We start from the raw sequence: 57,671 nt of genomic DNA, 5'->3' as shown, positions 1-57,671 counted from the left end.
TGGGGCGGTCGAGCATCCACGGACGGACTTGCTGCGCGTCGATGAGTGAATGCCATGGTAAGCCTATATGAGTGGATACCAGCCAACACTAATTTCCCAATAACTGAATTTACCTACATGTCTTGAAGTGAGTTGCGTTTAGTATGATATTTCATGATTCAGTTGCAGCGTCACTAAAGTAAAAAACAATGCAAATCAGCACAATAACTTTTCCACACAATAAAAAGCCCTGCTTATACAGTGATGTATAGCAGGGCTTTTTGATTGCAAGTTTGTATTCGTTGAGTGAAAGTACAAGCTTTACTCAGGGTTTATGACCTAGTTCGAATAGGTCATAAATCCTTTTATCTCATCCACCTATTTCTCTCACTCATCTCTTTACACTCATCTCTTTCAATAAAATCGGCATCATGGGGATGCTAGTAGCCGATGGCTTCGCTACCCGAGTGGCGTGGATCAGAAGCGCCAAAAATTCCTTGTTCGGTCACCATGATTGATTGTGTACTGCCCATAGCGGACTGAACTTTTACCTTGTGCCCTTTGGCTTCGAGCAGGGAAATGGTATCGCGATTAAAGTTGGACTCGACTCGCAATTCATCGGGTTGCCATTGATGGTGAACCCGCGCCGCATTACTGGCTTCCGCGATGTTTAATCCATGATCAATAACATTCATGATGATCTGCAGTGTGGTGGTGATAATGCGCGAACCACCTGGACTGCCAGTGACGAGGAAGGGTTTGCCATCCTTCATCACTATTGTTGGGCTCATTGAACTGAGTGGGCGCTTATTGCCCTCGACCGCATTGGCATCACCGCCCACTAAACCGTAGCCGTTTGGCACGCCGGGTTTAGCAGAGAAATCATCCATCTCGTTATTGAGCAAAATGCCAGTTCCCTTGGCCACTAAACCTGAACCGTAGCTGAAGTTTAAGGTGTAAGTGTTTGAAACCGCATTGCCCCATTTATCGACTACCGAGAAGTGAGTGGTTTGATCGCTCTCATAGGGGGCGAGTTTGCCGGGCTTGATTTCAGCGCTCGGTGTTGCCTTATTCATTGCAATTTGGCTGGCGATTTTTTGGGCGTAGTCCTTACTGGTTAATGCTCTGACGGGCACCTTATAAAAGTCGGGATCGCCTAAGTATTCGCTGCGATCGCTATAGGCGTACTTCATGGTTTCTGCCATCAGATGAATCGTTTGCGCCGTATTGTGGCCGAGTTTGTCTATCGGGAATTGCTGCAATACGTTGAGCATTTCGATGATGTGCACGCCGCCCGATGATGGCGGTGGCATAGACACAACCTCATAGCCACGGTATTCGCCGCGCACGGGTTCACGTTCCACAACTTTATAATTTTTAAGGTCGTCTAAGGTCATAATGCCGCCAGCGTCTTTCACCGCATTGATGAGCTTAGTGGCGGTTTCACCTTCGTAGAATCCTTTGGTGCCTTTTTCAGCGATCAGACTTAACGAATGGGCAAGCTCAGGTTGTTTAAGAATATCATCCACTTGATAGTCACTGCCGTCAGCTTTGTAGAAGATAGCGGCCGTGGTTGGCCATTGGGCCATGCGGCGTTTGAGGCCTGCAAGGGATTGGGCAAGATCTGGGGTGATGTTAATGCCTTCCTGCGCCATTTTAATCGCGGGTGCCGTAACTTGGGCGAGAGTCATAGTGCCATATTTTTCAAGGGCTAAGCTCATGCCCATCACAGTACCTGGCACACCCACGGCAAGACCGTGTTCGCGGCTCAGTTTTTCAACTGCGTCGCCATTTTCGTCGAGGAAAATGTTTTTCTTGGCTTTAGAAGGCGCCATTTCACGGTAATCGATAGCGATGGTTTTGTTTTCTTTGGCAATATGCACCAGCATAAAACCGCCGCCACCGATATTGCCAGCACGGGGTAAGGTGACTGCCAAACTGAAGGCGACAGCCACGGCGGCGTCAACCGCATTACCGCCTTGCTTTAGGATCTCAACGCCGGTGCGACTGGCGAGAGTTTCTTGGCTTGCGACCATGCCATGCTTAGCCCACACAGGTTGTGCGGTGGCCATCTGGCTGAAAATTGGCGATTCATCGGCAAGCAGACTGGGAGATGATAGTAAGGGAAGCGCCATCGCAATGGCGAGAATAAGAGGTCTAAAAGGTCTTGTTGGACGCATACTCAATCCTGAATTTATTTTAATTATGGCTATGCAATGTGCCGAGAATTAGGCTTAATTGCAACCTCGTATACTTGTTCACACCAGTAAAGGACGATAATTTACCCAATGAGACAGCTTATCTTGGCTTTTGCGAGCTCAATGTCGGATATTTCGGCCAGTGCGTGGAATGCCGCCATGGGTGAGGCGAATCCCTTTTGCCGCCATGAGTTTCTGTTGGCACTCGAGCAAAGCCGCTCCGCTTGCACTGCAACCGGTTGGACGCCTCGACATTTATGCGTGTTCGATGCGGGTGACACATTAAATGATGTCGCCAGCAAGGATAAAAGCTTGTCGCCTTTGGCTGAAGGAGGGTTTATCAGTGTGCAAACGGCTAAGCACTTCAATCAGTTCCCACTAATTGCCGTCATGCCCTTGTACCAAAAATCCCATTCCTACGGTGAGTATGTGTTCGATTGGGCGTGGGCCGAAGCCTATGAGCGGCATGGGCTCGATTACTATCCCAAATGGGTGAATGCGATCCCTTTTACCCCAGTGCAAGGTCAGCGGATGGGCATTCATCCCGCATTGGAGCACGCCGAGCAACTGCGCGTGGCGGCATTACTGTTGCTGACATTGAATCGCCGACTAATATCAACGCAGGATAATCTCGTACTTAAGGAAGCTATTCTTAATCAGCCAGGGCAGGGCGACAGCCCGATTTCTTCATGGCATAGCCTGTTTGTTACCCCAAGCCAAACACCGTTATTTGAAGGCTCGCCCAATTCGCTGTTAAAACGCTTAGGCACTCAGTTCCATTGGCATAATCGCGGTTATCGGGATTTTAAGGATTTTCTGGCGGGCTTTAGTTCCCGTAAGCGTAAAAATATCTTGAAGGAGCGGGCGCAGTTACAGCCTTTTAATCTTAAGTTTCAGTTTGTCGAAGGGGAGCAGATCACCGCTTCGCAATGGCAGACTTTTATCCAGTGTTATCAATTAACTTACCTTAAGCGTTCCGGTCATCGCGGCTATTTAACGCCAACCTTTTTTCAGCAGTTGGGGGCGCAACTCGCTGCGCAAGTCCTACTCTTGGTGGTCGAAGATGCAAAGGGCGAGATGGTCGCTGGTGCCTTGTATTTAAAAGGTGAGAATACCCGAGGGCAGAAATGCTTATATGGTCGTTATTGGGGGACGACGGTTGAGCTTGACGGTTTACATTTTGAGGCCTGTTATTATCAAGGTATTCAATATTGTATTGAACATGAGTTTCAAGTGTTTGATGCGGGCGCGCAGGGGGAACATAAGGTGCTGCGTGGCTTTGAACCCGTAGCAATGTATTCCTACCATAACATCGCCCATTTGGGATTTAAGGCGGCGATTGCCGACTTTGTTGAGCAAGAAACACTGCAAATGCAGCAATATATGGCACAGATGCAGGATGTGTTGCCCTACAAAAAAGAGCCTTCATAAAGACCGAGTTAACGGGACTTTATTGGGCTCATTTTAGGTAGAACGGGTTACATTTAAGCGGTTAGTTCAAATCGTTAGCTCATGGCTAACCAAACTCCTACGCCTATCATTAGGCTGCCCGCAATGCGGTTTAACCAGCGAATATTATCACCACGGCTCAAGAAGATGCGCAGGCTTTTGCCACCACTGGCGTAGGCGAGCATAGAGGTAAATTCGGTCACCATGATAATGCTCAGTAAGGCGAGGAGCTGCGGCGCGACGTCGCGCTCGGCATTGATAAAAGGGGGCAATAGCGACACCATAAATGCCCAACCTTTAGGATTGGCAATGGCGGTAATAAAGCCTTGAGAGATCAAGGTGAAATTGCTGGCTCTGGGGTTAGTGTCATCATCACTTAATATGGCCATCTTGCCGCGCGCGCGCCACATCTGTACGCCGATAAAGCCTAAATAAATTCCGCCAACCCATTTGAAGATTTGAAAGATTTCGGGATAGTTGAGCATGATACTGGCAACGCCCATCACGGCGGCCGTGGCCACTAACGCCACCCCAACCAGTTCACCCAACATCATCCACAGGGTGCGGCGCACACCTATACTCATACCCAGTGTCATGGCGAGTGTCATGCACATGCCCGGCGTGATAGAAACAAAGAAAAAAGTCGGGATAAACACAGCGAGTAAGGCAAGATCAGGCATGGTTTGGTCATTCTTGGGTGAAGATGAGAAGGTCGATAGTGTAATGAAAACGGAGGATTTAGCCAATCTGCTTATTTTGAACTTGCTCTCTTTAAATGTAATCGGTTGTGTTGGCTGGCGATATTTCACGCAAAAAGCATATTGTAGTTATTATTAACAATATGCTCACTAACCCCATTGTGATTAATTCTGCAGTTGTTCGGTTAACAGCGATTAACTTCATAGTTAACAAGATAAGACATTGACTGTAGGTTCTACATCAGTATCGATCAAGTAGACACTATCGGCGCCCACCATATAATAACTGTATAGGTCTTGGTAAATATGTTCGCCTAATTCACCATAATAAGGACGGCGTGCATTTTTTACCGACTTCCATATTGGCCAAGGTAAAGAAAAATAATCTACATTGGATTGATTCGTGATATTTAAATCTGAATCAATAGGGAATGGCGTATTGCTTTTATTATCATGTTGAATATCACTTATGTTATCTAAGAAGGTTTGATAACTTGACTCATCAATTACTTGTATTCCTGATATCGTTGGGAAATACAATTCCATTGTGAATGCATCGTTATCAAGTTCCTGCCACAGTATGGTTAAAGATAAATGGTCTAATCTGCAACTCAGGTTCGGGTGTGGCTTTAGGTTTCTGTTCACGGGAAACCAAGGTTGATAAGCCGCTTTAATCATAGCGAATCCTCGTTATATTATTGTGTTAAGAACATATCTTAGTCGTTTGGTTGTTACTTTTTTGCATTATTTTTGCTGAAAGTACCATAACCTAAAAATAACTGAGAAGCATGTTGAGATTATCCAATATTTTTTGAAACTCATATCAACCAAATGCGCCTTATCAATCATAATTTGATTGATATGCTAACCCACATTCTCAAATCAATAGTTAATGACTGTTTTAGGACAGTTCAAAATGGGTTCAGCACATTATGAAATCGCCTTATTTCTCCTCTTTTAAAAAGACTCTCTTGGTGACTGTCGCTTTGGCCGCCAGTATTAATTACGTTATGGCTGAAGACAGTGCCTCTGCGTTTAGTCTCGAAAGTAATTTAGCTGATAATTCAAGGTTCCCTCCTGAGTATTATTGGAATCAATTTGGTTGTTCGGGCGAAAATATTGCGCCGCGTTTAACTTGGCAAAATGTACCTGCCGGTACCAAGAGCTTTGCTGTCACTTTATATGACAAAGATGCGCCTACTGGCAGTGGTTTTTGGCACCGTGTTGTGTATGACATTCCGGCACAGGTGTCGACTCTCGCAGGTGGTGTGAATGGCGGAGCGCTACCCAGTGGTGCCATTGAAGCTAATACCGATTTAGGTAAACCTGGATTCTTTGGACCTTGTCCACCACAGGGACGTGAACACAGTTATGTATGGACAGTGCATGCTTTGGATGTGGCGCAGTTGCCGATAGACAAGGGATCAACACCCGCTTTGGTGGGATTCTATCTTTGGCAGCATAGATTAGGCGAAGCAAGTTTAACGCTTTTAGCTGGCCCACGTTAGGAGGAATGAAGATGACCATATTATCTACGCGCATTACATACCCAATGTTATCAAAGGCTTTTACTCTACTGGCAAGCAGTTTGTTGTGTTCTCACTCATGGGCGACACAGACTGAGCCGCTGGCAAAAATGGAAGTCTTTGCCGAACTTGATGGGGCTGTGGGCGGTATTACTTTCACATCAGATGAACGATTGATTTTCAGTTATCACCCTTTCTATCAACCTAACATTAAGGTGGCAGAGCTTTTAGCGGATGGTAGTACTAAGCCATTTCCTAATTCGGATTGGCAGCAATGCCATGATCCGCAGGGCAAAGCGAAAGAACCTGACACTTGCCTTAATTGGGTGTTGGGGCTGCGAACCGACGATCAAGACAGAGTTTGGCTATTAGACTCTGGCCAGCAGGCGCCACGTATTGAGCCTAAATTAGTGGCGTGGGATACCAAGAAAAACCAATTAGATCGCATTATTCATTTGCCCGCGCCAGTCTCTCTTCCTGAGTCACAACATAATGACTTTGTTATCTCATCTCGACATCAAGCGATTGTGATTGCCGATGAGGGGATTGGCACGGGTCCCATTGGTGAAAAGGCTGCGTTGGTGGTTGTGGACTTAAATACAGGGAAAAGTCGGCGCCTATTACAGGGTGATAACAGTGTGATGCCAGACTTACAGCGGCCACTGATTATCGATAAAGACTCAAAAGATAGAAAGCAGATTGAAGTCTATGTGGGTGCCGATGGCATTGCTTTAGATAAAACCCAAACATGGCTCTACTTTGCCCCGATGAATAAAGACAAAGTTTACCGTGTGCGGATGACAGATCTCATCAATCCTTCGTTAACGCCTGCGGCACTCTCTGCCAAAGTGGAGGCTTATGCCGATAAGCCCGACAACGGTGGCTTAAGTATTGATGAAGCGAATAATTTGTATCTAACGGAAGTGGGAGAGCGGGCCATTGGCGTGATTCCTGCTGATTCTCGCCAGTATCGCACTTATGTCCATGATGAACGTATGGTTTGGCCCGACGGTGTGAGTTATGGCAAGCAAGGTTATTTGTACTCTGGGGCTGCGCAATTACCGTTATCGGCACCATTAAATAATGGCAAAGCTGAAAACAGTCCACCTTATTATATTTTCCGTTTTAAGCCGTTGGCTGCGGGCGTTCGTGGTAATTAATCTCATCAATTAATTTTATAACCTTACGCCAAGTGCTTATCTGAACTGAATTTATTCACACGATTTTTGCGGATTAAAACGGTTTGGATTCGCACTTGGTTATACCGAGTCAGTACTGCCAGAGGATGACAATATGAACATAAACGGATTGGATCACTTTACCATCAGAACGCCCAAACTGGTTGAAACGCTGTTGTTTTATCAAGTCATCCTTGGATTGAAATTAGGTTGGCGGCCACAGTTTGGTTTTCCTGGACATTGGCTCTATGCCTCAAATAAGCCCATTTTGCATTTGGTGGAAGCGGGCGATCAGGCGCTAGATGCCTACTTAGGGGAAAGCAGAAATATTTATGGCTCTGGACGTGTTGACCATTTGTCGTTTCGTGGTACGGATTTACACCAGATGCAGCAGCATTTATGCCAGCAGAGGATGATTTTTCAGGAACGAATTGTGCCTGAGATTGGTGAACATCAGTTGTTTCTTGAAGATCCGAATGGCATCAAAGTAGAGATGATATTCCCCTATGCAAAGGATAACGCCATCGTTGGAATTGTGATGGATAGGCTCACTATTTTAGACACCAAGGAGCCTGAACATGGCGGAGATTAATGTCTTCAGAAGGCAATTATTGCAAACGCTGGGATTGGGCAGTTTGGCATCATTGGCATTATTTCCTCGAGGTGCGATAGGTATGAATTCATTGAATAAGAGTACAAATATGGAGAGCTCACAGGGTAAGCCGATGATTCGCATGGGAGTGACGGACTTAAGTTTTCATCGCGTCACCGCCGCTGTGGTGGCCCATGTGATAGGGATTATGGGCAAAGAGGTGCAACGAAGTTATGCATTGCACGAGGCTAATTTTGAGCAGCTAGGTGAAGGCAAAGTGGATATGCTGTGTTCTGCATGGCTGCCCCATAGCCATGGGATCTATCGACAAGGTGTCGAAGAGCGAGTTGCTACGCGGCAACTCGGGCTACATTATGAGCCCTATGCGCTCTGGGGCGTACCCGATTATGTGCCTGTTGAGCAAGTGTCGAGCATTGAGGATTTACTCAAACCTGACGTGCAGCAACGTATGCGGCCCATCATTCAAGGGATTGGTGAGGGGGCGGGGATCACGCGATTTTCTAAAAATATCATGACGCAATATGGATTAACGGCGGCAGGTTATCAATTTAGAACAGGCACTCAGGCCGACTGTGTCGCCGCTTTTGAGTCTGCAGTAGCGGTAAACGATTGGGTGATCGTTCCTTTGTGGCATCCACAATTTTTACACCATCAATACGGTATTCGCGATCTTCAGGACCCCAAAGGTTTACTCGGGGGAAAAGATAAAGCGGTATTGCTCGCCCGTGAACGCGAGTTAGCGGTTAATTTCTCGCCCGCACAAATTCAGGTACTTGATAACATAGTATTATCGAATCAAATGGTTGCAGAACTCGATTATGCGGTTAATCGACAAGGAATGACGGAAGATGAGGCCGCTGCGAACTGGCTGACAGTCAATCCTCAGCATTTGACGACCTGGTTAGCCCCGCTGCTTAATCCTGCGAATGTCTCATCTCAGGGGGTGACATTATGATGATCACACCTGAATCGCGGCTAGTGGCGGCTGGGTTTGAACTACCTGAGGTTGCTGCGGCTCTTGGGAATTACGAACCCTATTTAATTGTCGGCAGTCAGTTAATGACCTCGGGTCAGTTTCCCTATTTAGAGGGCGAGCTTCAGTATCAAGGACAATTGGGCGCAGATCATACTGTGAGCGAAGGCTACGCTGCCTGTCGTCTTGCGACCCTAAATGCCATTGCCCAATTGAAACAGGCTTGCGGTGAGCTTTCGCGGATAAAACAAATTTACCGCTTGGAAGGGGTGCTAAATGTGCATCAATCTTGCTTTGAACATCCTAAAGCACTCGATGGGGCTTCGGATTTATTGCTTGAAATCTTCGGTGAAGCAGGGCGTCACAGCCGGATGATTTGGACAAATCCGGTCATGCCGCTTAACAGTTTGTGTCTAGTGTATTTATTTGCAGAACTCTATTGTGATGACGAACAAAGGTAATGACCTTTGTCTCGATTGAGATTGAATGCTTGAATGTGACTCACATTGGCTGTTAGCTAAATGTTCTGTCAGCAAGATGGGTAGTTCATTCAATAGCATATAAGGCAGTTCTTGAACTTTCATCAATCGATTGTTAGGGTTAGGCCATCATGGACTGAATGTTGACAATACGATGACTGAGAAACAAAAAATGTTGGCGGGCCAGCCCTATAAGGCTTGGGATGATGAGTTATTGGCTGAGCGGATGCGGGCGAAATCCATTTGTCATCAGTTTAATCTAGCCGAACCGACTTTGCTTGATGCCCGAATGGAGCATCTTCGTGGCCTGCTTGATATTCAACACTGCGCCCATATTGAGCCTAATTTCTTTTGCGATTACGGCTATAACATCCATATTGGCAAACAATTTTACGCCAATCATAATCTAACCATATTAGATGTTTGCTCAGTCTCGATTGGCGATAATGTGATGTTTGGTCCCCATGTGATGATTTCTACCGCAACGCATCCTATTAATCCCATTGCGCGGCAAACGACGGAATACGGAGCGCCAATTCAAATCGGCAATAATGTCTGGCTAGGTGGAAACGTCTCTGTACTGCCCGGTGTGACCATTGGCGATAATTGTGTCATTGGTGCTGGTAGTGTAGTGAATAAGAGCATTCCGGCGAACTGCGTGGCGGCGGGGAACCCTTGTAAGGTTATCAAACCTATCGATGTGGACTAGCGCAGGAAAGTTAAAGCCGAGTGATTGGTGTCAAAGCTGATGGTGATTTAGATGACGATGTAGATATTCGTAGAAAGAAAAACGGTACGCAGTGCGTACCGTTTTTTATTAGCAGGATGAATACTTACAGTACGCCGCGGCGCATTTGGTCCCGTTCAATTGATTCAAACAGGGCCGTAAAGTTGCCTTCACCAAAACCTAAGTTATTCTTACGTTGGATGATTTCGATGAAAATCGGTCCAAACAGGTTTTTAGTAAATATTTGCAATAAATAGCCTGTATCATCACCATCCACCAAAATTTGGTGATGTTTGATGCGCTCACGATTCTCAGTCACTTGAGGCAACTTGTCGAAAATGGTGTCGTAGTATTCAGGGATGATGTCTAGGCATTGGATTGAGCTGCCTTCCATCGCATCCAGAGATTTAACGATATCGCGGCTTCTAAAGGCTAAATGTTGCACACCTGGGCCATTGTATTCCTTCAGATATTCATCAATTTGGTTTTTATCGCTGCCTTTACCTTCGTTGATCGGGATACAGAAGCTACCATCGGGTGAGCGCAGGGCGTAGGACACTAGCGCGGTTTGTACGCCGCTGATGTCAAAGTAGCGCACTTCAGTAAAACCAAAAATGTTTTTATAGAAGTTAGCCCAATGTTCCATTGTGCCTTTGTAGACGTTGTTGGTTAAGTGATCGACCTCGATAAAGCCTTTCTCTTGGGTGATGACTTGCTCGTCTAAATCTTCAAAATCAGCGGCATAGATATTGTTATCTGCGCCAAAGGTGTCGATGAAATAAATTAAGCTGTCGCCAATGCCGTAAATCGCAGGATAAGGCAGATCTTTGTTGGCATCATCGGCGGGTTTTGCACCACGTTCAACGGCAACGCGATAGGCAAAGCCGGCATCTTCTACACGCCAGCCCATAGAACAAATGGCTGGGCCGTGGGATTTAGCAAACTTAGCTGAGAAACCTTCGCGCCCAGTGTTGAGCAGAAAATTAATGTCATTCTGTTTGTAGTACAGGATGTCTTTGTTCTTGGCTTTTTTCAGCAGAGAAAAACCAAAGTCGATAAAGACTTTGTGCATAAAATCAGTATCAGGGCTGGCGAATTCAGTGAATTCGATACCTAATAAGCCCAGTGGATTTAGTTCGCTTGCCATGTTGTTTTCCTCGTTATTTTAGTGCAACACGCCGTCACTCTAATGACCCCCGCATGGGAGTGCTGGTGGCTTGGGGCTAGTCTTCTAGCCAAGAGCGGTTGTAGTCTTTGCTCATGCAATTTTGTACATGTTCGGTTAATTTCAGTGGGGCGAACGTGTCCACCATCACTGCATATTCATAGGTTTCTTTTTTGCCAATTGAGGCTTCAGTGCGGCCCGGTTGTGGTCCGTGGGCTACACCTTTTTGATGTAAGGTCATGTAACCCGCTTCAATGCCCGTGCGGCTCATAAAGTCGCCATCGACGTAATACAAGACTTCGTCACTATCTATGTTGTTGTGGTAATAAGGCGCCGGAATCGATTTAGGGTGGAAATCGTAGGGGCGCGGTACGAAGTTACAAATCACAAAGTTATGGGCGGTAAAGACTAAGTGATCAGAAGGGGGGAGATGGATTTTGCCTACCTTTGGCGCGTATTCGGTAATGTTGAATGCCCAAGGGTAAACGCAGCCATCCCAACCCACTAAATCAAAGGGATGCCATTCAAGTGTGGTGAGTTGGTACTTATCGCCAAACTTACACACTAAGGGGAAGGCGCCGCGCTCAACCACAGCATCTTGCAATGTAGGTACGCGCAAATCGCGCTCGCAGTAAGGTGCTGATTCTAATAGTTGACCATACTCATTACGGAAATGCTTAGGCACTTCCACCATAGAGAATGACTCGATGACGAAAAGTCGCACATTACTGTAATCGTTGAATTTTAGTTGATAAGTAGTACCGCGTGGGATCACGAGATAGTCCCACTTTTGTACCTTAATCGTGCCGTACTCGCTGTAGAGTGTGCCTTCGCCTTCGTGGACAAAAACCACTTCATCGGCATAGGCGTTACGGTAAAACTCGTCGGTATCGACGGTGACTTTGGCGGTATACAGTGCTAAGTCATTGTTATAAAAAATCTTGTTACGGGCGCTGAAAAAATTACCTTCACGGTCGGCGTCGCGGGAATCGAGTTTATAGTTTTGGACCAGCGAATCTTCCCAATTGGCACCATGGCCTAGGCTGTAGGGCGCCACTTCTAATGCTTTGGTTGGCATGTTGTGGTGATATTTATTGGAATAAATATTGGAAAAACCATGGGTTGAGAACAACTCTTCACGGTAAAGCTCGCCGTTTTCCTTTTCAAATGCGATATGGCGCTTATGGGGAATCTGGCCTTGTTTCACATAAAATGGCATGGAGGATCCTTGGTTTTTACAGCGGCGTGAGATTAGCTCTACTTCGCTTGTCGTTATGGTTATGTGATCTTGTTATCAATTTAGTTGCTTGAATGAACAAAAAAAAGAATAATAAATCCGTTATCTCAATCTAAAAATTAGATGGTATTCTAATCTTTACGAATCGTAGTGTTTCCGTGACATGTTCATTAGAGCTAAGGAGTGACCATGCGCATCGATATTGATGCTTTTAATGTGCTGCAAGTGCTGGTGGAAGAGGGCAGTTTTGCCAAGGCGGCGGAGCGATTACACAAAGCGCAATCGGCGGTGAGTTATCAAGTTAAAAAGTTAGAAGAGCACCTAGGCGTGCCGCTTTTTAGCCGTGAGCAATATCGTGCTGAGCTGACGCAAGAGGGCCGAGTGATTTTGGCCGAGGGACAAAGATTACTGCAACACCTTGCAAACATTGAACATCTTGCCAGTCGTTTCAGTGAAGGCTGGGAGCCAAAGCTAGAACTAGTGATAGACGGTGCCTTACCGATGGAGCCTATCATGACGGCCTTAAAGCGTATGGCTGAACATCAAATCCCCACTAAAATTCAGCTGAATATGGAGTTTTTAGGCGGTGTACAACACAGATTCGAGCGTGATAATGCTGACTTGATGTTAGTGAAAGATTATCGCACTGGCCCCTATTACCATCCGCAGCCGTTGCCTGCAATTACTAGCGTACTGGTGGCCAGTGCTTCGCATCCTTTGTCTTTTATTCGCGAAATTAGTTTGTCTGAGCTGCAGCAACATGTGGAATTAACTATCGAAGACTCTTCACCCAATAAAAGTTACCGCGATGAAATGCAATTTGGCGGCGATAAAGTGTTTTATCTTTCTGGCTTTATCATGAAAAAGAACGCTTTGTTAAAAGGCTTAGGTTTTGGCTGGTTGCCGGACTTTTTAGTGCAAGAAGAGTTGGCTAAGGGCGAATTAGTTGAAATCGACTTCGTCGGTGGCAGTCGTTTTACGTTTATTCCACAGCTCGTCTCGACCTTAGAGCGTCCGTTAGGCCGTGCAGGACAACTTTTTACCGAGTTGATATTAGAGGAGTTTGCTAAGGCTGAGCAGTTTAATGGTGTGGGTTTGGGTTGATAAGTCTTCGCTTGTCATCTTTTGATACAAGTTACCGCATAAAATAATCGCATTTTGACATTTTATGTCATAGATTAATGCCTAGGTCAGATGAAGGTTTAGATTGAGAGTTAAAATAAGGCCTAAATTCAGACTGAGCTTAGATCTAGATTAGGGTCGAGATGAAGAGTGAAATTGAGCCGCGATAGGTAAAGAGTCGTCCATCGGGGTCAATCTAAAGGATAGTAACAAGGAACTGACAGTTAAGGGGAACAGTATGTCTAGACGTTGTCATGAAGTGGATTATGAAATTATCGGCCACAGTATGCAGTTGGTTGAAGTGGAACTCGATCCTAACGAAACCGTGGTCGCTGAAGCGGGCGCGATGAATTACCTAGAGCAAGATATTAGCTTTGAGGCCAAAATGGGCGATGGCTCTGAGCCTGAGTCAGGCTTTTTTGGCAAGTTGGTGGGCGCGGGTAAACGGGCATTGACGGGTGAGAGCATTTTTATGACTCACTTTACCAACCAAGGCAATCAAAAACGTAAAGTCGCCTTTGCCGCCCCTTATCCTGGCACTATCCTAGCGATCGACTTGGCCGAACATGGTGGTGAGCTTATCTGCCAGAAAGACAGTTTTTTGGCTGCGGCTTTAGGTACACGCGTGACGATGAAATTTAATCGCCGCTTAGGTACGGGATTTTTTGGTGGCGAAGGATTTATTCTGCAAAGCCTACAGGGCGATGGTATGGCGTTTATCCATGCGGGCGGCACCTTAGTGAAAAAAGAACTAAAAGGTGAAACCTTAAGAGTTGACACCGGTTGTCTTGTTGCATTTACCTCAGGGATTGATTACGACATAGAGCGTGCAGGCTCATTAAAGTCTATGGTCTTTGGCGGTGAAGGTTTGTTTTTAGCCACACTCAAAGGCCACGGGACGGTTTGGCTACAAAGCTTGCCATTCTCACGTATGGCGGATCGCATTATCGCCCATGCCCCATCAGCGGGTGGCAGTGATCGCGGTGAAGGCTCTGTACTCGGAGGTCTTGGTCGCATGCTCGATGGGCGCTAAATTATAAGCTGACATGCTGTCTTCTCTTAAGGCATTCCAGACTATCCTCTGGGATGCCTTTTTAGTTGAAGCCTGTCATTTCCTTCAACGTTTTAAGCGTCTTTAGTTGTTGCTAAGGCCGCGTTTGGTTGTTAAGGCTTTGCTGAATGCGTCTTTCAATTAGTTTAGATATGAGATACATCATCAAATAGCCCGTGCCTAAGGCTAAAATCACCGCGACGACATTCTCCGTATACAGGCGGTAAGCGTAGAAAGTACCGACCAGTACTGCGATACCAGCAAGGCGAATAAGTAGGCTTTGGGTAAAATAACCGTGGGCTTTGATATAGGCCAACTGATAGCCATTGAGCATCATAAATATAAAAAACATGGAGAAATGCATTAATACTGGGGCCGCTTTAATGTATTGCTCGGGGAATAACCAAGCGACTAACGGCTTGCTCGCAAAGACCATAACGACAAAAAAAATACCGCTGGTCCACAAAGAAACTTTCGTCAGCCATGACTTAATTTGTTGCACTTCGTCAAAGCGTTTTTCTCGTACGCACACTGCGACTTCGGGCAGCACAAAACGGTAGATGGGAAAGACAAAAAGCAGGGTGAGGTAAGTGATCATCGGCCGCACCACCACTTGGAAATCACCCAGTTCATCTATGCTGAAATAGGCAATAGTCAGCAGTACGGTGATGTAAATCATCAAGATACTGGCCCCCGCTTCCATGGACGCCGTCAGGCTTTTCTTCATAAAACTGCGTAAACCCGTATCAAAATGCACTGCACTTAAGGGTGGAGTGGCAATATCTTTGCGCCGTTTTAAGTACATATATAAGGCAACGATGAGCGATGACAGTGTCATGCTGTAAAAGAGTGATGCAATGGCGGTTTGTTTTAAGCCGTAGAAACATAATAAAAAGCTAGTCACTTGCGCGAGCGGCTCTAACCAAGTGACTCGATTGGAGATGGCATATAGCCGGTACATGGCAATTTGATTGGTAAAATAGACCTTGAGCCCCATACTCAGAATAATCCCAACCAATTGAAAATATTCTACATTGAGCTGAAGTTTGTGTTTGATATAGGGTAAAACTAAGCCCCATGTCAGTAGTACCATAGCGATCAAGCTGTAGCGGAATATATTAGTGATATCCACATCTTGCTTGGTCTGGGAGTAGGTCACCACCATAGAGGAGCGAAATCCCGTCATTAGGATTAGCGACAGTGAGATAATGTCGATCACTGTGTGATAGAGCGCTAGATCGGCTTTGGCAACCCATTGTGCTAGCCAGAGTTTAAATAGAAACCCCACAGAAATACTGGCGAGTGATGCCCAGAACCCCGCAATAATTGCCTGCTTAACCCGTTGAAGTGAGGTGTTTTCCATTATCAAAAATCCAGCGTTAGTCTACGGTCATTATCGGGATGCTATGAATTCAATTAAGATTTTGCCTTAGCCGCATGAGTATTTTTAGGTGACACTTATCTTGTTCTGTTCGATCTCTTTTCACCCTGCATGAGTCTAGCATTTAGCCAATTTACGACCAATAGCCAGATAGTAAAGATATGATAAATATCAATATGTTGCTTTATTGTAAGTTAGAACGTTATTGAGTGAGGACTGGGGTGATAAATTGTCTTACAAACAACGTTTTTTGATAGATCAAAGCAGTATTAGGAAGTACAACTACGCCCAGATAAGCGCTGGGCGTAGTTGTAAAAGTGTCAGTTATAAATGCCATTTTTCCATGGGAAGTTAATCGGTAATGATATTGACGATATCGAGGATTTTACGGCTGTTATTATCGAGTTTGATTAGTGCACCTTCGACTTGAATGCTAATGATGCCATCTCTGTCTAAGGGGACTACGATGCGGCCGCGATCATAAATATCATGCTCAAGCACATCACCACGCTGGAGTTTTTTCTGCCAACCGGGTGGCAGTGACTGACCTTGGTCAACTTTTTTCTGTAGTCCCGGCGGTAGACTTTTATCCTTTTTGTGGTGCTCATGGTCATCTTTAGCAAAGGTTGAGATGGACATCGTTAAGCTGAGGACAAGTCCTGTGATTACCACTGAGGTTAATTTATTCATCTGTACTCCTAAGGGGCATTGAGTTGATGTTGTGTCCAATGCTTGATGTGGCCAACAATAGGCGATGCTAAATGAACTATAGCTGAACGTTCTGGTTCAAGATTGCTTTCTAGCGGGTTAACATGAGTACGGCTTGCCATTGTTCGGCGGTCACAGGTTGGATACTGAGTCTTGACCTCTTAGAGACTAAATACATGTCCGCCAGTTGGGGTAAACTTTTTATCAAACTTAAGGGAATAATCTCGTTAAATTTTTTGACAAAGCGGATATCTACTCGTAGCCATCTTGGTTTGGTTGGATCTGACTTAGGGTCAAAATACTTCGATTCTGGATCGAAGGCCGTGCTGTCGGGATACGCATTGGTCACAACTTCAGCGATACCGACAATACCGGGCACTTTGCAGCTTGAATGGTAAAAAAATACCTTGTCGCCAATCTGCATCTCATCGCGCATAAAGTTACGCGCCTGATAATTACGGATCCCATGCCAAGCTTCAGTTTGGTTAGGGCAAGCCTTAAGATCATCTATGCTAAATTCGTCGGGTTCCGATTTCATAAGCCAGTAGTTCATCTTGTTTCCTTTACTCATAGTTGCCGTTAAGCGCTTCAATACCGCTGAGTTTATCTGAATTTTGTCGAATACCCCAGTTCGTCACCCATATCAGATATTGTGAGTTTGATTAAGTTTCCGTTCAGATAACGTGGCTTAGCCTGTTGACAGCAATCTTATTTGGTATGCCTTATGCAAATTTTCGTTTCTAAGGCAAAGCGTCAAATTCGATCTCGGTTTGTGACTGGTGTCGTACAAGTTGTGGCAGCAGAGGCAACCAAAACCTGTGAGGTGTGTTATGGGGACTTCAACAATGACATCCGATTGTGGCTTATACACTAAATATCTTAAGGATTTTACGGCGGGTGATGTGATCTTAAGTCATGAGCGAATGCTGGAATTTATTAATGACCTGACAACGCAAGGTTGGTTATTGGCTAATTTCACTTGGGACTATTGGTATAACAACAGTTACTTAGTCGATAAACCTGCCTATATTCGTGATGCGAGCATCGCACAATGTAAGTTGCTGCTAACCGCCATGACGCGACTCGAGGTTTTTAGCCCCGGCGTGTTAGAAAATATGCGTCGCCAAGGGGTGTTACTGGCCATTGTTGAGCGGTTACAAAGCTTAAATGTGCCTAAGTCGAGTGCTCATTTTGAGTTTATCAGCCGTTAGCACTGGGCTTTAATGGATTGTTATCTAATAGTTTGTCTTACTCTTTAGTCTAATAAAGTGCTTTTTTACTTGTGACATGATCCGTGGATTGGTTAGTTTGGACCTCGCTAACCATAATAATAAATGCACGGAGGCCTTAATGTCAGTTCCTACAAGCCAAGTTATAAGCCCGCTCAACGTTAGCGAGTTTAGAGGCGAGTCATCACCGAAACTCGTTGAGAAGACCATAGGTCAATATCTTGATGAGATTGCGGCAACGTATCCCGACCAATTAGCTGTCGTCGTACACCATCAACATATCCGCTGGAATTACCGCCAATATCTTGCCCAAATCGATGCGCTCGCCACAGGACTATTAAAACTCGGCATTAAGTCTGGTGATAGGGTAGGGATTTGGTCGCCTAACAATATCGAGTGGTGTTTAACTCAATATGCGACCGCTAAAATTGGCGCCATCATGGTGTGTATTAATCCTGCGTATCGTCCTGAAGAGTTGCAATATGCGCTGAGTAACGTGGGGTGCCGCGCGGTAATTTGTGCCGACAAGTTTAAATCCAGTAATTACCTCGAAATGTTATACGAATTAGCGCCTGAGCTAACTTCTTGCCCTGCGGGTCAACTACAGGCGAAGGCCGTTCCTGAGCTCGAGTTTGTGATCCGTATGGGCGCTGAAAAATCCGTCGGCATGTTGAATTTTGATGACCTGCTCGTCGATGTGACCGCCGATGACAAGGCGGCACTCGAGAGTATCGGCAATGCATTAAGCCCGTATGATGCGATTAATATCCAGTTTACCTCTGGCACGACGGGTAGCCCAAAAGGTGCGACCTTATCCCACCATAACATTTTGAATAATGGTTATTTAGTCGCAGAGGCGATGAAGTTTACCTGTCACGATAAACTCTGTATTCCTGTGCCCTTATATCATTGCTTTGGCATGGTGCTCGGCAGTTTAGTTTGCTTAGCCAAAGGCGCCGCGGCTGTGTTCCCCGGCGAATCCTTCGATCCCTTGACGACATTGCAAGTAGTTGAACAAGAGCGGTGCACCGCTTTACATGGCGTACCGACCATGTTTATTGCCGAGCTTGAGCATCCTGAATTTACGCGTTTTGATTTGAGTTCTTTACGAACCGGCGTGATGGCGGGGGCTACTTGCCCAGAAGAAGTGATGCGCCGAGTACAAAATCTCATGTATATGAAGGAAGTACTAATTGGTTATGGTCAGACTGAGTGCAGTCCGCTCAATCATATTACCGAAATCGATTCGCCGGTTGAGAAACGGGTGCTTACCGTCGGCCGGGCTTTACCTCATACCGAAGTGAAAATAGTCGATGAATTTGGTGAAGTGTTACCAATTAATCAACCCGGTGAAGTCTGTAGTCGGGGATATTGCATAATGCAGTGCTATTGGAACGATCCCGAAAAAACGGCGGCGACCATAGACAGTGCGGGTTGGCTACATTCGGGCGATATCGGCCAAATGGATGAGCAAGGTTATGTGCAAATTGTGGGTCGCATTAAAGATATGATCATTCGTGGTGGCGAGAATATCTATCCCCGTGAGATTGAAGAGAAACTTTACACCCATAAAGATGTGCAGGATGCGGCTGTCTTTGGCGTTCAAAGCGATAAATACGGCGAGGAAGTGTGTGCTTGGATCAAAGTCCGCTCAGGAGGCGCGATTACAGAGGCAGATATTCGTCATTTTCTCACCGAGAAGTTCGCCTACTTTAAAGTGCCGCGCTACATCAAGTTTGTGGATCAGTATCCAATGACAGTGACGGGAAAAATTCAGAAATTCAAAATGCGCGAGCTGATGTATCAAGAGTTATATGAAGATATTAATGCTTAAGTGATGTGATTTTGCGAGTGCGCTTTTTTGACTTTCAAGCCGCGCAATGCGGCTTGAATTTTATTCTATCTAGCTATTTCGGTTAGCAGATAAACGAACAAGCTAATTGGCTAATGAAAAAGTCGGCGAGTCATACCATCAAGCCAAGCTGCACTTTGAGTTAGCTTTCGCTGCTAATATCATTATTCTAATTGTAATAAAACTTCACTTCCCCGCTGTGGCTTGATAGCTATACTAAAACTAGTCATAAAATCTAACCAGTCATAAAATCTCGGCAGATAAAAACGAAAGCGTTAAGTTGTCGATGATGTAGTCGTAAATCCATGCAGGCAAAGGAGTACTAAATGGTTCGATGGCGTTCAATGCTCCTTGTGTATTGTCTTTCCTTTATGGGATTAAGCGAAGCTAAAGCGGACACCTTAATGCTCACTTCTTTACTTTGGCCGCCTTATTCAGGAGAGCAATTAACGGAGCAGGGTGCCAGTATTGCCGTGGTACGGGCGGCGCTGAACGTTATGGGACATCAATTAGACGTGGATTTCTATCCGTGGAGCCGCGCTGTCAAACTTACGACTATGCCGAACTCTGACTACATAGGTTATTTTCCTGAATACTATGTAGAAACTGAAAAGTTTATCTTTTCAAAACCGATTGGCGAAAGTCCATTGGGGCTGGTGGAGCAAAAGTCCCATCCAGTAAGTTGGAATTATATTGAAGATCTTAATCGCTATACCTTAGGTGTGGTGAAAGATTATGTGAATACTCAGGCCTTAGATCGCATGATCGTTTCCGGTGTTCAGCGGACTGAAGCTGTGACTTCGGATGAGCATAATGTCAAAAAAGTTGCCGCGGGTCGGATTGATGCCGCGGTGATTGATGTCAACGTTTTGCACTATTTACTCAAGCAAAAGCCCTTACAGCCGCTGGCGACAAAGTTGCAAATCAATCGGCAAATTTTGGCGAATAAGCAGCTCTATATCGCGTTTCGTAATACAGAAGAGGGACGGCGTTGGCGAGATATTGTTGACCAAGGTTTAGCGCAGGTTGACGTAGAAACCATCATTGGAGAGCTACTTTATCGTGAAGATTAATGTAGGGTTTTAGGATAGTTTATTCTTTGTTTTACTCGCTATTTTTCCGCTTATTTCCCCGTAAAGTCACTTCTGATATGCAGTTTGTCATCATTTTGTCTTTGTTCACTATTAGTATCACTTTAACGGCATGAGTTGTTCTCTCATTTTATTGATTAAGGTGACATGAAGAAACTTCCTTTTGAGCTTCCATTTGAGTTAGATACGCTGCAGCAACTCATTGATACTCATCATCTTAAGTTGGATTATCAGATCCTTGCCGACATTCCATTCCGCCAAGAGCATTTCCCCCTTTACAGTGTTGAGTTAGGTGGTACAGATACGCCTTGTCCGACAGTACTCTTTGTGGGTGGCGTGCATGGGGTTGAACGTATTGGATCTCAAGTTATTTTGGCATTGTTAAACAGTTTATTGCAGCGGCTTGTTTGGGATAAACACCTACAACAGATGCTAACGGGCCTGCGGTTAGCTTTTGTACCTGTAGTGAATCCTGTTGGGTTATTCATGGGAACGCGGGGCAATGGTAATCAAGTGGATTTGATGCGTAACGCTCCGATAGAATCCCGTGAAAAAGTGTCCTTTATGGTGGGAGGACAGCGTATATCGTCACGGCTGCCCTGGTATCGCGGTATTGGGGGAATGGAGCTGGAAACTGCGGGCTTAGTGGCCTATGTACAACAACTGTTGAGTCGCAGCACAAGTTTGATTTCGCTCGATGCCCACTCGGGATTTGGCTTGAGTGATCATATCTGGTTCCCCTACGCCCATACCAGTACCGCCTTCGAAAATGCCAATTATATTTTTCATCTAAAACAATTATTTGAACAGAGTTATCCCCATCACGGCCATTATCGGTTGGCGCCGCAGAGCCAGTTTTATCGCACTCATGGTGATATTTGGGATTATCTCTATCGCCAGCACCAAGTGGCTGATCCTTCTGCTCAGGTGCCATTTTTACCTTTGACATTAGAGATGGGATCTTGGGCATGGATAAAGAAGAATCCTAGACAAATATTTAATTTTGCTGGCTTTTTTAATCCACAAAAAACACATCGTCACCACAGGATTTTACGCAGGCATACAGTACTCATGCAATTTATGATGGAAGCGGCCTATGCCCAATCGTTAGAGCAGTTAACACCTGAACGTTTGACTGAGCTGACAGAGTGCGCACGGCATTATTGGTATCGGGAGTCTCAGTCATGACAACTTGGGTGTTATTAAGGGGATTAATGCGTGATCAGCGCCATTGGAATGGTTTCGATCAGCGTCTGCGACAAAAGGGATTGCGAGTGCTGACACCGGATCTTCCGGGCAATGGGACGCTATCCCACGAATTAAGTCCGCTTAAGATTGCCGATTATGCCCATGCCGTGTGGCAGCAATTGGATGAGCAGGCACAGGAAGGGGAGACTATTTATCTCCTCGGCTTGTCTATGGGCGGTATGTTGGCGCTGGAAATGGCATGCCAGCGACCTTGGCAGATAAGGCATGCCTTTGTATTAAACAGCAGTGCGGCGAATTTATCGTATTGGTATCAAAGATTTAATCCGCTGAATGCATTGAAGGCTTTTTTCATGCGTGCTCGGGGTAACGCTTTACATCCAATCGAGTCGACTATAGTGCGTTTAACCAGTTTTCGTCATCGGCGAGACCGAGAGTTAATTGTCAAGTGGAGTGAGTTTCGCCGCGATACCACACCAAGTAGACGTAATGTATGGCGACAACTTTGGGCGGCTTTTCAATACCAATGTCCATTGACAGTGGAAGTACCGATAACTGTGCTCTGCGGTGACCGTGATGCGCTGGTGAGTATGGCATCGAGTAAGGCGTTAGCACGGCATTTTTACACCGATTTGATTGTACTCGCGTATTGTGGTCACGATGCCGCTATAGATACACCCGCAAAACTGGCGCATTATCTGTTGGAAATTGTGGGGGCGACTAAGCCGCAAGTGCAGTTTTCTGTGGATAGTGAGCCTGCCAATACTCAATATGATTGCAACGATTTATTGGAGGAAGAAATAGCCTTAAACGAAGCGATATTTGCTGTATGGGATGACAAAGCGCTATCCACTCTTGAAACCAAATAATCGAGAGTGAATAGCGCAGTTAACACATTGTCTTATTAAGCTTTAGCCACTACGGTTTGGCCTATCGGTGTGAGGCTGATTAAAGCTAACTTAAGATGTTGTATCCCAAAGGGAATACCGATAATCGTCACAAAACAAGCTAAGGCGTGGACCAAATGCCCTATGGCTAACCAGATCCCAAACAGTAAGAACCAAATGATATTTCCTACCATGCCTAATGCACCTGTGCCCAAGTCTTCACGTCCAGTTAAGTGGCGACGGTTCATTTGTTCTTGGCCGAAGGGCCAAAAGGTCATTTCGCCGATAACAAAACAGGCGCGGCCGAAGGGAATACCAATGATACTGATAAAACACAGGATACCTGCGAGCCACCAAGCGAGTCCCATCACAAATCCGCCGAGTACAAACCAAGCTATGTTGAATATTAAGCGTAATACAGCCATTGAAAGCTCCTTATGTTTACCCTGTTAGCCTTTATCGTTAGCTTCGATAAATTGAATATATGTCAATGTCTAAGCGATAACTATGCCAACTATTTAAATTGTTCATAATCAATTGGTTAATTATATGTATTCGAGATTCATGTGTCATTTTCACTAGTTTTTCGCCAAATTGATAATTTCTTAAGGGCGTAACAGGAAGGGCGGAGTTACACTAGCCTTCCCTTAACTGGTTTAAAAACCAGAGAATTTAATCGTTTGAGTAGCTTGATGTTTGCAAATTCCCCTGTCGATACATTTGCCTTTGCTGGCAGAGACATATTCCTAAAACGTGATGATTTACTGCATCCGGCGTTTAGTGGCAATAAAGCTCGCAAATTCGGCTATTTTTTAGATCATGAATTTGCAGGCATCAGCAAGGTGATAGGTCACGGCTCGCCATTGGCTAACTCACTGTATTCATTGTCAACATTAGCGAAGATGAAAGGCTGGCAATGTGATTTTTATGTAGATCATATTGCCAGTCAAGTGGTTAAACATCCTACGGGCAATTACGCTGCCGCTTTAGTGAATGGTGCTAATATTATCGATTTAAGTGTGTTAATAGCACAAAAGCAGGCGTGCACTCAGTCGCAATCTGAGCCTCACGTTTTGTCAAATCTTAATGCTAGGCCTGACCCTACTGCGCAAGTGGGCGATGTGCGACTGAGTTGCCCAGATTATATCGAGGCTCAAGTACTCGTGAATGAGCCGACGGCGCTTTTTATCCCAGAGGGTGGTCGCTGTGCTTACGCCGAATACGGGGTTAATAGATTGGCGCAAGAGATAGTACTGTTTGCGAATGCGAATGGATTGGTTGATTTAACGGTGTTTTTACCTTCGGGGACGGGAACGACAGCATTATTTTTAAATCAGTATTTTATCCGTCAGCAAACTGATATTCGCGTCGTGACTTGTGCCGTTGTCGGTGGCGATGATTATTTGCGCTTGCAATTTTCCTTACTTAATTCCAATACCAGTGAGCATCCACATATTGTTAATGTCGGCAAGAAATATCATTTTGGTAAACTTTATCCCGAATTTTATGCCATGTGGCAGCGGGTCTGCGCCTCAGGTGTGCAGTTTGAATTACTCTACGATCCCTTAGGTTTTATTGTGCTTGAGGAATATTTACAAGGCGGTGGCTCTCGTCCTGTGATGTATATCCACCAAGGTGGCTTACTCGGAAACGAGACCATGTTGCCACGTTATCAGCGTAAATTTGGGCAAAGTGGCTCATCCTGTGCCTCTGATCATTGACTTAGTGACGCTAAGACATAATATGTTTGAAGCTGTGTAATGCTAAGTTAAGCTGATGATTTGGAACGATGGGGAATATCAATGACTGAAGCGGAATATCTCGCCAATTACGATCCTAAGGTTTTTAAGGCTCAGCTACTGACAGTAGATGCCGTATTGTTTACCTATCACGATCAGCAACTTAAAGTACTCTTAGTACAACGCTCAAATCATCCATTTTTAGGTTTATGGGGATTACCTGGAGGGTTTATCGATGAAAATTGCGATCAATCCCTTGAGCAAACTGTATTACGTAAACTGCATGAGAAAACCGCGGTAGTGCCACCTTATATTGAGCAGCTTTGCACTGTGGGTAATAGTCGTCGCGATGTCAGAGGCTGGTCGGTGACTGTGTGTTATACCGCCTTGATGAGTTATCAAGCTTGCCAAATTCAGATTGATTCAGTGAGTGATGTTAAGTGGTGGCCATTAGCGGATGTGTTGCAGATGCCCTTGGCGTTTGATCATTTGCAGTTAATCGAGCAAGCGCGGGAACGCTTAACACAAAAAGCCTTATATTCTTTAGTGCCAGGATTTGCACTGTCTGAACCTTTTACCTTGCCAGAATTGCAGCATGTACATGAGGTTTTACTGGGCAAGCCTATCCAAGGTAAATCTTTTCGTCGGCGGGTTGAACAGGCTGATTTATTGATCGATACGGGATTAAAGCGCACCGAACGTGGTCGTCCTGCTAATTTATACCGCTTGAAACCCAATACCGCATCGTATCGCTTCTTAAGAAATTTAGAATGTTGATCACAGTGAATATGGATTTAAGCAAGATATTCGCCTTGCTCAATATGAGTAACGGCGACTGCTTATGCCTTATTCATGGTGACTTTGAATCAGTAAAGGCTGTTTAATTACTGATTTTGCCTTAATGTCTCCGGTTCTTGTATCACTTGATACCCATATTGTAGCTTCTTAGTTGTCTTTCCCACTAATAGTGTCTAAAAGACACTATATGCCATTTAAGCATAACATTTCAGGTTGCTCCGTTTGAAATAGTCTAAAAATCAACTTTACACAATAATGTCTTTAAGACACTATTGTTCATGTAGACAACAAGGGCGCCGTCAATTTCGGCAATCTTGCCACAGACAGGAGGTTACTATGTCTCAACGTATTCAAGCGTCTCAACGTATTCAAACGTCTCAAGATGCTTCTCACGCTCAACGTTCGCAAGCCGATTTTTATCGGTTACCCGCAGCTAGCGATGAGACTCACTACCGTTTATTTCAATTTGGTGCGGGGGAAAACCATGTTCAACTACTGGTTCCTCCAGCGAAACGCGTCACAGTTTTCTTCGGTTATCGTGGCGATCATTCCATCATGCAGCTCTTGTTGTTAACTGATGCATTGCGTCGTAGTGGTGCAGAGCAAATTGAGCTGTTACTGCCTTATATGCCGGGCGCTCGCCAAGATAGGGTGTGTAATGCCGGTGAGGCCTTGTCGGTAAAAGTCTATGCTAGCCTAATTAATCAGCAGCAATATGCTTCGGTCACTGTATTTGACCCTCACAGCGATGTCACCGCCGCATTGTTAGACCGAGTTCAGGTTATAGACAATCACAGCTTTGTCGCCGCTATCACTGCCCAATTATCGGGTGAGCTAGTGTTAGTCTCGCCCGATGCGGGGGCGAATAAAAAAGTATTCGGCTTAGCTAAAGCGTTACAGGGAATGCCGGTGATCAGGGCCGATAAACATCGCGATGTGGTCAATGGTCATATTATCGCTACCGAAGTGTTCTGTGATGATTTATCGGGTAAAACCTGCTTAATCGTCGATGACATTTGTGCTGGTGGTAGAACTTTTATCGAACTTGCCATCAAGTTAAAGCAAAAGGGGGCCCAAAGCGTCATTTTGATCGTGTCACATTATGAAGATAAGGCCAGCGAATCGGCTCTGCGCGAGGTGGGCATCGACAGATTATTTTGTACCGATAGTTTAGGTGTCCCTGCACATATTTCGAGCGAGTTCTGTGATTGCCATGCTGTTTTGAGTTATATGAATCATTAAGGAAAATATTATGTACTTGAATCCCGTTACCGCCATTGATGGCTATAAAGTCGACCACCGTCGTCAATATCCCGATAATACTCAAGTGATTTTTAGTAACTTGACCGCCCGTAAATCCCGTCGTGGTTATACAGACCAAATGGTGTTTTTTGGCTTGCAGTATTTTATCAAGCATTTCTTGATCGACAGTTGGAACCGTGATTTCTTTCAACAACCTAAAGATCAGGTCATTCGTCAATTCTCCCGCCGTATCAATAACTATCTCGGGCCGAATAATGTTGGCACTCAGCATATTGAGGAGTTGCATGATTTAGGTTATTTACCAATTAAAATTATGGCATTACCTGAAGGCTCAGTGTATCCATTAAAAGTGCCTTGCTTGATTTTGTACAATACCGATGAGCGGTTCTTTTGGTTGACCAATTATCTCGAAACCATCCTTTCCGCTAATGTGTGGGGTATGTGTACCAGTGCTACTACCGCGCTGCAATACCGCAAAATATTTGAGACTTACGCGCTAGAAACCGATGGTGACATCGCATTTGTTGATTGGCAGGGCCATGATTTTAGTTTCCGCGGCATGTATGGTGCAGAGGCTGCGGTAATGAGCGGCGCCGCCCATTTACTCAGTTTTATGGGTACAGATACCATTCCCGCGATTGATTTTCTTGAGCAATATTACCGTGCCGATAGTGATAATGAACTCGTTGGCGGCAGTGTGGCCGCAACGGAGCACAGTGTGATGTGTGCAGGTGGCATGGAGAATGAATTAGAGACGTTCCGCCGTCTGATTGAAGATATTTATCCTACGGGCATTGTCAGCATTGTTTCAGATTCTTGGGATTTTTGGCAGGTGATGACAGAATTCACCTTAGCGTTAAAAGACCGCATTCTTGCCCGCGATGGCAAAGTGGTGTTTAGGCCTGATACCGGTTGCCCTGTGAAGATCATTTGTGGCGATCCACAAGCACCAATCGGGAGTCCTGAATATAAAGGCGCTATTGAGTGTCTGTGGGACGTCTTTGGGGGTAGCACAACTGCCAAAGGTTACAAAGCGCTGAATAGCCATGTTGGACTGATCTATGGCGATTCAATCACCATAGAACGTGCTGAAGCCATTTGTGCTGGTTTAAAGGCCAAAGGTTTTGCGTCAACCAATATTGTGTTTGGGATTGGCAGTTTTACCTATCAACACGTGACCCGAGATACTGACGGTTATGCCGTGAAAGCGACCTTTGCGAAAGTTGATGGTAAAGATAGAGAAATATTTAAAGATCCTAAAACAGATGATGGCACTAAAAAATCCGCTAAGGGTTTAGTAGCGGTATTTAAAGATGAGCAGGGTCAATTTTATCTTAAAGATCAAGCCAGCTGGCAAGATGTCAACAATTGCGAGTTTGTTCCCGTATTTGCCGATGGTGAACTATTAACGGAATATTCTTTGGCAGATATTCGCGCAAGGTTGGCAGAGTCTAGAAGTTGAGCTTATCGATTTGTGATTTTTAACGGCTATCGACAATAGCGAAGATAAAACTGGCAATGTGATTTCTATTAGGGTCATATTGTCAGTTAAGTTTTGAATTTATTTTACGTCGTGTAAGTAAAGCGCCCCATAAATAGTCAAATGCAAATACAAGCGATTAAGACAGTAACTGGTTCCGTTTAAGAATTTTATAGGTACGACGGCCAATGTTTTCGAGGTTTTTTAAATCTTTTAGGCTAGGCGCCACCTCACTAAATTGCCAATAACTGATTTCGGCATCTAACATTTCCAGCATTTTCTTCGAACAACCTAAACATTGTCCCTGGCACAGTTGTGCTTCTTCTAAATTGAATGGAATAGTCTCTTTGATCTGGTTTATCAAGGTTTGCATGGCAATTTGAGTATTGGGTTTTGGCATAGATGATGTGCTGAACAGTATTCATGTGTATGAATATTAGCGGATGCTGCAATGGAAAGAGGTGATCTAACGCTGGATTTGACTCATTTGGTTCGGCAGGTATCTGTGTGAGAGAGATACAGCCTGAACCAAATGTGCTCGTCATAATGACGTAAAAAAGGATAGCGTGTTCGTGACATTCGGCTATCAGTCTACTTAAGTGCTCGGTACTGCGAAGATAATGGAAACCGATTAAATACACTTGAGTAAACGGGTACTGCGGTATTAATTTTTAACTTATCGTTTTACTTACTTTTTGACTTATTTGTTCGCGGACAATAACCATTTCATAAAGCTGATGGCTTCTGTACGTTTAGAAAAAGTCTGTCTGTTTTTACCTTGACGATCGGTAAAAGCAATTGAGGTTTTATTTACTGAGATTGAATCTACAGGGAAGTTCACTGTAATTTCATGTCCATTAATTTTGTATGACATATGCCACACTCCTTTTTGTTAATTCACCCATAGGTGAGATAGTTGTAACTATAAAATATCCTTAGCAATTGTGCGAAAGATTCGTTCTATTGAGTATCGAGGTTACCCCATCTTTGATTCATTAATCAAGAGATGCTTAATCGATAAATATTTCATGTTGTCGATTACGTCAATGGAATAACTCGATTCAACCAGTTGACCATAGCTTAATGACAATACTATGACAACAAGGAGAACGGTAAGTTCACAGACATAACCACATGATTTTAGTGATATCGAATGATTGAGCTTATGGGGTTTTGCTTGTAGTAGGCTTTCTTTATGAGGACCGAACTCTGATTGCTAAATATCAGGCTGGGTTAAAAAGGTAAACAACAAGGTGTATCTCAAAACGACGTGCAGTATATCAATAAAAATGGCTTATGCAAGTTTAATTTTTATTCGATGTCATTATTTATTTGCTAATGTTGAATTAAAGTGTATTTTTCGTGGCTATTTACTTGATTTAAAGAGGTATAGTTAGGTCTGTTTATGGGTTGTTTTTTATTTTTGTGGTAATTGACTAAGGTTAATATTGCCGTTTTATAGGTAAATGTTATAAAAAATCCCACTAAAATAGGTCATTTTAATGGGATTAATCGTAGTCAGTTATGTAATGGACTCATTAAACTGAATTTATAAATGAATCTATGCGTTTGCTGTTGTTTAAAAACTCAGTCAAAAGGTTTAATAAATCAGTTCACCTATGGGATTGAGTAGCTTACTCAGACCTTTGGTAAAATGCAGCGGTGCATCTAATACTGTGTAGCATAAGCAACCGTTAATGGTTTTCGGTGAGTGATGATGTTGGCCGTCAAGCACGATAAAATCACCTGGCACATAGACACCATTAAGATCGGAAAACTCTCCGGCTAGCAATAGTGTTAGTTCATAACCTTTATGGGTATGTTGGGGGATTTCACCTTGGGCATCTATATGCAATAGGCTAGCGCGGGTGTTCGTTTCGTCGACATCAAAACGCATGCGACTGACTTTGCCTAATATTTGCCATGGACGGGCCAAATGCTGACGAAACACCGAGGGCACAGTGTAATGCTGTTGCTTTATGTCGACATCGATAGGGGCGTTATTAGGCACATTTGTCGCTGCCGGTTGAGCCATGATTTGCGCCATCATAGCGTCAATGTCCAATGCCGATTCTTGATTGTCGCCAGAGTGTTGCACCTCAACATACTCTCTGTGCATCAACTCTTCGCCCGTATCATTTGCAGCATGACCGCCATCAGGATTTAATGCTAAATTTGCAGCTTGTTCTGTGAATAGGGCAAGCTGCTCTCGACAAGTCTCACATAGGTCGCAGTGTGCGGATATTGCTATCGCCATTGATAAAGGTAAGTTCCCATTGGCATGGCTGACGAGTAATTCTTGTTGGGGATGATGCTTAATCATTGTGTGTCTCCAAGAAGCTTTTCAACTTTTCTAGCCCTAATCTTAAACGGGACTTTATGGTCCCTATTGGTACCTTTAGGGCATCGGCTAGCTCTTGTTGAGTGAGTTCTTGCATGTAAATGCCTTGCACAACTTGTCTTTGTGCTATGGGAAGGGCATCAAGATGTTGGAGTAATTTAGCCGTCAACTTGTGATCAGTGAGTGTGTCTTGAGCCATGGTCGCATCACACAGCGGCCAAATATCATCACCGAAAGTATCTTCTCTATTGTGTTGTACCCGTCTAAGCATATCGAAACATTGATTACGCATGATGGTAAACACCCAAGTTGTCACTGACCCTTTTTCTGCATTATATAGATGAGCCTTAGTCCAAACGCTGGTCATGGTTTCTTGTACTAAATCCATCGCCAATCCTTGTTGATTCAGTCTTTGTAAACCAAAGGCTCGGATCTTGGGCATGAAATGCTGAAATAAGTGACCAAAGGCGGCTCTGTCTCGGTTGTCTGCTACTTGTAGCATAAACGTGATTAAAGCATCCGCTTGAGGCTCGCAGGTTTGGGAAGCTGGAATTTCGTTATCCATAGCCGAATTAGTCAGAGACGTGATTGGGACATGATACCGAGTTTGCCTGCTTTGTGATTGAATATTTTCCATTATTTTCGCTCTTATCCCAGTCGTGAGTGCTGAGTGTGATATCAGTAACGACAAAATTGAGAAGTGTGTTGTACTTCTGAGCCCAGTTTTGCTGTCAAACTTTCAATCAATACGAAGTGGCTTAAATAAAGGATCATTCACAGTATTATTTAATGACGGCCCGCAATAGATCTCGGGTCATAATATGATCTAAGGCATTAATGCAGGTGTACTTTTCGGATGCTTGTACGGGTAATATTTCTAGCCAGCGCTGGCAGACCCAAGCGATATCATCGAACTGTTCTGTTTGGTAGTGCTTGAGATGTTGCGGATATTCCTTAAGAATGTTTTGTAACATTTGACTCAAGTAACGTTCATCGGTCGCAATACGTACAGCAGGCCAATTGTCGATTAAACTGACGTCTCCGCGTTTTAAACCATCGGCTTCGACACTGATTTTATCAAGTTTAAAGCGTTTAGAACCTTGAATACTGATCCCTAATAGTCCGTCTGGTAAGGTTTCAAAATCAATAATATGCACTAAGGTGCCTATGGGCTGAATGGTTTTACCATCCTCTTCAAGCATACATAAGCCAAAGCCTTGGCCTGACTTTAATGATTCGGCGACCAAGCGCTTATATCTAGGTTCAAATACCCGCAGTTGTGTGTAACCTTCGGGCAATAAACAAATGGGTAATGGAAAAAGAGGTAATTTCATCGTGGCCTCTGGTGAACTTATGTTCCTATCATTACGTACCATAATGGCAGTTCGATCAGTAAAATTATCAACAGTAGTTTACCCATAGTGAGAGGATGGCATGAAATTAAATCCATTTGAGAAAAAGATCGTTCAGCATCCATTACGTTTTTGGTTACAAAATCATCTCGAAGCGCCCTTATTGACCTCTATGATGCCAAAACCTATGGCTTTGTGCGAACGCGCATTAGAAATAGGTTGTGGGTTTGGTAACGGCATTCAGTTGATCCGCGAACATTTTGGCGCGGGACATATCACGGCCGTGGATATCGACCCTGACATGGTTGCCTCCGCACAATCCCGCTGGCAATCTCGGCCGCAAGGGTTAAAAGGGCTGAGTTTCTCGGTTGCTGATGCAACATGTTTACCCTTTGGCGATGGCGAGTTTGATATTGTGTTTGATTTTGCCGTATTCCATCATATTCCAGAGTGGCAAGCGGCCATTAAGGAAGTTGCAAGGGTGCTGAAACCGAACGGATACTTTGTGATAGAGGATTTATATCGTGCCGCAATTTGTAATCCATTGAGCCGGCGCTTATTTGAGCATCCACAGCAGAATCGCTTTAATCATAGTGATTTGTTAACGGTATTGCGCCAGCTGGGATTTAAGATTGTCCGCGATAGAAATGCCTTTAATCTTGCGGGTATGGTGCTCGCCCAGAAAATATTGCGTTAACACTAAGACCAAATATTAGCAATGTCGCGTATTATCTGAAAATATAAGCTTAGGGATGCAGATATCTGAGATGCGCTAAACGAAGTTTATGGCCGAACTTTGCGAGAGTGGTTGTAATTTTTAGATAAAATAGACTCTCGGCATGGTTCTTCATGGGAGTTTACCGCTATAATTTGAGCTAATCCGTCGCATGTGGGGAAAGGATTTTCCTCAAGAGTAGAGAAGCAGCATTATGGCAAACGTACTTGCAACCGTAGATCAGCGTACCAAACTCGTTGGTGAGAACCGACTTGAGTTGTTGCTCTTTAGCATTAATTCCACGCAGTTATTTGCCATTAACGTCTTTAAAGTCAAAGAAGTTGTCAAGCTTCCTCCCTTGAATGCGATGCCGGGTAGTCATCCGCATATTTCTGGTGTTGCTAATATTCGTGGGATTTCTATCCCCGTGATTGATTTACGTTCGGCCATAGGGTTTAAGCCCGTGCCGCCTAACGAAGATGCCAATATGATCATCACGGAATACAACCGCAGTGTGCAGGGTTTCTTAGTCGGTAAGGTTGAACACATTATCAACATGACTTGGAGCGATATTATGCCGCCGCCGAAAACGGCTGGACGTAATAATTATCTAACGGCAATTACTCGCATAGAGCATCAAGGTCAGTCGCAGTTAGTGTCTATTATCGACGTAGAAAAAGTCTTGGCGGAGATCATTCACTACGATATCCGTTTATCAGAAGGTGTACTCGACGAAACCTTAGTCCATGAAATGCCTGGCAGAAAAATCCTGATTGTGGATGATTCGTCGACCGCCAGACGTCAAGTGCGTGAAACGTTAGGCCAACTGGGTATCGAAATTATTGAGGCATCTGATGGCTTACAAGCGCTGACGTTATTGCAGAAATGGCGTGATGAAGGTAAACAAGTTGCCAAAGAATTATTGATGATGATTACCGATGCCGAAATGCCCGAAATGGACGGTTATAAGCTCACTTCTGAAGTGCGTAGCGATAAAGCTATGTCGGATTTATTCATCACCTTAAATACTTCGTTGAGTGGCAGTTTTAACCATGCCATGGTTGAAAAAGTGGGCTGTGATAAGTTTATTTCTAAGTTCCAACCGGATTTGCTGGTGGAAGTGGTGCAAGAAAGATTAAGACAAGTGATCAATCACTGATCGCATTTTGAGATTCGAACTATCGGTGATTGACCTTGAGTCGATCATCGGTAGGTTTAGTGTTTTTAAGGAACGCTTTAATAACAGTTTTTAATACGGTCTTTGAATCACATTCTTTCAACTGCTACTTTTTTAACTGCTTTGCTGCAAACATCTGCCAACCCACTACCTATAACTCGCTCGATTATAACGCTAATTCGGCTGCTACATCTTGTAACACTTGGCGTTTCATTTCTTTGGCGGCGGCAATATGGATACGGGCGAGCCTTAAGGCATAGTTGAATCTTGCTCGGCCGACGAGGCGCACCAGTTCGGCAAAAAACTGTGGATCTAAGGTGAATTGCGTCGAGTAGTACTGGATTGCAGCATTAACTGAGTTAAAGGTCACGCCATCAAATTCGAAACCTGCGTTATAACCTTGGTCGTCAATTTCTTCGCCCTCTAAAACCAGTGGCCAGCCGGGTGCGTTGATACGGTCTCGTGCAATTTGGTACATCATCCAAGCACTTTTCTTAAAGCCTTCAAACACTTTGCAGGAAAATTCAGACTCGGCCAGTTCTTCTTCGGTCCAATTAATCCCAATCGCGAGGTGTTTCGCATAAATACGCATTAGTGCATCTTTGACGGCCATACGACAATCCCAAATGGAGCTAAGAGTATGTTGTTTGGCTAATCGCAAACATTCGCTGCAGGCGGGCACAGCTAACGAAGCATGTGGTGTATGTGTGTGTGCGATATATTCGAAGTGTTGATGGCTCGGTTCGCCACAAAACCAGCAAGTATGGCGTTTGTCGAAGGGAATATCGATAAGCGGAATAGCAGACATCAAGGAATGAGCACCTCAGTCCTTGATGTCATCAATGGCATACTGAAGCGATTAAACTTCTTCAACATCAACCAAATCTTTTGCTAAAACAATCGGATCAAGTTCAAGACAATCTTCATCGGTTTGCCAATCAACACCGATTAATACACCATCGTCGTTTAGATCTGAGACCCAATATTCTAGAAATTCTTCTAATGAAATAGAAACGGGTTGATAGTCGTGCCATTCGTCGCTGCAATGGGATTTTGCAGTAGTTTCATTTGACCATAATGGCATCACATCTGTATCTTCAAATTCTGAAGAATCACAAACGACCCAGCCTTCGCCAGTTTCATCCATTAGACCCCAAAGCGTCTGATGTTGTTTTACATTTTTGATAAAGCCAGCCAAAGCCGCATTGATTTCAGTCATGATAGGTCTCTTTGATGTGTGCTGTTAACTTATCCATTATACGGTAACGTGCTGCGATACCAAGGGATTCTTTGTTAAGATTTTTTTTGTGTTGGATAACTGAGCAATAAGCCTATGCCGCAAGGTATTTATGGCGATAAGGATTGTGTTACGTGTCACTATGGGTCAGGATTATTGGTAATGAGTCGCCTTGGTACAGGCTGTTTTACTGACTAAATGTGGCTCAGATAGGGGCTTTACGTGGCGGGGAAACGTGTCTTCTATGCTTTTGGCCGTTAAAGGTGTTTTGGATTCTAACCTTTAACTCGTTATGCCAAGGCGAATATCTCTCTAGGGCAATTCCCTCTTGAAGACGGAATATTGTCGTGTTTAGCCACAACAGTGTGATTACTGTGTCATTGTTGTGAGATCAAATATTGGAGTTGTTGATTTGATTAAAATTAAAGGGTTAACTTATCTGTTTGCGAGTATTGCCGCCTGTGTCAGTCTGAGTGCCTGTTCAAGTGCGCCAACGGCGAGTGCTAACGCAACCAGCACTAATGCAAGTGGCATTGCTGCTGAAGTCAATCAAATGCCCGATATCAGTGCTAGCGTACAATCTAATGCAGAGGCGTTTCCAATGTGCTTGACTGGACTGCAAGCGCGAGCACGTGCAGAAGGCCTGTCAGAGGCGACGATAAACTCTACCATTGCGAACTTGAAATTTGTCCCTCGAGTGATTGAGTTGGACCAACAGCAACCCGAATTCAGCCAGACATTTGATAATTATTTCAGTAAGCGCGCGACCGAATGGCGCGTCAATGAAGGCCGCCGTTTACTGCAAAAGCACAGTGTCTTACTTAATCAATTAGCGCAAAAATACGGCGTCCCACCGCAATATATCTTGTCTTTTTGGGGACTGGAAACGAACTACGGTTCCTATAAAGGCAAAATGTCGGTATTGAATTCGCTGGCGACTTTGGCCTGTGAGCCACGCCGTAGCAATTATTTCACCATAGAGCTGATGCAAGCCTTAAAATTGAAAGAAAAGTATCAGTTCGATGATGACACTATGGTGGGATCATGGGCAGGTGCTATGGGACATACGCAATTTATGCCTTCTGCGTATGCCAAATATGCGGTCGATGGCGATGGCGATGGTAAGGCCGATTTATGGAATAGCACTACAGATGCGCTCACTTCTGCCGCGAATTTTTTGCAGCACTTAGGTTGGCAGCGTAATCAGCGTTGGGGGCGTGAAGTCTTGTTACCAAAGGATTTTAGTTACAGTCATTTAGGTGCGAAACAGCCCTTGTCGTTATCGGAATGGGCTGCGCTCAATGTAACACAGTCGAATGGGCAACCTTTGCCTGCCGTCGATATTCAAGCTGCGTTGTATTTGCCTGCGGGACACACAGGCCCAGCCTTTTTAGGTTATGAGAATTTTAATGTGATCATGCGTTGGAATCGCTCCGAATTTTATGCCATTACGGTTGGGCACTTGGCCGATCGTATTAATGGTGGACAACCCTTGACAGTCAGTCCGCCTGAGCAACCACGCCTAAGCCGCGAGCAAGTAAAGCAACTGCAAACAAAACTGAACGAGGCTGGATTTGATGTTGGTAAGCCAGATGGCGTGTTGGGACGTAACTCTATGGCAGGGTTGCAAGCCTTTCAACGTAGCAAACAGATGATTGCCGATGGCTTCCCAAGCCCAGAGGTGTTTACCGCTTTAGGACTATCACTGTAGTTACTGTCTCTGTAGCCAAAGAGCGCTCGCTGCGGGTTTTGAGTGCTTTGAGGCCGGATAAAAAAGTGGAGTGAAAAGCACAGTTTTGTTAAGCTCGGCCCACAATTGAAATCGAAGAAAATCAAAGGATATTCGATGAGCATTAAAGACGATATGGTTGTGCAGTTTAACTACACACTGCGCGACGAGAAAGGTGAAGTGATCGAGACGAACGAAGGTCGCGATCCTATTGCCTATTTACACGGTCATGACAACATGATGCCAGGTGTAGAAAACGCGATAAATGGTAAAGCCATAGGTGAAAAGTTCACTGTGACTTTGCCTGCTGCTGAAACCTACGGTGAGCGTTTAGCGGATGCTGACGCACACCAACGTGTGTCAGTTAAGCACTTATTAGGCGCGACTGTGTGGAAACCAGGCATGACAGCAGTGGTTAATACCGACCAAGGTCAGCGCCAAGTGACTATCGTTAAAATGGGTAAGTTTATGGCGACTGTGGATGTAAACCATCCATTAGCCGGCCGCGAACTGACATTTGATATCGAAGTCGTTGGTGCCCGTGACGCGAGTGATGAAGAAATCGCCCACGGCCATGCCCATGGCGCTGGTGGTCATCACCACTAATCTTTAGGCTTCGGGTTCGGCTTCGAACTTGGCTTCTATTTGACTCAATGTGAGATGAGTATAAGTTCAGTATGAGTTGAATGAATCGAGGCTAAAGATTAAATAGCAAAAGCCCAAACCTAGGTTTGGGCTTTTTGTTTTTATGGTGCTAATGGCTTAATGATTGTCGCAACCGCTAATGGCTCCTTATCTCGCTAATGGCTATGTTCATGCTCGAGTGGTTTGTCGGCAAACATCATATCTAGGCTTGCTTGGGTTTGGGGATGATAGCCGCTGCGAGCCCTGAGATAGACGCTTTTGGTCCAGTCGTATTTATCAGAGCTTGCGAGCTTTTGGTATAAAGGCACGATTAAGCGCATGCGGCCAATATGGGTTAAATGTTGTTTTAATGCGGGTAGTACTGCGTAATAGCCATTGTCTAGGGCCAGTGAATACCATGCGAAAGCGATTTCACTGTTGCCAGTGCCCGTAAAATGAAACGCCTTATCTAGCTCAGCAAGTTTGGCTTGGTCAAGATTGACTCTTGGCATTTCATTGATGAATCTTAACCACTGGTGGACTGTCCAAGTGCTGGTTTTCAACTCGCTTGCACTGAGTTTACCCTTGAGCCAAGTTTGTCTTTGGGCATCGATATCATCGAAGGCGTGGGAATTGGGCGGCACAAGAAATGACGGTAAACCTTGACCTTCAATCCAAGTATCCACTTCACCTTCACTGACAAGATGGGGATATTTGTTTAATAGATTCAAAGATAAATATTCACGGAATTGCGCCGTAGTAATACTCTGAAATGCAAAATGATTGAAGTAGCTTTTCACAAAAGTGTCGAAGCGTTCACGGCCAAATTTTTGCTCTAAAAATATTAAGAACAACTGGCCTTTTACATAAGGGACACCGCTGAAGGCTTCGTCGGGCGAACGTTTACCGAGATCGAGATGTAGCACTGAATCGGCAGGTGTGAGCTCTTCAAGTTCGGCAAGCAATTCAGAGTAGCCGATGGTTTGCTCCATCAGTGCTCGGTCACGGCCATAGAGGTCTTCCATGATGCGATTCTCAACATAGGTCGTAAAACCTTCATTAAGCCAGAGATCGCGCCAAGTGGCATTCGTCACTAAATTACCCGACCACGAGTGCGCAAGTTCGTGGGCGATGAGGCTCACTAAGCTTTTATCACCCGCGATCACTGTGGGTGTAATAAAAGACAAACGCGGGTTTTCCATGCCGCCAAAGGGGAAACTTGGTGGCAAGATAAGTAAGTCATAACGTCCCCAAGGGTAATCGCCATAACGTTTAGCCGCGATTTTGATCATTTCTGGCGTGTCGGCAAATTCTTTGCTCGCTTTGTCGAGGATCTCTGGCTCAGCCCAAATGCCCGAGATGTTATCTAAGGGAGCAAACTTTAAATGTCCGGCCGCAATGGCAATCAAATAAGCTGGAATAGCCTGCGGCATAGTGAATTGGGTCTGACTGCTCGACAGGGTTTTGCGATCGGCACTCATGACCACAGTTATGGCTTTATCGGTAGTAATTATTGCGCTATAGGTTTGGCGAACGGCTGGCGTATCTTGCAGTGGGATCCAACTGCGGGCGTGAATCGCCTGACTCTGACTGAACATAAAAGGCAACTGTTTACCTTGGGTTTGCTCAGGGGTTAACCATTGAATACCAGACGGATTATTCGACGTGTGATAATTGATTTTGACCTTTTGACTATTTTCATCAGCAAGTTTGATGGTCAGCGCGGCGCCTTTTACAGCGTCCGCTTTGGCTAACGTGAATGGCATGCTTTGCCATTTTCCCGCTGTATTTAAAGCACTTACGCTGTTAATCGTCAGATCTCGAGTATCTAAGATGAGTTCTTTCCCCACCTTATGCCAAGCTAAATCGAGGGTGGCTTCACCGGATAAGCGGTTTTGCTTAAAATCGACGGTAAGGGCTAGTTCCAAATGACTCACGCTGACTTCAGTGTAATTGGCGTAGGTCAGTGCATCTTGGTTCTGCTGCGTATCAGCTTGTACAACAGTGGCAGTAGGCTCAGTGGTTAAGGTATTTGGAGTGCTATTGGCATAAGCGCAGGGAAGTAGTTGCAGGGCAAAGACTAGGGTGCTGCAAAGGACGGTTCGGCGAAGTGAAAGCATTATTTATAGTAGCCTAATGATGAAGTATGTTAGTTCGAGTTTGGGGTGATAAGACCATCAATTCAGCTTGGTTTTCTGTTAACCCACTCTATATAGCACAAAAGATATAGCGCAAAAGTTTACCTGATAATTCACTGGATTTGTTATCTCACTGTTAGCTCAAATGTAATCAAACTTTAATGGCTTGGATGCTGGTCAGGAAATGCCATCGGTAAAAGAGCACAAGTTTGCTATGATGACGGCGTTTTCACATAGGGCGGTTATCATAATGGTGTTAGATTTTTCGCAGGGTAAGTTAATCGTTACTGAGTTTGAGGTTCAAGTGCGCCTCAACGTTGCCAGTATCGTACTGCAAGCGAGTGCTGAGGATATCGGCTTGAGACGTCAGCCTCCTATGCTGATCGCCGATGGTGGCGGTGTACGTTGGAGCTTAGTATTGGACTCAAATGCTCAGTTACGTGCGATTCAAGATGTGCTGGGCATGGATGCTGAATAACCTGTGCCCGAGTGGTGATGAGTGTTTAACGTATAGATTTATCATCATTTTTTAGTTGATGAGTGTTTAATATCGAATTGGGAATTTTTAGTATGTCAGTTTCTCTTGAGCGTATTGTTGTCGAACCTAAGACTCCTGCTACGGCTGTGGTTATTTGGTTACATGGATTAGGGGATTCGGGGGCCGGATTTGCTCCCGTAGTGCCTGCATTAGGCTTACCTGCAGATCATGCTATTCGATTTATTTTTCCCCATGCACCAGAGCAAGCCGTGACCATTAATGGTGGCTACATTATGCGCGCTTGGTACGATATTAAAAGCATGGATTTGCATGACAGAGCCGATATGCAAGGCGTGCTTGAGTCGGAGAAAATGGTTGCCGCATTAATTAATGAACAAATCGCGGCGGGTATTGCGAGCCAACGTATCGTATTAGCGGGATTCAGTCAGGGTGGAGTCATGAGTTTATTCTCTGGACTGCGTTTCCCTGAGCCACTTGCAGGGATTATGGCGTTGTCTTGCTATTTACCGACGGGTGATGTGTTACCCGCTGAATTAAGCGCGGCGAATCGCAATACACCCATATTACAGCAACACGGTCTACAGGATGATGTTGTACCATTTTCCGCTGGAATGTTAGCAAAAGAAGCCTTAACTGCGGGCGGCTATCATGTTACGTGGCAAACTTATCCAATGCCTCATTCTGTCATTCCTGAACAATTGAAAGCGATTTCTAAATGGTTATTACAGCGATTTGAAATGTAGATAAGTCTAATTGCTGATAAAAACAGCATGCGGTAAGTTGAAATTTACCCATGCTTGTTTTTTTAAAGGAACAATCGCGATGTTTTTTCATATTTCCTAAGTTATTTATAACAAACGATTAAAATCCATTTATTCCATTTTTATTTTGTATTCTCTAAATATATAAAAATCAGTCATTCAGCTTATTTTTTTATATGAAACAAATCCTTCTTAAAATGCCCGCCAAATTTCATATAAATGTCAAGTTTTTAATAAAAATGACACAATTTATCTTTATTATTTGCTATTATCCGTGACGCTGAACTTGATGGAGTTCACGGCAATCTTTCTATGATAAAATAATTAAAATCAAGGGGTTGATGTAATGAGACATATGCTTATTAAAGGATTAGTTGCAACTGCTGTTCTCGCTGCACTTGCGGGTTGTAATAATAGTGATGACGATAAAGTTCCAACAACGTGTGCTGAAGCGGGAAGTGCTTGTAAAACGTTTACCGTTTTACATACCAATGACAACCATGGCCGTTTCTGGGAAAACAGTGATGGTGAATACGGTTTAGCCGCTCAGAAAACTCTGGTTGATCAAATTCGTGCAGAAGTGAGTAAGAATGGCAGTCAAACCTTATTATTATCTGGTGGTGATATTAATACGGGTGTACCAGAATCTGATCTTCAAGATGCCATACCAGACTTTACGGGCATGAATAAAATTGGTTACGACGCCATGGCTGTTGGTAACCATGAGTTTGACAATCCGTTATCAGTACTTGATATGCAGCGTCGCCTTGCTGAATTCCCTATGTTAGCGGCGAACATTTACCGTAAAAATGCCGATGGTACTCTTGGTGAGCGTTACTTTGATGCCTATAAAGTATTTGACGTTAATGGTCTTAAAGTTGCTGTTATTGGTTTAACGACAGAAGACACTGCTAAGATTGGTAACCCAGAATACATTAGCGATCTAACATTCACCGATCCCAAGGTGGAAGTTGCTAAAGTGATTAAAGAAATTAAAGATGCCAAAGCGGCAGATATCATTTTCGCTACCACGCACATGGGTCATTACGCGGATGGTAAAAATGGTAGTAATGCCCCTGGCGATGTAGCTATGGCTCGCGCATTGAAAGAAGGGGATTTACAAGTTGTTATCGGTGGTCATTCACAGAATCCAGTGTGTATGGAACCGGGAACTGACAACAAAGCTTATGCAGCCTTTAAGCCTGGTGATGCATGTGCACCTGATAAACAAAATGGCACTTGGATCATGCAAGCCCATGAATGGGGTAAATATGTTGGCCGTGCAGATTTTGAATACTTTAACGGTGAACTCCATCTAGCGAGCTACAAGCTTGTCCCTGTGAATATGCGCAAACTGGATGATGCTGGTAAGAAAACTGCTGACTTAGCAGGCACTAAAATTGAACCGGATTCAGAGTTAAAAGAGCTGCTTTCTTACTATCAAGAGAAAGGTCAAGCTAAGTTAGACGAAGTCATTGCGACAACGGATGCCCTGTTAGATGGTGAGCGTGCAAACGTGCGTAATAAGCAAACTAACTTAGGCCGTATGTTAGCGATGGCACAAAGTGCTAAAGTGACTGCTGATTTTGGTGTAATGAACTCCGGCGGTGTACGTGCATCTATCCAACCAGGCAACATTAGTTACCGTGACGTGCTGACTGTTCAGCCATTTGGTAATATGGTTACCCTTAACGAAATGACGGGTACTGAAGTTGCGGTTTATTTAGGCGCAGTCGGCAGTCTTCAAGTTGGTTCTGGTGGTTATGCACAAATCACTGGTGTGAAAATGACCATTGACTGTGTGGCTAAAACAGCCAACATCAGCGACATTGGCGGCAAGGATTTTAGCCCAACAGCCACTTATAAGTTCACTGTACCTAGCTTTAATGCTGCGGGTGGTGACGGTTATCCTAAACTAACCAGCCCAATTCAAACGGGTTTTGTTGATGCTGATTTACTCTATTCTTTCTTGAAAGAGAAACAAGTGATTAAAGCTGCTGACTACAATCCTGTAGGCGATATTGTTTATGAGAACTCAAAAAGTGTTGAAGGTTGCCAACTTTAAGTAATCAATCATTACTCAGTGTTTCAATATTAATGCCACTCAAATGAGTGGCATTTTTTATGGTTAATTAATATTGAACTAAGTGTAAATTAATATTCAGCGTTTTATTTGGGATACACTTTGATTCATTTGTGGCGTGAGTTTCTCGGTGTTCTTTTGGTTAACAATTGAGATTTATTGTATCAAATTAAATATTTAATATATTCAACTGGCCTGTATTGCTTAACCCCATGATGTATATCCGGATATCTTATATTTAAGTTGATTTATTTTGTGTCAATTTGTTTTAATTTGAGATTAATTGTTTTTAATGGTTGACTTAGATGTTGCGCATTAACATTATCACTACGGCGAAACAAAGTTCGCTTGCCAAATATAAAAATAACAAACAAAGGGTTTTATTTACCTCAAGGAGAGATTAATGCGCTATTTAAGTTTAACGGCCAAAGCCGTTCGTACTAGTTTAATTACAGTGGCGACAAGCAGTGTGGTTTTTTCTGGAATAGGCTTTTCTGCAGCGGTAAATGCAGCAGAAGAAAATGCGAAAGTTGAACGCATTGAAGTGACGGGTTCTCGTATTAAACAAGTTGATATGGAAACTGTTTCACCCGTGACTGTCATTAATGCTGCGGATATTGCCATGACGGGTGAAAAAACCGTTGCTGACGTATTGAATAACTCTGCGATAAACAGCTTTGGTTCTTGGCGTGGTATTTCTGGCTATGGATCAGGAGCAAGCTCAACCAGTGATGTCAATTTACGTGGTTTAGGAGCGTCTGCGACATTAGTGTTATTAGATGGACGCCGTATGCCGGGCACGAGTTCGAGCTCTGGCTCTGTGGCCGATACATCTTCTATCCCTATGGCTATCGTGGAGCGTATTGAAATCCTGCGCGATGGCGCCTCGGCAGTATATGGTTCCGATGCGGTTGCGGGTGTGATAAACATTATCACTAAGAAGGAGTTTGAAGGGTTTCAACTCGATTACAGCACTGAGCAGCCAAGTGTGGAAGGAGGCGATGCCAACCGTTTATCACTTGCAACGGGCTTTAATACTGATAAAGGCAATATCACGCTAACCTATGAATATTATGATACTAAAGCTGTAATGGATCGTGATATTTGGCGAATGGACGATTCAAGTTATAACGCATATAGTGGATATAGCTCAGTACCAAACGGTAAATATGGACCAGGCAATGGTAGCTGGTATAGTAATTCAGATATATGTGAAAAAACGGAAAATACCATAGACTCAGGTGATGGTCGTTGTTTATATAATCATGGTAATGTCACTAAGTTATTTGGCGATCAAACTCGTAATTCGCTGTTATCTAATTTCTCCTATGAGATTTCTGAGAATATAAAATTCCGAGGTCGTGCTTCTGCTTCATTAGCAGAAACTGAAACCCGTTATGCGGGTACGCCAGTATCAACGAATACCCCTGTGATGAGTGCCGATAATAAGTTTAATCCAGTTGGCGAAGAATTAGTGATTTCTATGCGAGGCGCGCAACTTGGCGAGCGAGATACATTAACTGAAACCAACAACTTTGATATTCTAGGTGGCTTTGTTGGTACAATAGATTCAGGGAATGGTATCGACTGGGAATTAAATGCCCAGCACGCAACATCGACGACAAATAGTTTTAATTATAATTTACTGAACGACGATATTATTCAGCAAGAAATTGATTCAGAGCAATATGATATTTTCAATACCTCTGGAATGAGTTATGAGCAGTGGGATCAACAGATGACAGATCTGTATCGTAAAGCAGCGCATACTGGGGTTTATCAGGGCAAATTTGAAAGTACTCAATTGGATGGTCTTGCTTCGACCTTACTGCTCGATGACGGTGATCTTTCGGTCGCTATGGTCGGTGGTCTTGAATATGAAATGATCAAGTTTAAGCAAACCAGTGATCCAGAATCGGCCGCGGGTATTATCTCCGGCGGTTCGGGGGGGGATGATGTGGATGCCACACGTGACCGTAGCGCCGCTTATTTGGAACTCCAAGTAGGCTTACCTGCCAATGTTGAGTTTTCTGCCGCAGTACGTTATGAGCGCTATGAGCAGGAAGGAACTCTCACAGGGCCTCAGGGGGAAGTCGTTAATTCATCGACCTTCGATGCCGTGGTGCCTAAGTTTGGTTTAAGCTGGCGTCCTATAGACACGTTATTACTGCGTGCTAGCTATGGTGACTCATTCCGCGCGCCGAATATGAGCGAAATGTTCTCGTCTCAATCCTTGAGTTTTGAGAAGGGTGTTGATTCTTTATGGTGTAATGAACCTGGTAACGTGGATGCCATATATTGCGCGACTAATAATCAACACAAAACCTGGTATGGAGGGAATCCTGATCTAGAGGCTGAAGAGGGCAACTCGTTAACCTTTGGCGGCGTTTGGAATGTTACTGACGCATGGAACTTGGAGTTATCTTATTACTCAATCACCTATGACAACAAAATTGAGTCAATTGATGTGGATGATATCCTGCGTGATGAAATCAAGAATGGTTCTTCTCCCTATGTGACGCGCGGTCCTGATGGCAAGATTGAATATATTGAAGCCGGAGTTCGTAACTTAGCTACAGTTGAGACCTCAGGTATCGATTTTGTTACGGCTTATAACTTAGAAACAGGCTTTGGGGATTTCAATTTCAAACTGGATTTAACTCATGTGCTTGATTTTAAAAAGCAGGATAACGCTGAAGCAGACATGATCGATTACGCAGGGTCGACTGACTCGCCCGATTGGCGCGGTAACTTTGCGACCAGTTGGAAATACGATGATTTTTCTGCCGCATGGACAGTTGTTTATATCGGTAGTCAATCAGCAAGTTATTTCAATGAGTTAGAAGAAACCGACCGTTATGTTGATTACGATAATTACTTTAAACATAATATTCAGTTTGGTTATACCCATGCTTATAACGGCTCTATCACAGTAGGGGTGAATAATGTGTTTGATGCTGAAACACCAAACTATTACACCTACGCCGATTATCGCGATGTGAATGTGGGTTTATATGATGTGTTAGGTAGAACGTATTACCTGAGAATAAACCAGAAGTTTTAGGTTGTCCGCCCTCCCTGGATAACTCAAACCTCCGCTTGCGGAGGTTTTTTTGCTTATAAGGCAGTTTACTGGGTGTCGAATGAGCGCTATCAATGCGTGAGGCGCAGTTCGTGGCGGTGTTCATGCTGATAATGCTCGGCGCAGGAGGTGCAGCGTTGTTCGGTGGGATCTTGGCTTAAGCGTTCGCTTTCAATTTCTGCCTCACAATCCGAGCAAAGACCGTAGAGACCTAAGTCGAGCTGGCAAAAGGCGGCATCAAGTTTATTTAATCGGCAAAATAGTGGGTGTTCAGCCAGTGGTGTCTGAGCCAATTTATCAATTAATTCTGCCAGACTCAGGCTAGCGTAATGCTCCCCTATGGCTTCGAGGAACAGAGGGAGCGCGCCTATTTCTTTCCTTAGATTAGCTTCAAGCTCTGACAATTCATGTCTGATATGGGTGGTGCTCACGTAAAATCGCCTATTTCATTTGACTCTAGGCGTCCAGTCTAATAGTTCCACTATCAACGACTATGATAAAGATCAAGTATCTGCCACATTTTCGGTTTTTTAGCCGTTAAAAATCGAAAAAGTACTTCATTCTTATCGCATTATATGTGCTACGGCAAAAGCCCTTTTATCACACATATCGTCGCGATTATTCGTCGCATAAGTTCCGTTGCGCCGTTTCTAATACGCGGACTATTTCTTCCGTTGTTTTAAAGACTCGCAGTTCCCTAAACAAGGTATCGGCTTCGGGATATTGACGGTTGAGATAGGTGAACCACTGTTTGATCCGGGCTGGATAATAGTCACTCTTACGGCCATTGAGTTCCCTTTGGGTATAACTGAGCATGAGCCCTAAGGTTTGCGCCCAAGTATAAGGAGTGGCTCCTGTCTTGATAGTATCAGCCAAGTTCGGCAATGAAATTGCCCCGCGGCCGATCATGATACTGTCGCAGCCCGTGACCTCGATACAACGCTTAGCATCGTCATTGTTCCAAATTTCACCGTTGGCGATCACCGGGATCGGCAAACGTTTGCGCACTTCGGTGATGTATTCCCAGTAGGCTGGCGGTCTGTAACCGTCGACTTTACTGCGCGCATGGATGGCAAGTTCAGTTGCACCGGCTTCATACACTGCAATGGCGTTTTCCATAAACAGTGACTTATCTTCGTAGCCCAAACGTATTTTGGCCGTTACGGCATGTTCTTTTGGTACAGCTTGACGCATGGCTTTGACAATATCGTGCACACTCTCAGGATATTGCAATAATACGGCGCCACCTTTACTGCGGTTAACAATTTTTGCTGGACAGCCAAAGTTTGCATCAACACCGTGTGAGCCTAGCTCAATGGCACGCAGGGCATTTTCGCCCATACATTGGGGTTCTTGACCAAGCAATTGTACTCGTACTGGCGTACCTGAAGGGGTGTTGCCGTTGTTGAGCAGTTCAGGACACAGTTTGAGAAAGACCTTTTCAGGCAGCAGTTGGTCTACCACTCGCACAAATTCGGTGACGAGCAAATCGTAGGGATTGATGGTCGATAGGATGTCACGCATCAAAGCGTCTACTACGCCTTCCATTGGAGCCAAAATCACACGCACTGCAGTAAACCCATATCTGTTGCAAAGGGCGAGCATTCTACCTTATCAGCCCTAAGTTACAAAGTGGCCTTGTGAAGGAGGATGAATAGGTACGCCAATAAATAAAATCCAAGCTAAACTGATTGTCCTAGCAGGATATTTTTACCATTTCTGTGACTTAGTGATATTTTTTGCAATAGAATCGAAATAAGGCAGGTCTTTTGTTGTAAGCCAGCTACTTAAACTGTTGTTGGTCATTATTACTCAATAAACAAGAAGGGATTATTTATGAATTCAGTTAAAAAAACAGCAGTTGCAGTAGCGTTAGGTTCGGTTGTGATGAGTTCAGCTTTTGCTGTCAATGCACAAACTAACCCATTTGGTTTTGAAGCTATGGATGCGGGCTATCAAATTGTCGGTTCAGAAGGCAAATGTGGTGAAGCCAAATGCGGCGCAGACATGAAGAAAGCCGCCGCTGAAAAAGCCAAAGAAGGTAAGTGTGGTGAGGCTAAATGCGGTGCTGAGATGAAAAAAGCGGCTGCAGATAAAGCTCATGAGGGGAAATGTGGCGAAGCGAAATGCGGTGCTGACATGAAGAAAGCCGCTGATAAGGCCCATGAAGGTAAGTGTGGTGAAGCGAAATGTGGCGCTGATATGAAGAAAACCGCCGAAAAAGTGGATGCTAAAGTCGAAGCCGTTAAAAAAGAAGTGAAGTAAAGCGGGTTTGTTTTATCCCTGCAGTTATTGGGATAATTGAGCTTAAAGAGGCCAGCCAGCGCTGGTCTCTTGTGTTTTATTCTTAAGCGATTACAGGTTAGCGTTCGTGAGGTTCTATGAATGATCAAACAAATACGGCACAGGTAGGGCTGGGATTAAGACGAGAAATGCTCAGTGAATTTTGTTTGCAGGTGCCTGATGCTATTAATTTTTTTGAAGTGGCGCCTGAGAATTGGATGACCTTAGGTGGTAAATTTGGCCGCCAATTCCGTGAGTTGACTGAGCAACATACTTTCTACTGCCACGGTTTGAGTTTATCCATTGGTAGCCCTGAACCCTTAGATCTCGCGTTTGTAAAAAATATCAAAACCTTTATGGATTTACACCAAATCCAAGTCTATTCCGAACATTTAAGTTATTGCTCAGGGCAAGGTCACTTATATGATTTAATGCCTATCCCTTTTACCGACGCTGCAGTGAAGCATGTGGCGGCGCGGGTTAAGCAAGTAGAAGATATTCTAGAGCGGCCGCTTATTTTAGAAAATGTGTCTTTTTATGCCGCTCCAGGTGCGCAAATGACAGAACTTGAATTCGTTAATGCCGTGCTGCAAGAAGCCGATTGTAAACTGCTACTGGATGTGAACAACATCTATGTGAACTCGATAAACCATCAATACGATGCCGATGCCTTTTTACAGGCCATGCCGACAGAGCGCATCGCTTATCTGCATATTGCTGGGCACTACAAACAAGCTGAAGATCTGCTCATTGATACCCATGGCGCAGCCATTAACGATCCCGTCTGGACATTATTACAGCGCTGTTATGCCTTGCATGGGGTAAAACCGACCTTGCTTGAGCGTGACTTTAATTTGCCGACAACCGCTGAATTGTTGCTCGAGATAAATCAAATTCACGGTTACCAAATGGCGGCGTCCAGCTCCCATGCCCAAAATAGCGCTCATGCCGTAAAGAGGAGCGCCTAATGGATTTTAAGCAAGTGCAGCAATCCTTTATCGATTATATCCGCGATCCCTCTTCGCCATTGCCCGCGGATACTGATGTCCGGCGTATGCAGGTTTACCGCGAGTTATTTTTTAATAATGTGCTGGGATTTGTGTCGAACGGCTTCCCCGTGCTTAAAAGTTTTTATTCTGAGGAGGAATGGCTGACTTTGGTGCAGCGTTTTTTCAGTCAACATGATTGCCAATCGCCCATTTTTATCGATATCGCGGGTGAGTTTTTAGATTTTTTACAGCAGGAATATCAGCCCACGGCAAATGATCCTGTTTTTATGCTCGAATTAGCGCACTATGAATGGCTAGAGTTGGCCGTTGCGGTCGCACAGGCGAGTGAGGATGAATCTCAACTCAGCTCAGCGCAAATGTCGACGCAGGCTTTATGTTTGTCGCAGACGGCGAGGGTGGCGCAGTATCATTTTGAGGTGCAGCACATTCGTCAGGATTATCGTCCGCAGCAACAACTCGATACGCCAGTGTTTTTTTGTCTCTATCAAGATGCCGATTGCGAAGTGTGCTTCTTACAGTTAAATCCCTTAAGCGCACAGGTGCTGGCATTTCTTCAAGCCCAAGGCCAAGCGGGTTTTAAAGAGATAGTTGATTGGTTAACAATCACTTACCCTCAAATGGCGCCAGAGATTATTGAGCAAGGTTGTATGCAGTTACTCGAGCAATTAGCGGCCAAAGGGATAGTGCGCGGACGTCAGTCTTAAGGTTGGGATTATTGCCGAAATAAATGTAATAACCCTACATTTAGAGGGTTTTTATTAATTTGACAAACCGCTACAATGTCGGCCGTTTTGTGATCTCAATCACTGTACGATTCCTGCGCACTTATACTTGCACATACTAGAGGAGCTGTAATGAGTAGTCAGCCGTTCAAAGACCCATTTAATTTTTTGTATTTTATTGGTTTTATTTTAGTTTTACTGTTGCCGACTCTGCCAGCAAGTCTGTCTTGGTTAAAGCATTTAGGTTTAATTTAAGCGAGCGTTAATCTCTAGCGCGTAGCCTATTGGCCACTCTTCGAGTGGCTTTTGTTTTTCCGATAAAGGACATTTAAACCTATGGTATTAAAGCGCGGATTATTTTTACTGTTAGGCTTAACCGCTTTAGTCTTAGGTTTAGTCGGTATCGTGCTACCGATATTGCCGACCGTGCCTTTTATCTTGCTTGCTGCCTTCTGCTTTGCCCGCTCGAGTGAACGTTTACACCATTGGTTGATGACACATCCCTGGTTTGCCGATGCCTTAACCCAGTGGCAAGAGCAGCGAGCAATGCGTACGGGATTGAAACGCAAAGCCATGATAGTTAGCGCACTCAGTTTTAGTGTCAGTATTATTGTGGTCCCCATCCTTTGGGTAAAAGGTCTGCTGTTTGTCATGGCATTGGTCCTACTTTGGTATCTTAAAGGTATACCTGAAATAGAGGGATGATTGAGTGATTGAATGGGCTCAAGTGCTGTGACTGAAAGTTTAGTCGTGTTCTTGTTGAGGCTATTTAACTGAGTGCCAACAGGGTTTGATCTAAGGCACAAATTGATAACCTTTCCATCACTTGTGCATTGTGATTGTTGCAACTAAAACTAAAGCGGCATAAGCTTTGTCCGACTTTCGACAATGCGTCCACCCAGTGTGGACGTTTTGTTTTATACCGCCACCGCTAGGTTGGTGAATTGATTAAGTAACTTATTAAGCAAATATGATGGCTATGAATACAGAAACCTTATCCTTGATAAAGCAAAGCATTAAAACGATTCCTAATTATCCTAAGGAAGGGATTTTATTTCGAGATGTCACCAGTTTGCTTGAGAATGCAGCAGCCTATAAAGCGACCATCGACTTGTTAGTTGAACATTATCGTGGTCAAGGCTTTACCAAAATTGTGGGCACTGAAGCCCGTGGTTTCTTATTTGGTGCACCGTTGGCTTTAGAATTGGGTATCGGTTTTGTACCTGTGCGTAAACCCGGTAAATTGCCGCGTGCAACCATCAGCCAAAGCTATGAACTAGAATACGGTCACGATAGCCTAGAAATTCATACTGATGCGATTAGCGCAAATGACAAAGTGCTCGTTGTTGACGATTTACTCGCCACTGGCGGTACTATCGAAGCAACCGTTAAACTCATTCGCCAACTCGGCGGTGAAGTTAAACATGCGGCCTTTGTGATCTCATTACCTGATTTAGGCGGTGAAGCCCGTTTAACCGCATTAGGGCTTGAGTTGGTTAAACTTTGTGAGTTTGAAGGCGAATAAATCTGCAGCTAAAGGCGCCTTGGGATAGTTTGATGGCATGTCAAATCATGGCATGTTATCTTTCAAAGTTCTCGGGGCGCATGCTCCCGCTTTTGTATCACATACTCTGGGGAGTTCCATGTCATATCAGGTGTTAGCCAGAAAATGGCGCCCTGCCACATTTGATCAAATGGTTGGCCAAAGCCATGTTTTGCATGCCTTGACCAATGCGTTAAGCCAGCAGCGCTTACACCATGCTTACCTGTTTACGGGAACGCGCGGTGTCGGTAAAACCAGTTTAGCGCGACTCTTTGCCAAAGGCTTAAACTGTGAACAAGGTGTGACAGCGACTCCCTGCGGTGTTTGCGGCAGTTGTATGGAAATCGCCCAAGGTCGTTTTGTCGATTTGATTGAAGTCGATGCCGCATCTCGCACTAAGGTCGATGATACCCGTGAGCTGTTAGACAATGTGCAGTATCGTCCGACCCGTGGCCGTTTTAAGGTTTATCTCATCGACGAAGTGCACATGCTGTCGCGCAGCAGTTTTAACGCACTGCTAAAAACCTTAGAAGAACCCCCCGAGCACGTTAAATTTCTTTTGGCGACAACCGATCCACAGAAACTGCCCGTGACTGTGTTATCCCGTTGTTTGCAATTCAATTTAAAAAGCCTTACCCAAGGCGAAATTGGCACTCAGCTCAATCATATCTTGACCCAAGAGCAGTTTCCCTTTGATGCTGAAGCCTTAAAGCTTCTTGCCAAAGCCGCCAATGGCAGTATGCGTGATGCCTTGAGTTTGACCGATCAAGCGATCGCCTTTGGTGGCGGCAATGTGATGCTCACTCAAGTGCAAACTATGCTGGGCAGTATTGATGAGCAGCATGTAGTTGCCTTGCTTAAAGCCTTAACCGATGCCGATATTGGTGTGTTAATGCATACCTGTGCCCAAGTGCTCGCGTACGGCGCAGATGCCCAAGAAGTGCTACGCAGTTTACTTGAGTTGTTACATCAAATTACCTTGACCCAATTTGCCCCCGCTTGCGCGCAGCAATCCTTGTATAGCGCACAAATTCGCGCCTTTGCCGAACAGCTTAAGCCGGAACAAGTGCAGCTTTATTATCAGATTTTATTAACAGGCCGCAAAGACTTACCCCATGCACCGGATCCTAAATCGGGTCTTGAGATGGCGCTATTACGCGCTGTGGCGTTTGTGCCGGAAAAGCCAGTAAAGCGCTGGCAGCCTGATGCTGTCGCTGAGATCAGTTTACCCGCAGGGCAAATGCCAGTTGCGGCAACTGCTGCAGCGCAAGCTCTTGATGTAAATGAACAACAGTTTGCTGAAACACATACTGCTGAATCACATACAGCTGAAAAAAAAACAGCATTAATTGAGCCTGCCGATACCGCAGAGCAGGCACTTGATGCTGAGCTCGAAGCGGATGCGGCATTAATTGTCGAACAGGCGGTGATTCTAAGTCAGGCGCAGAGTCAGGGATTTAACGCTGGCAGCTTAAACGTTGAGATAGTGAATGCTGAGGTCGAGCCACAAACTCAAACAGTATCAACCGCTCAAGCGTCTCTTATACACACTTCAGAATCTGTTGCTGGTATCGAGGTATCGGTCGCTAGTATTGATACTCAGAATATTCAAGGAATTGAATTAGTCACAACAGCTTCCGAACCGAGTCTAGTGAATACGGCAGAGCCTGAAACTGCTGTCAATTCAACAGTTGTTGAGTGTGGTGACAGTGTAGATAAAGCTCTTTTTGATAAAGACCTTGCTGCAGAGAACATCTTCGATAACAACATCGATAACAACGCGTTTGAGCTAGGGCATGATGCTAATCGCATTCATGGAAATGAAGCTGAGCATTCATATTCAGCGATGGAGGATTATGCCCTAGAGTCAGCTCCACTTGATTCCTATCAAGACGTTTATGCTGATTTTTCCTCTGGCGCTTATAATGATGATAACTTTAACCATGGCTTTGATTCGAAAGAGGCTATAAATTCTGTTGATGTTCAAAGTTCTGTAGGTGTTTCAAACGCTGCAGGCATGCAAGCTTCTGCTGATCGTCAGTCAGCACCTGTGGCTCAAGTCTTCACTCAATCACAGACCTCAGTATCAGATTCAATACAAGACCAAGCGCTACAACAAGCCGCTTCTGCATCCTTAGCCGATGATGATATTCTCTCAGCTGTGTTGGCGGCGCGGGATTCACTGTTATCGGATCTTGACGCCTTAAGTGCTAAGGACGGTGATGAAAAAAAGTCGTCATTGGACTCAAAACTTAAGACGCCAAACACTAAATCACATGGTGTAACCTTACCTAAATCGGTTACTAAAATTGAAGCGAGTCAGCCAAGTGTGGCATTTTCTGTTGATCCAGCATCTGATTTAGACCCTGATTTAGCGATAGATTTTGATGATGACTTCGACTTAGATCTTGAGCCTATCGATTTGCACCAAGCAGTATCTTCAGTCGTCATCTCAACTGGAATTGTCTCTGAGAAGCCTGTCAAACCGTCCGCTGCAGATGATCGTCCGCCTTGGGAGGCAGCGCCTGAAGCTGAATCTATCGAAGTGACGCAAGTCGATAGCAATAAGACTGACAGTGTTCAGCCGGTGAGCGCGCAAGCTGCTGATATAAAGAATGTTCAAGCCAGTCATGCTCAAGAGCTTTTAGGCGTGAGTTACGCACCTAATCATGCACAAGATGACACTCTATCCCTGAGTGACGGGCAGGTCGCAGCATCAAGTTTGAAGTCGGAAATACTTCAAAATCAGGCTGTACGTCAAGAAGAAATACCCGCCTCAGAGTTTGCTTTGGCTAGCACAACAGCACTGACAAATGCGTCAAATACAGTGGAACACACGCAGGAGACACAAGTCGCGCTCAGTTCGACTCAACCTATTAGCGGTCATCCATTAGATTTACATTGGTACAAGTTGATGGCGAGCTTAGAGATCGGCGGGCGAGTGCGGCAACTGGCGGTTAATTCTGTCTGCCAAACCTTGAGCGATCCTTTGCCGTTGCTGCTTAAACCAAACCAGAAGCATCTAGCGGCCGATGTTGCCATAGTGCAGCTTGAGCAAGCCTTAACTACCGCGCTCGGGAACCCAAGACGGGTACAAGTGGTCATAGGAATCGATGAACAGCGGGAAACGCCCTTAGAGTTACGTAAGCGTTTCCACCAAGAGTTGCTGCAACAAGCGCATCAATCATTGATTCATGATGACAATGTGCAATGGTTGATCCAACGTATGGGCGCCGAACTCGATGCCGATAGTCTAGTATATCCGCCAGAGTTGTTGAATTTACGCAGTCAGCAAATACAAGCGTTACCTGAGTTAACTGAGGCTGCGAGTTAGCCATTATTGGCGAGTCTTTGGGTAAAATTTTCATCGTTAATTTGTAACGCTGTGGTTTAAATTTAGGCTTCGAGTGCATATTTATAGTGATGCTGCTGAGAAACTCTGCATCGAGATCATAAGTTTATTAACAAGATAACGGCATTGATTGCCAATCCCATTTATTTAAGTAAGATTAGCCGCGTTAATGCTTGCGACTAACCCTAATAGAAGAGAAATGACTATGTTTGGAAAAGGCGGTATGGGCAATTTGATGAAACAGGCCCAGATGATGCAAGAAAAAATGGCCAAAATGCAGGAAGAAATCGCCCGTATGGAAATGGTGGGTGAATCTGGTGCTGGTTTGGTGAAAGTGACTATGACAGGCGCGCACACAGTGCGTAAAGTCGAAATCGACCCAAGTCTGATGGAAGACGACAAAGAAATGCTGGAAGATTTGATTGCTGCGGCCTGTAATGACGCTGCTCGTCGAATCGAAGAAAACCAAAAAACTAAAATGGCCGAAGTCACTGGTGGTATGCAATTACCTCCAGGCATGAAAATGCCATTTTAATTGAGATAGCCGATGAAATTTAGTCCACTGTTAGATGAGTTAATTCAGTCCCTGCGTTGTTTACCTGGGGTTGGGCCTAAATCGGCGCAACGTATGGCGTTTCAGTTACTCGAGCGTGACAGAAAAGCAGGGCTTAAATTAGCCAGTGCGCTGTCCAGTGCTATGAGTGACGTCGGTCATTGTCAGTCTTGCCGAACCTACACTGAAGAAACCCTCTGTCCGATTTGTGCTAGCCATAAACGCGGCACGTCTTCCACCATCTGTGTGGTGGAAACGCCGGCCGATGTGTTAGCCATTGAGGCGGGTGGACATTTCACTGGTCGCTACTTTGTGCTTTTAGGTCATTTATCGCCACTCGATGGCGTGGGGCCAGAAGAGTTAGGCTTAGCGTTACTCGAGCGCCACTTGGCTTCGGGTGATGTTGCCGAGTTGATTTTAGCGACCAATCCGACGGTAGAAGGCGAGGCCACAGCGCATTTTATTGCTGATATGGCCAGACGCCATAAGGTGATGATCAGTCGCATCGCCCACGGCGTACCCGTTGGTGGAGAGCTTGAATACGTGGATAGCACAACGTTAGCCTTGTCATTTAATGGTCGTTTACCGCTCTAATTAAACAGTTTATATTAGATCCATACTATTGATTGTATTGGATTAATTGAAGGTTGAAGTATTCAACTCGATTATCACCTTAGTGCCTGAATCTTATAAACCCGCCAAGATCCTATCTTGAGCGGGTTTTTATTTGCCCAGAGTTGCAACCTAGGTGTTGAGGCTGGGTTATGGAGACAGGGCGGTGGTTGATTCAATTCCTATATTGATTGATATCTATATAAAATCCAGGTTTATCAATAGTTTTTTAAATTTCATACTTGTCTTATGTGAACTTCATCCGTAAAGTCGGTTTAATAATAATCGGGTTGAGTTGCATAATCACAGTGATCCACAGCATGCCTAAGTCAATTCGTTGGGCTTAGACCTGTGTGCTTAGCTTTGTGTACGTTGAATTGGTCACGTCTTTTTTATTTGAAAACCAGAGAGGGGACTCATTGGGAAATATTACGATTAGGCATGCAGAGAAGAGTGACGCTGCAGCCATTCAAGCAGTATATGCCTGTCCAAATGCCTATGCCGGTACCTTGCAATTACCTTTGCCATCGACCGATAAATGGGAGGCGCGTCTTGCAGCAACATCGAATCATGTTCATCGTTATGTCGCAGAGATTGAAGGTGAAATTGTCGGTGAGTTGGGTTTTGAAGTGTATGAGCAACCTCGCCGTAGGCATGTTGCCTCCTTTGGTATGGGTGTAAAAGACAGTTGGCAAGGCCGCGGTGTAGGCAGTGCCTTGATTAACGCGATGCTTGAGCTTACCGATAAATGGATGAATATAAAACGAATTGAATTAACGGTTTATACCGATAATCATGCCGCCATTGGTCTATATAAAAAGTTTGGCTTTGTAATGGAAGGTGAGTCGAAAGATTTTGCTTTTAGAAATGGTGAGTTTGTCAGTGTGTATCATATGGCGCGGTTAAAATAGCATGCTGATCTCGGTGCTATTTTAGCTGTTGCTTAAGGCGCTCACTCTAAGAACGAACTTTAAATACGCACTCCAAGTACTAACTTTAAGAATTTGTTCTAAGCGCTCAATTTAAGAACTTACTTCAAGATCTCACTTTACGAACCGAGATCTTGGAATAGTATTAAGCGCTCATTTTCAGAGCTCGCTTTAGGTGTTAAGTGTATGTCTATCTCAACTTTTAAGGATAAAAATGGGACTCATTTTATTGCCGCTGCTTATACTTTGGTTGGGTGTCGGTATTTATGCCATACGTATCGGCTATCAAGTATTGGCTAGGGCTTCTCAATTAAGCTATGCACTCAGTATTTGTACTCTCGCTATAGTGGCATTACTGCTTTATCTCTATTTCGGTTTCGCTCAATTTAAGGAAAATAAAGAGTTGTGGGCGTTCGAAATCTAGATGTTTTTTGCCGCGAATAAGTTCGCTTTTGGTGTCATGGTCCTTGGTTTATTACTGCACTGGTTCGGTCAAGGTGTTCTGACTTCCGCTTATTTGAAACCTCTACCTTTCATCATGATTTTCACCGTTTCCTTTGGTGCTATGGCAGGAGTCATATTGTCCGACACTTTTATGGCGAAATTTGACATCCAAAAAATGCATTGATGTCAGCTGAACAGTTTAAATCTTATTTTGGACGCTGTTGTTGAAGATGATTTGAACTGATGGCTTTCATCGGTTGTTTATAGGTCGTTGAATCCGATGAGCTACCATGGTGATCTGGTTAGGATTTTACAGAGGGTTATTACGAATTTTAGATACAAAAAAACCAGCTTGTGCTGGTTATTTTTCTCTTTCACAAAGAGAATTGGTTGCGGGAGCCGGATTTGAACCGACGACCTTCGGGTTATGAGCCCGACGAGCTACCATGCTGCTCC

At 44.5% G+C, this 57,671-nt stretch carries 56 protein-coding genes and 1 tRNA gene (1 of these 57 cut by a window edge); 37 read left to right on the top strand and 20 right to left on the bottom strand.

The genetic code is table 11. The annotated features are described in order from the left end of the window. Positions 1-419 precede the first annotated feature (419 nt). Positions 420-2,159: a gamma-glutamyltransferase gene (gene ggt, locus L5L94_RS10390; protein WP_263163043.1), complete on the bottom strand. Its 1,740-nt coding sequence runs from the start codon at positions 2,157-2,159 to the stop codon at positions 420-422. A gap of 108 nt (positions 2,160-2,267) precedes the next feature. Here ggt and L5L94_RS10385 point away from each other — a divergent pair, with 108 nt between their 5' ends. Then, on the top strand, positions 2,268-3,608 hold the full coding sequence (locus L5L94_RS10385; protein ID WP_263163042.1) for a GNAT family N-acetyltransferase: 1,341 nt from the start codon (positions 2,268-2,270) through the stop codon (positions 3,606-3,608). 74 nt (positions 3,609-3,682) lie between these two features. On the opposite strand, the gene L5L94_RS10380 is transcribed toward L5L94_RS10385, so the two are convergent. Continuing rightward, positions 3,683-4,306, bottom strand: coding sequence for a LysE family translocator (locus L5L94_RS10380; RefSeq protein WP_263163040.1), 624 nt, complete (start codon positions 4,304-4,306; stop codon positions 3,683-3,685). Between the two features lie 225 nt (positions 4,307-4,531). Beyond that, positions 4,532-5,002, bottom strand: coding sequence for a hypothetical protein (locus L5L94_RS10375; protein ID WP_263163038.1), 471 nt, complete (start codon positions 5,000-5,002; stop codon positions 4,532-4,534). A 296-nt stretch (positions 5,003-5,298) separates the two neighbouring features. On the opposite strand from L5L94_RS10375, the gene L5L94_RS10370 reads away from it, so the two are divergent. From L5L94_RS10370 to L5L94_RS10345, 6 genes are all read left to right on the top strand, one after another. After that, positions 5,299-5,832 carry a YbhB/YbcL family Raf kinase inhibitor-like protein gene (locus tag L5L94_RS10370; RefSeq protein ID WP_263163037.1) on the top strand — a complete coding sequence of 178 codons (534 nt, stop codon included), beginning with the start codon at positions 5,299-5,301 and terminating at the stop codon, positions 5,830-5,832. A gap of 11 nt (positions 5,833-5,843) precedes the next feature. Further along, positions 5,844-7,010: a major royal jelly family protein gene (locus L5L94_RS10365; protein WP_263163035.1), complete on the top strand. Its 1,167-nt coding sequence runs from the start codon at positions 5,844-5,846 to the stop codon at positions 7,008-7,010. A gap of 133 nt (positions 7,011-7,143) precedes the next feature. Further along, positions 7,144-7,620 carry a VOC family protein gene (locus tag L5L94_RS10360; RefSeq protein ID WP_131525029.1) on the top strand — a complete coding sequence of 159 codons (477 nt, stop codon included), beginning with the start codon at positions 7,144-7,146 and terminating at the stop codon, positions 7,618-7,620. Then, a complete protein-coding gene (locus L5L94_RS10355) occupies positions 7,607-8,596 on the top strand; it encodes a glycine betaine ABC transporter substrate-binding protein (RefSeq protein ID WP_263163033.1) in 990 nt (329 codons plus the stop codon). The genes L5L94_RS10360 and L5L94_RS10355 overlap by 14 nt, the downstream gene beginning before the upstream one ends. Further along, a complete protein-coding gene (locus tag L5L94_RS10350) occupies positions 8,593-9,075 on the top strand; it encodes an Atu1372/SO_1960 family protein (RefSeq protein ID WP_263163032.1) in 483 nt (160 codons plus the stop codon). Before L5L94_RS10355 ends, L5L94_RS10350 begins: the two co-directional genes overlap by 4 nt. 172 nt (positions 9,076-9,247) lie before the next feature. Then, positions 9,248-9,802 carry a sugar O-acetyltransferase gene (locus L5L94_RS10345; RefSeq protein WP_131525027.1) on the top strand — a complete coding sequence of 185 codons (555 nt, stop codon included), beginning with the start codon at positions 9,248-9,250 and terminating at the stop codon, positions 9,800-9,802. A gap of 124 nt (positions 9,803-9,926) precedes the next feature. Here L5L94_RS10345 and hppD read toward each other — a convergent pair whose 3' ends face one another. Together hppD and L5L94_RS10335 are read right to left on the bottom strand one after the other, a co-directional pair. Continuing rightward, positions 9,927-10,967: a 4-hydroxyphenylpyruvate dioxygenase gene (gene hppD / locus L5L94_RS10340; RefSeq protein WP_263163030.1), complete on the bottom strand. Its 1,041-nt coding sequence runs from the start codon at positions 10,965-10,967 to the stop codon at positions 9,927-9,929. A 76-nt stretch (positions 10,968-11,043) separates the two neighbouring features. Next, positions 11,044-12,204, bottom strand: coding sequence for a homogentisate 1,2-dioxygenase (locus L5L94_RS10335; RefSeq protein ID WP_263163029.1), 1,161 nt, complete (start codon positions 12,202-12,204; stop codon positions 11,044-11,046). Between the two features lie 207 nt (positions 12,205-12,411). On the opposite strand from L5L94_RS10335, the gene L5L94_RS10330 reads away from it, so the two are divergent. Continuing rightward, positions 12,412-13,326, top strand: a complete 915-nt coding sequence (locus tag L5L94_RS10330; protein WP_028759592.1) for a LysR family transcriptional regulator — start codon at positions 12,412-12,414, stop codon at positions 13,324-13,326. A gap of 256 nt (positions 13,327-13,582) precedes the next feature. Continuing rightward, complete coding sequence (locus tag L5L94_RS10325) at positions 13,583-14,377, top strand: TIGR00266 family protein (RefSeq protein ID WP_113940919.1); 795 nt, start codon at positions 13,583-13,585, stop codon at positions 14,375-14,377. A 112-nt stretch (positions 14,378-14,489) separates the two neighbouring features. Here L5L94_RS10325 and L5L94_RS10320 read toward each other — a convergent pair whose 3' ends face one another. The 3 genes from L5L94_RS10320 to L5L94_RS10310 all read right to left on the bottom strand — a co-directional run bounded on the left by L5L94_RS10320 (position 14,490) and on the right by L5L94_RS10310 (position 17,037). Continuing rightward, positions 14,490-15,758, bottom strand: coding sequence for a lipopolysaccharide biosynthesis protein (locus L5L94_RS10320; protein WP_263163028.1), 1,269 nt, complete (start codon positions 15,756-15,758; stop codon positions 14,490-14,492). Between the two features lie 369 nt (positions 15,759-16,127). Then, the gene (locus L5L94_RS10315) at positions 16,128-16,466 is read right to left on the bottom strand and encodes a hypothetical protein (protein ID WP_219235284.1); all 339 of its coding nucleotides are present in this window, start codon (positions 16,464-16,466) and stop codon (positions 16,128-16,130) included. A gap of 109 nt (positions 16,467-16,575) precedes the next feature. Beyond that, positions 16,576-17,037 (bottom strand): EVE domain-containing protein, encoded by a 462-nt coding sequence (locus L5L94_RS10310; protein ID WP_263163027.1) that lies wholly within the window; start codon positions 17,035-17,037, stop codon positions 16,576-16,578. 277 nt (positions 17,038-17,314) lie between these two features. On the opposite strand from L5L94_RS10310, the gene L5L94_RS10305 reads away from it, so the two are divergent. The 5 genes from L5L94_RS10305 to L5L94_RS10285 all read left to right on the top strand — a co-directional run bounded on the left by L5L94_RS10305 (position 17,315) and on the right by L5L94_RS10285 (position 22,731). Continuing rightward, a complete protein-coding gene (locus tag L5L94_RS10305; protein ID WP_168827411.1) occupies positions 17,315-17,695 on the top strand; it encodes a DUF6508 domain-containing protein in 381 nt (126 codons plus the stop codon). A gap of 139 nt (positions 17,696-17,834) precedes the next feature. After that, positions 17,835-19,547: an AMP-binding protein gene (locus tag L5L94_RS10300; RefSeq protein ID WP_263163026.1), complete on the top strand. Its 1,713-nt coding sequence runs from the start codon at positions 17,835-17,837 to the stop codon at positions 19,545-19,547. 344 nt (positions 19,548-19,891) lie between these two features. Then, positions 19,892-20,638 carry a substrate-binding periplasmic protein gene (locus L5L94_RS10295; protein WP_028759599.1) on the top strand — a complete coding sequence of 249 codons (747 nt, stop codon included), beginning with the start codon at positions 19,892-19,894 and terminating at the stop codon, positions 20,636-20,638. A 165-nt stretch (positions 20,639-20,803) separates the two neighbouring features. Beyond that, positions 20,804-21,844, top strand: a complete 1,041-nt coding sequence (locus L5L94_RS10290; RefSeq protein WP_263163024.1) for a M14 family metallopeptidase — start codon at positions 20,804-20,806, stop codon at positions 21,842-21,844. Then, a complete protein-coding gene (locus tag L5L94_RS10285) occupies positions 21,841-22,731 on the top strand; it encodes an alpha/beta fold hydrolase (RefSeq protein ID WP_263163023.1) in 891 nt (296 codons plus the stop codon). Before L5L94_RS10290 ends, L5L94_RS10285 begins: the two co-directional genes overlap by 4 nt. A 35-nt stretch (positions 22,732-22,766) precedes the next feature. Here L5L94_RS10285 and L5L94_RS10280 read toward each other — a convergent pair whose 3' ends face one another. Continuing rightward, a complete protein-coding gene (locus L5L94_RS10280; protein WP_263163022.1) occupies positions 22,767-23,174 on the bottom strand; it encodes a YccF domain-containing protein in 408 nt (135 codons plus the stop codon). 267 nt (positions 23,175-23,441) lie between these two features. Here L5L94_RS10280 and L5L94_RS10275 point away from each other — a divergent pair, with 267 nt between their 5' ends. The 4 genes from L5L94_RS10275 (at position 23,442) to L5L94_RS10260 (ending at position 28,011) form a co-directional block, all read left to right on the top strand. Continuing rightward, positions 23,442-24,470 (top strand): 1-aminocyclopropane-1-carboxylate deaminase/D-cysteine desulfhydrase, encoded by a 1,029-nt coding sequence (locus L5L94_RS10275; protein ID WP_263163021.1) that lies wholly within the window; start codon positions 23,442-23,444, stop codon positions 24,468-24,470. Between the two features lie 81 nt (positions 24,471-24,551). After that, positions 24,552-25,265 (top strand): NUDIX hydrolase, encoded by a 714-nt coding sequence (locus L5L94_RS10270; RefSeq protein ID WP_263163020.1) that lies wholly within the window; start codon positions 24,552-24,554, stop codon positions 25,263-25,265. A 357-nt stretch (positions 25,266-25,622) separates the two neighbouring features. Beyond that, the gene (gene prs / locus L5L94_RS10265; protein WP_263148923.1) at positions 25,623-26,528 is read left to right on the top strand and encodes a ribose-phosphate diphosphokinase; all 906 of its coding nucleotides are present in this window, start codon (positions 25,623-25,625) and stop codon (positions 26,526-26,528) included. Positions 26,529-26,538: 10 nt separating this feature from the next. Beyond that, a complete protein-coding gene (locus tag L5L94_RS10260; RefSeq protein WP_263163018.1) occupies positions 26,539-28,011 on the top strand; it encodes a nicotinate phosphoribosyltransferase in 1,473 nt (490 codons plus the stop codon). Between the two features lie 157 nt (positions 28,012-28,168). Here the strand turns inward: L5L94_RS10260 and L5L94_RS10255 are convergent, their stop codons facing one another. The 5 genes from L5L94_RS10255 to L5L94_RS10235 all read right to left on the bottom strand — a co-directional run bounded on the left by L5L94_RS10255 (position 28,169) and on the right by L5L94_RS10235 (position 31,704). Then, complete coding sequence (locus L5L94_RS10255) at positions 28,169-28,429, bottom strand: hypothetical protein (RefSeq protein WP_263142482.1); 261 nt, start codon at positions 28,427-28,429, stop codon at positions 28,169-28,171. Positions 28,430-28,729: 300 nt separating this feature from the next. After that, positions 28,730-28,903: a hypothetical protein gene (locus L5L94_RS10250; protein WP_006082106.1), complete on the bottom strand. Its 174-nt coding sequence runs from the start codon at positions 28,901-28,903 to the stop codon at positions 28,730-28,732. Between the two features lie 726 nt (positions 28,904-29,629). Then, entirely contained in the window at positions 29,630-30,352 is a 723-nt protein-coding gene (locus tag L5L94_RS10245) for a ChrR family anti-sigma-E factor (protein WP_263163017.1), read from the bottom strand. Then, on the bottom strand, positions 30,345-31,007 hold the full coding sequence (locus tag L5L94_RS10240) for a sigma-70 family RNA polymerase sigma factor (protein ID WP_028759609.1): 663 nt from the start codon (positions 31,005-31,007) through the stop codon (positions 30,345-30,347). The genes L5L94_RS10245 and L5L94_RS10240 overlap by 8 nt, the downstream gene beginning before the upstream one ends. 145 nt (positions 31,008-31,152) lie before the next feature. Continuing rightward, complete coding sequence (locus L5L94_RS10235; protein WP_028759610.1) at positions 31,153-31,704, bottom strand: LON peptidase substrate-binding domain-containing protein; 552 nt, start codon at positions 31,702-31,704, stop codon at positions 31,153-31,155. 100 nt (positions 31,705-31,804) lie between these two features. On the opposite strand from L5L94_RS10235, the gene L5L94_RS10230 reads away from it, so the two are divergent. Together L5L94_RS10230 and L5L94_RS10225 are read left to right on the top strand one after the other, a co-directional pair. Then, positions 31,805-32,419 (top strand): class I SAM-dependent methyltransferase, encoded by a 615-nt coding sequence (locus tag L5L94_RS10230; RefSeq protein ID WP_263163016.1) that lies wholly within the window; start codon positions 31,805-31,807, stop codon positions 32,417-32,419. A 232-nt stretch (positions 32,420-32,651) separates the two neighbouring features. Continuing rightward, positions 32,652-33,596 (top strand): chemotaxis protein CheV, encoded by a 945-nt coding sequence (locus L5L94_RS10225; RefSeq protein WP_105252200.1) that lies wholly within the window; start codon positions 32,652-32,654, stop codon positions 33,594-33,596. Between the two features lie 184 nt (positions 33,597-33,780). Here the strand turns inward: L5L94_RS10225 and L5L94_RS10220 are convergent, their stop codons facing one another. Continuing rightward, positions 33,781-34,422 (bottom strand): hypothetical protein, encoded by a 642-nt coding sequence (locus tag L5L94_RS10220; RefSeq protein WP_263163014.1) that lies wholly within the window; start codon positions 34,420-34,422, stop codon positions 33,781-33,783. Between the two features lie 51 nt (positions 34,423-34,473). Next, a complete protein-coding gene (locus L5L94_RS10215) occupies positions 34,474-34,833 on the bottom strand; it encodes a DUF2750 domain-containing protein (protein ID WP_263163013.1) in 360 nt (119 codons plus the stop codon). 430 nt (positions 34,834-35,263) lie between these two features. On the opposite strand from L5L94_RS10215, the gene L5L94_RS10210 reads away from it, so the two are divergent. Together L5L94_RS10210 and L5L94_RS10205 are read left to right on the top strand one after the other, a co-directional pair. Further along, the gene (locus L5L94_RS10210; RefSeq protein ID WP_263163011.1) at positions 35,264-36,562 is read left to right on the top strand and encodes a lytic murein transglycosylase; all 1,299 of its coding nucleotides are present in this window, start codon (positions 35,264-35,266) and stop codon (positions 36,560-36,562) included. A 135-nt stretch (positions 36,563-36,697) separates the two neighbouring features. Then, positions 36,698-37,186 carry a peptidylprolyl isomerase gene (locus L5L94_RS10205; RefSeq protein ID WP_263163010.1) on the top strand — a complete coding sequence of 163 codons (489 nt, stop codon included), beginning with the start codon at positions 36,698-36,700 and terminating at the stop codon, positions 37,184-37,186. Between the two features lie 194 nt (positions 37,187-37,380). On the opposite strand, the gene L5L94_RS10200 is transcribed toward L5L94_RS10205, so the two are convergent. Further along, complete coding sequence (locus L5L94_RS10200; protein ID WP_263163009.1) at positions 37,381-39,324, bottom strand: M1 family metallopeptidase; 1,944 nt, start codon at positions 39,322-39,324, stop codon at positions 37,381-37,383. A gap of 268 nt (positions 39,325-39,592) precedes the next feature. Here L5L94_RS10200 and L5L94_RS10195 point away from each other — a divergent pair, with 268 nt between their 5' ends. From L5L94_RS10195 to L5L94_RS10180, 4 genes are all read left to right on the top strand, one after another. Then, positions 39,593-39,820, top strand: coding sequence for a DUF3389 family protein (locus tag L5L94_RS10195; RefSeq protein ID WP_006082094.1), 228 nt, complete (start codon positions 39,593-39,595; stop codon positions 39,818-39,820). A gap of 92 nt (positions 39,821-39,912) precedes the next feature. Continuing rightward, entirely contained in the window at positions 39,913-40,584 is a 672-nt protein-coding gene (locus L5L94_RS10190; protein ID WP_263163007.1) for an alpha/beta hydrolase, read from the top strand. A 364-nt stretch (positions 40,585-40,948) separates the two neighbouring features. Further along, positions 40,949-42,667 (top strand): bifunctional UDP-sugar hydrolase/5'-nucleotidase UshA, encoded by a 1,719-nt coding sequence (ushA, locus tag L5L94_RS10185; protein ID WP_028759619.1) that lies wholly within the window; start codon positions 40,949-40,951, stop codon positions 42,665-42,667. Positions 42,668-43,088: 421 nt separating this feature from the next. After that, a complete protein-coding gene (locus L5L94_RS10180) occupies positions 43,089-45,749 on the top strand; it encodes a TonB-dependent receptor (protein ID WP_173244258.1) in 2,661 nt (886 codons plus the stop codon). 89 nt (positions 45,750-45,838) lie between these two features. Here the strand turns inward: L5L94_RS10180 and L5L94_RS10175 are convergent, their stop codons facing one another. Both L5L94_RS10175 and L5L94_RS10170 read right to left on the bottom strand, forming a co-directional pair. Then, positions 45,839-46,198 (bottom strand): TraR/DksA C4-type zinc finger protein, encoded by a 360-nt coding sequence (locus tag L5L94_RS10175; RefSeq protein WP_028759621.1) that lies wholly within the window; start codon positions 46,196-46,198, stop codon positions 45,839-45,841. A gap of 187 nt (positions 46,199-46,385) precedes the next feature. Next, complete coding sequence (locus L5L94_RS10170; RefSeq protein WP_263163004.1) at positions 46,386-47,336, bottom strand: tRNA-dihydrouridine synthase; 951 nt, start codon at positions 47,334-47,336, stop codon at positions 46,386-46,388. 267 nt (positions 47,337-47,603) lie between these two features. Here L5L94_RS10170 and L5L94_RS10165 point away from each other — a divergent pair, with 267 nt between their 5' ends. The 11 genes from L5L94_RS10165 to L5L94_RS10115 all read left to right on the top strand — a co-directional run bounded on the left by L5L94_RS10165 (position 47,604) and on the right by L5L94_RS10115 (position 57,195). Next, entirely contained in the window at positions 47,604-48,032 is a 429-nt protein-coding gene (locus L5L94_RS10165; protein ID WP_028759624.1) for a hypothetical protein, read from the top strand. Between the two features lie 116 nt (positions 48,033-48,148). Continuing rightward, entirely contained in the window at positions 48,149-49,018 is an 870-nt protein-coding gene (locus tag L5L94_RS10160) for a DUF692 domain-containing protein (RefSeq protein WP_263163003.1), read from the top strand. Next, positions 49,018-49,764, top strand: coding sequence for a DUF2063 domain-containing protein (locus tag L5L94_RS10155; protein WP_263163001.1), 747 nt, complete (start codon positions 49,018-49,020; stop codon positions 49,762-49,764). Before L5L94_RS10160 ends, L5L94_RS10155 begins: the two co-directional genes overlap by 1 nt. Before the next feature lie 150 nt (positions 49,765-49,914). Further along, positions 49,915-50,037: a hypothetical protein gene (locus tag L5L94_RS10150; protein WP_006082086.1), complete on the top strand. Its 123-nt coding sequence runs from the start codon at positions 49,915-49,917 to the stop codon at positions 50,035-50,037. An 81-nt stretch (positions 50,038-50,118) separates the two neighbouring features. Beyond that, complete coding sequence (locus tag L5L94_RS10145) at positions 50,119-50,487, top strand: YbaN family protein (protein ID WP_263163000.1); 369 nt, start codon at positions 50,119-50,121, stop codon at positions 50,485-50,487. 268 nt (positions 50,488-50,755) lie between these two features. Beyond that, complete coding sequence (gene apt, locus L5L94_RS10140; RefSeq protein WP_105252212.1) at positions 50,756-51,307, top strand: adenine phosphoribosyltransferase; 552 nt, start codon at positions 50,756-50,758, stop codon at positions 51,305-51,307. 37 nt (positions 51,308-51,344) lie between these two features. Continuing rightward, complete coding sequence (gene dnaX / locus L5L94_RS10135; protein ID WP_263162999.1) at positions 51,345-54,659, top strand: DNA polymerase III subunit gamma/tau; 3,315 nt, start codon at positions 51,345-51,347, stop codon at positions 54,657-54,659. 223 nt (positions 54,660-54,882) lie between these two features. Then, positions 54,883-55,212 (top strand): YbaB/EbfC family nucleoid-associated protein, encoded by a 330-nt coding sequence (locus L5L94_RS10130; RefSeq protein WP_028759630.1) that lies wholly within the window; start codon positions 54,883-54,885, stop codon positions 55,210-55,212. Between the two features lie 12 nt (positions 55,213-55,224). Beyond that, a complete protein-coding gene (recR, locus tag L5L94_RS10125) occupies positions 55,225-55,824 on the top strand; it encodes a recombination mediator RecR (RefSeq protein ID WP_006082081.1) in 600 nt (199 codons plus the stop codon). A 437-nt stretch (positions 55,825-56,261) separates the two neighbouring features. Then, the gene (locus L5L94_RS10120) at positions 56,262-56,753 is read left to right on the top strand and encodes a GNAT family N-acetyltransferase (protein ID WP_113940894.1); all 492 of its coding nucleotides are present in this window, start codon (positions 56,262-56,264) and stop codon (positions 56,751-56,753) included. 232 nt (positions 56,754-56,985) lie between these two features. Further along, on the top strand, positions 56,986-57,195 hold the full coding sequence (locus tag L5L94_RS10115) for a hypothetical protein (protein WP_263148521.1): 210 nt from the start codon (positions 56,986-56,988) through the stop codon (positions 57,193-57,195). Between the two features lie 407 nt (positions 57,196-57,602). Here L5L94_RS10115 and L5L94_RS10110 read toward each other — a convergent pair. Next, positions 57,603-57,671, bottom strand: a tRNA-Met gene (locus tag L5L94_RS10110); it runs 8 nt beyond the window's last position.

It is taken from the genome of Shewanella sp. SM21 (assembly GCF_025654335.1).
GTDB lineage: Bacteria > Pseudomonadota > Gammaproteobacteria > Enterobacterales > Shewanellaceae > Shewanella > Shewanella oncorhynchi.
The sequence above is the reverse complement of the archived record's forward strand: the minus strand, read 5'-3'. Positions and strand labels throughout refer to the sequence as shown.

Excerpts from the sequence above, each read along its gene's own strand:
- ggt (WP_263163043.1), bottom strand. The coding sequence starts at position 2,159 with ATGCGTCCAACAAGACCTTTTAGACCTCTTATTCTCGCCATTGCGATG.
- L5L94_RS10385 (WP_263163042.1), top strand. The coding sequence starts at position 2,268 with ATGAGACAGCTTATCTTGGCTTTTGCGAGCTCAATGTCGGATATTTCG.
- L5L94_RS10380 (WP_263163040.1), bottom strand. The coding sequence starts at position 4,306 with ATGCCTGATCTTGCCTTACTCGCTGTGTTTATCCCGACTTTTTTCTTT.
- L5L94_RS10375 (WP_263163038.1), bottom strand. The coding sequence starts at position 5,002 with ATGATTAAAGCGGCTTATCAACCTTGGTTTCCCGTGAACAGAAACCTA.
- L5L94_RS10365 (WP_263163035.1), top strand. The coding sequence starts at position 5,844 with ATGACCATATTATCTACGCGCATTACATACCCAATGTTATCAAAGGCT.
- L5L94_RS10360 (WP_131525029.1), top strand. The coding sequence starts at position 7,144 with ATGAACATAAACGGATTGGATCACTTTACCATCAGAACGCCCAAACTG.
- L5L94_RS10355 (WP_263163033.1), top strand. The coding sequence starts at position 7,607 with ATGGCGGAGATTAATGTCTTCAGAAGGCAATTATTGCAAACGCTGGGA.
- L5L94_RS10350 (WP_263163032.1), top strand. The coding sequence starts at position 8,593 with ATGATGATCACACCTGAATCGCGGCTAGTGGCGGCTGGGTTTGAACTA.
- L5L94_RS10345 (WP_131525027.1), top strand. The coding sequence starts at position 9,248 with ATGACTGAGAAACAAAAAATGTTGGCGGGCCAGCCCTATAAGGCTTGG.
- hppD (WP_263163030.1), bottom strand. The coding sequence starts at position 10,967 with ATGGCAAGCGAACTAAATCCACTGGGCTTATTAGGTATCGAATTCACT.
- L5L94_RS10335 (WP_263163029.1), bottom strand. The coding sequence starts at position 12,204 with ATGCCATTTTATGTGAAACAAGGCCAGATTCCCCATAAGCGCCATATC.
- L5L94_RS10330 (WP_028759592.1), top strand. The coding sequence starts at position 12,412 with ATGCGCATCGATATTGATGCTTTTAATGTGCTGCAAGTGCTGGTGGAA.
- L5L94_RS10325 (WP_113940919.1), top strand. The coding sequence starts at position 13,583 with ATGTCTAGACGTTGTCATGAAGTGGATTATGAAATTATCGGCCACAGT.
- L5L94_RS10320 (WP_263163028.1), bottom strand. The coding sequence starts at position 15,758 with ATGGAAAACACCTCACTTCAACGGGTTAAGCAGGCAATTATTGCGGGG.
- L5L94_RS10315 (WP_219235284.1), bottom strand. The coding sequence starts at position 16,466 with ATGAATAAATTAACCTCAGTGGTAATCACAGGACTTGTCCTCAGCTTA.
- L5L94_RS10310 (WP_263163027.1), bottom strand. The coding sequence starts at position 17,037 with ATGAACTACTGGCTTATGAAATCGGAACCCGACGAATTTAGCATAGAT.
- L5L94_RS10305 (WP_168827411.1), top strand. The coding sequence starts at position 17,315 with ATGGGGACTTCAACAATGACATCCGATTGTGGCTTATACACTAAATAT.
- L5L94_RS10300 (WP_263163026.1), top strand. The coding sequence starts at position 17,835 with ATGTCAGTTCCTACAAGCCAAGTTATAAGCCCGCTCAACGTTAGCGAG.
- L5L94_RS10295 (WP_028759599.1), top strand. The coding sequence starts at position 19,892 with ATGGTTCGATGGCGTTCAATGCTCCTTGTGTATTGTCTTTCCTTTATG.
- L5L94_RS10290 (WP_263163024.1), top strand. The coding sequence starts at position 20,804 with ATGAAGAAACTTCCTTTTGAGCTTCCATTTGAGTTAGATACGCTGCAG.
- L5L94_RS10285 (WP_263163023.1), top strand. The coding sequence starts at position 21,841 with ATGACAACTTGGGTGTTATTAAGGGGATTAATGCGTGATCAGCGCCAT.
- L5L94_RS10280 (WP_263163022.1), bottom strand. The coding sequence starts at position 23,174 with ATGGCTGTATTACGCTTAATATTCAACATAGCTTGGTTTGTACTCGGC.
- L5L94_RS10275 (WP_263163021.1), top strand. The coding sequence starts at position 23,442 with ATGTTTGCAAATTCCCCTGTCGATACATTTGCCTTTGCTGGCAGAGAC.
- L5L94_RS10270 (WP_263163020.1), top strand. The coding sequence starts at position 24,552 with ATGACTGAAGCGGAATATCTCGCCAATTACGATCCTAAGGTTTTTAAG.
- prs (WP_263148923.1), top strand. The coding sequence starts at position 25,623 with ATGTCTCAACGTATTCAAGCGTCTCAACGTATTCAAACGTCTCAAGAT.
- L5L94_RS10260 (WP_263163018.1), top strand. The coding sequence starts at position 26,539 with ATGTACTTGAATCCCGTTACCGCCATTGATGGCTATAAAGTCGACCAC.
- L5L94_RS10255 (WP_263142482.1), bottom strand. The coding sequence starts at position 28,429 with ATGCCAAAACCCAATACTCAAATTGCCATGCAAACCTTGATAAACCAG.
- L5L94_RS10250 (WP_006082106.1), bottom strand. The coding sequence starts at position 28,903 with ATGTCATACAAAATTAATGGACATGAAATTACAGTGAACTTCCCTGTA.
- L5L94_RS10245 (WP_263163017.1), bottom strand. The coding sequence starts at position 30,352 with ATGATTAAGCATCATCCCCAACAAGAATTACTCGTCAGCCATGCCAAT.
- L5L94_RS10240 (WP_028759609.1), bottom strand. The coding sequence starts at position 31,007 with ATGGAAAATATTCAATCACAAAGCAGGCAAACTCGGTATCATGTCCCA.
- L5L94_RS10235 (WP_028759610.1), bottom strand. The coding sequence starts at position 31,704 with ATGAAATTACCTCTTTTTCCATTACCCATTTGTTTATTGCCCGAAGGT.
- L5L94_RS10230 (WP_263163016.1), top strand. The coding sequence starts at position 31,805 with ATGAAATTAAATCCATTTGAGAAAAAGATCGTTCAGCATCCATTACGT.
- L5L94_RS10225 (WP_105252200.1), top strand. The coding sequence starts at position 32,652 with ATGGCAAACGTACTTGCAACCGTAGATCAGCGTACCAAACTCGTTGGT.
- L5L94_RS10220 (WP_263163014.1), bottom strand. The coding sequence starts at position 34,422 with ATGTCTGCTATTCCGCTTATCGATATTCCCTTCGACAAACGCCATACT.
- L5L94_RS10215 (WP_263163013.1), bottom strand. The coding sequence starts at position 34,833 with ATGACTGAAATCAATGCGGCTTTGGCTGGCTTTATCAAAAATGTAAAA.
- L5L94_RS10205 (WP_263163010.1), top strand. The coding sequence starts at position 36,698 with ATGAGCATTAAAGACGATATGGTTGTGCAGTTTAACTACACACTGCGC.
- L5L94_RS10200 (WP_263163009.1), bottom strand. The coding sequence starts at position 39,324 with ATGCTTTCACTTCGCCGAACCGTCCTTTGCAGCACCCTAGTCTTTGCC.
- L5L94_RS10195 (WP_006082094.1), top strand. The coding sequence starts at position 39,593 with ATGGTGTTAGATTTTTCGCAGGGTAAGTTAATCGTTACTGAGTTTGAG.
- L5L94_RS10190 (WP_263163007.1), top strand. The coding sequence starts at position 39,913 with ATGTCAGTTTCTCTTGAGCGTATTGTTGTCGAACCTAAGACTCCTGCT.
- ushA (WP_028759619.1), top strand. The coding sequence starts at position 40,949 with ATGAGACATATGCTTATTAAAGGATTAGTTGCAACTGCTGTTCTCGCT.
- L5L94_RS10180 (WP_173244258.1), top strand. The coding sequence starts at position 43,089 with ATGCGCTATTTAAGTTTAACGGCCAAAGCCGTTCGTACTAGTTTAATT.
- L5L94_RS10165 (WP_028759624.1), top strand. The coding sequence starts at position 47,604 with ATGAATTCAGTTAAAAAAACAGCAGTTGCAGTAGCGTTAGGTTCGGTT.
- L5L94_RS10160 (WP_263163003.1), top strand. The coding sequence starts at position 48,149 with ATGAATGATCAAACAAATACGGCACAGGTAGGGCTGGGATTAAGACGA.
- L5L94_RS10155 (WP_263163001.1), top strand. The coding sequence starts at position 49,018 with ATGGATTTTAAGCAAGTGCAGCAATCCTTTATCGATTATATCCGCGAT.
- L5L94_RS10150 (WP_006082086.1), top strand. The coding sequence starts at position 49,915 with ATGAGTAGTCAGCCGTTCAAAGACCCATTTAATTTTTTGTATTTTATT.
- L5L94_RS10145 (WP_263163000.1), top strand. The coding sequence starts at position 50,119 with ATGGTATTAAAGCGCGGATTATTTTTACTGTTAGGCTTAACCGCTTTA.
- apt (WP_105252212.1), top strand. The coding sequence starts at position 50,756 with ATGGCTATGAATACAGAAACCTTATCCTTGATAAAGCAAAGCATTAAA.
- dnaX (WP_263162999.1), top strand. The coding sequence starts at position 51,345 with ATGTCAAATCATGGCATGTTATCTTTCAAAGTTCTCGGGGCGCATGCT.
- L5L94_RS10130 (WP_028759630.1), top strand. The coding sequence starts at position 54,883 with ATGTTTGGAAAAGGCGGTATGGGCAATTTGATGAAACAGGCCCAGATG.
- recR (WP_006082081.1), top strand. The coding sequence starts at position 55,225 with ATGAAATTTAGTCCACTGTTAGATGAGTTAATTCAGTCCCTGCGTTGT.
- L5L94_RS10115 (WP_263148521.1), top strand. The coding sequence starts at position 56,986 with ATGGGACTCATTTTATTGCCGCTGCTTATACTTTGGTTGGGTGTCGGT.